Raw genomic sequence first — 57,671 nt, forward strand, 5'->3', positions numbered from 1 at the left:
CAAATCGACGCGCAAGCACCTCTTTCTGTTTCGGGTTCAGCTCATCAAGCCAGAAAATTAACGAGTTCTTGATATCGCTATCTTGAGTTGAAACCTCAGGATCTGAATTATTGATGTCTGGAATAATATCCAACAGCGCTTTCTCACCGTCACCACCAATTGGCGTATCAACAGAGCTCACTCGTTCGTTTAGACGAAGCATCTTGCTCACATCACCAACAGGTTTATCTAGCTTAGAAGCAATTTCTTCTGCCGTTGGTTCATGGTCAAGCTTTTGTGATAGCTCTCTTGCAGTGCGTAGGTAGATGTTCAGCTCTTTCACAACATGGATTGGCAACGGATAGTGCGAGTCTGATTCATTAACGCACGTTCAATGGTTTGACGAATCCACCATGTCGCGTAAGTTGAGAAGCGGAAGCCACGCTCTGGATCAAACTTCTCTACGGCGCGAATCAAACCTAGGTTGCCTTCTTCGATTAGATCGAGAAGTGCAAGGCCACGGTTGCTATAACGACGTGAAATTTTTACCACTAAACGCAGGTTACTTTCGATCATGCGTTTACGTGCTGCTTCATCACCGCGTAGAGCTCGACGTGCGTATAGCACTTCTTCTTCTGCGGTTAGTAGTGGTGAGAAACCAATTTCGCCTAAGTAGAGTTGAGTGGCATCTAAACTTTTAGACGTAACTTCAACTTCTTCTTTTGCTTCGGTTTTCTTAGTAGCTGTTCGTTTTGCTTTTCCAAGAGCTTCCGGTTCCGTGGTTGCTTGGTCAAGATCGAACTCTTCTTTGGTTACTGCATTGCTTATACTCATAACGCCTCCCCCTGGCGAAATTAGCATGACATTACAACTTCATATGTCGCTAAATGACTATGTCACTCCATACAATACGTAATTTTTGCATATTGTATTTAAGGTAAATATCGTTTTGGATTAACAGATTTACCTTGGTAACGAATCTCAAAGTGCAGCCTAACACTGCTGGCTCCAGAGCTTCCCATTGTTGCAATCTTCTGCCCTGGTTTCACACTTTGCCCTTCAGATACTAATAGTCGGTCGTTATGCGCGTATGCACTTAAGTAATTATCATTGTGCTTCACAATCACTAGATTGCCGTAGCCTCGTAATGCATTACCCGAATAAACAACCGTTCCCCCTGCAGTAGATACTATTGGCTGACCTCGCTGTCCTGCTATGTCTATGCCTTTATTTCCTTGTTCGCCTACAGAGAAATTCTTGATTACTCTCCCTTTAGTTGGCCATAACCATTTGGATACTTTATCACTTGTTGGTTTGGTGGACGGTGTAACATTCTGTTTACCTTTAGACCCAACATACTCCTTTGATTTGGATTGTTCAACCTTCTTTGGTGGATCTTTTTTCACCACTTTGGTGGTAGTTTGAGCTGGAGCCGGTTTAGAGTTTTTGCTCTTTTGTGGTGTGGTTTTCGGTTTACTTGCCGCAGATGACGTTGTGGATGCGGCGACAGGCGCTGCAACTGCTGCTGCCGCTACCGTTGACTTACCATACGCTGGCGCATTATAGCTAGGACGCCACAACTTAAGCTTCTGCCCTGGGTGGATAGTGTAAGGAGCAGACAACTTGTTATAACCGATGAGGTCTTTAACGTCTTTATTGGTGACATAAGCAATGAAGTAAAGGGTGTCGCCTTTTTTAACTTCATAGTAACTGCCACGATAACTACCACGATCAATCGATGAGTAATTCTTGTTTAGGCTTGAAACGGGCGCAGGCGAATTCGCTGCACACCCAACAAGGGCACAGCTAAGCAGTAAAGTACTTCCTTTTAACAACTTCGAACGCATCGACTCTCTATCCACCTACACCATTAGTCTTTTATTAAGCTAGCTCACCAGGAACAAGAGGTACAAATCTCACCATCTCGATAACACTCGATAAAAACTCATCGCCGTGTCGAACGATCTTCAATAGTTGCTGTTCGTCATCACCAACTGGAATCAGTAAACGACCACCATCTTTCAGCTGTTGCAGAAGCGCTTGAGGAATCGACTCTGCAGCGGCGGTGACAATAATCGCATCAAAAGGGGCTTTTGAAGACCAACCTTGCCAACCATCACCGTGTTTAGTTGAGATATTGTAGAAATCGAGTTGCTTCAACCTACGTTTTGCATCCCATTGTAGCGACTTTATTCTTTCAACCGAATAAACATGATCAACAAGTTGAGCCAATACCGCAGTTTGGTAACCAGAACCCGTTCCGATCTCCAAGACACGGCTATCTTGTTGTAATTCAAGTAGCTCTGTCATTTTAGCAACAATGTACGGCTGTGAAATTGTCTGACCCTGACCGATAGGCAGCGCATTATTATCATAGGCTTGGTGATACATCGCCTGTGATAAAAAACTCTCTCTCGGCAGTTGGTAGATCGCATCAAGAACCTTTTGATCCTGAATACCATTTTCAATCAGAAAAGTAATTAAACGCTCAGCTTGCGGATTACTCACTTACTTCTCCCCTAACCATGTTGCCATCGCACCCAGCGACTCATGCGCCGTTAGATCAACTTGTAACGGTGTTACCGATACAAAACCATGCTCAATCGCGTAAAAATCGGTACCTTCACCGGCATCTTGCTCTTTGCCCGGAGGGCCTAGCCAATAGATATCGTAACCACGCGGGTCTTTTTGCTTGATCATATCTTCAGCGTGATGACGAGCACCTAGGCGTGTCACCTGAGTACCAGACAGTTGTTCTAAGGCTAAATCAGGAACGTTCACGTTCAACAAACGATTGGTCGGGATTGGGTTTGCTAAATGTTGTTCGACAATACGACGAGCAATCGTTGCCGCTGTCTTAAAATGTTTTTTTCCCACCAGAGAAAACGCTACCGATTGAACGCCTAGAAAGTGCCCTTCCATTGCTGCTGCTACCGTGCCTGAATAAAGCACGTCATCACCAAGGTTAGCACCGTGATTAATACCCGTTAACACCAGATCCGGCATATCATTCTTTAGCAGTTCGTTTAACGCAAAATGCACACAGTCAGTCGGTGTTCCTTGTACCGAATAGGTATTTTCAGCAATCTCTTGAACACGCAGAGGCTGTTCTAAAGTTAATGAATTTGACGCACCCGAGCGATTACGGTCAGGGGCAACAATGATAACTTCAGCAAGATCACGTAGCTCATTTGCCAGCTCATGAATACCTTGAGCGTGCACACCATCATCATTGCTGAGTAAAATCTTCATCTTGTATCCTTTCTTTTGTTCCCATGCTAAGCCAAGTCACTTAAATTCCAATATCAAGTGACCCAGCTCCAAGCAGAATCGTTATTGCTCGTAGGTTCTCTCTACGTGTACTTCTTCAACCAACTCACGAACGATAGCGGTTGCGAAACAACCTGCGTCTAGAGAGAACTTAAGAGTGACATTATCTTCGTTCACTTCCCAAGTTAGACCCGTTGGTTTTAACGATGCTTCACGACGGTCATGGCGCATGCGGTTACCGCGAATCAGCGCCATTAGGTCAGGTTCAGAATCAAGATGTTTTTGCTCTAACGCTTGAGACTCATTTGTTGTTGGTAAGGCATTATCACCAGCCAAAGCAACAGTAACCAATGCTGCGCCATTCGCGATGTCTTGGTTTACTGCTTCAATATTGTCCGCTGTTACCGCTAGTTGAGCGCCGTCTTTCATGACAATATCGCCAACCAATGCCGATGCAAACGCATCTTGCTCAATACGGTCTGACAGGATCAGGTTGTAAATCCACGAGCGAGCCGAAGAAAGGTACAAGCTACGCTTATTCTGGTTACGAGTACGAACGTTATCACGGCCCCAACGACGAGCTTCAGATAAGTTGTTACCTTCATTACCAAAACGCTGAGCACCGAAATAATTTGGCACGCCGACTTGAGCGACTTTTTCCAAACGTTTTACGACATCATCACAATCTGTTACTTCAGACAAAGTCAGCTCGAATTGGTTGCCAACTAAATCACCCGGACGTAACTTTTTGTTGTGACGTGCTGTCGCCAAGATCTCAATGCTTGGGTACTGTGCTAAAAAAGCTGAAAAGTCAGGCTCACCTTTTGGTAGGTGTACACTCAACCACTGCTCAGTAACCGCGTGACGGTCTTTTAAACCTGCCCAGCTCACGTCCTTCGACTTAACACCGCAAGCTTTAGCCAGCTCGTTTGCCACGAAGCTCGTGTTTTCACCAGTTTTACGAATACGAACCATTAGGTGCTCGCCTTCACCAGTAAACTCAAAACCCAAGTCTTCATTAACGACAAAGTGTTCGGCTTTTGCTTTTAGTTTTGCTTTCGCAGTTGGTTTACCGTTTAGATAAGCCAATGAAGATAAAATATCTGACATGCTGTTCTTTTCGTGTTGGTGCTTACGCACTTTTAGTAATTAGGACCACCGCTTCACATGCGATGCCCTCTTTGCGACCTGTAAAACCTAAACGCTCAGTGGTCGTCGCTTTTACATTCACATTGCTAATGCTGGTTTCTAAGTCTTGAGAAATAGCTTGGCACATAGAGTCTATATGAGGCGCCATCTTTGGAGCTTGCGCCATGATAGTAATATCAGCATTACCAATCACGTAACCTTGCTCTTTTACTCGACGATAAACATCTTTCAGCAGTTCACGGCTATCTGCACCTTTCCATTCGTCGTCAGTATCTGGGAAATGACGACCAATATCACCCGCAGCAATCGCACCTAATAAAGCGTCACACAACGCATGAAGGGCAACATCACCGTCTGAGTGTGCAATAAGACCTTGCTCGTAAGGGATGCTTACACCACCAATAATTACTGGGCCTTCACCACCAAACTTATGTACATCAAAGCCATGGCCAATACGAATCATCATTATTCCTTATTCTGACTTAAATAGAACTCAGCAAGCGCTAAATCTTCAGGCTGAGTAATCTTAAAATTATCTGAGCGCCCTGCCACTATAGCGGGCGATAAACCTTTCCATTCGAAGGCTGAGGCTTCATCAGTAATCGAAGCGCCTTGGTGCAACGCCTCACTTAATGCATTCCACAGAGGCTTTGCTCTGAACATTTGCGGCGTAAGAGCATGCCATAAATCGGCTCGCTCAACGGTATGCTCGATCTGCCCCTGGGAACCTCGCTTCATGGTGTCACGAACTGGAGCCGCTAAAATAGCGCCCACATCATGGCTCATCGCACCAGAAATTAGCTTGTCGATATCACTTAGCTGAACACAAGGCCTTGCCGCATCGTGAACCATTACCCAATCACCAAGTTGCTGCTCAGCGATATAGTTTAGCGCAGAGAGCACAGAGTCCGCTCGCTCGCTTCCGCCAGACACTCTGATCACTTGTGGATTCTGATTGAGTGCTAGTTCAGGGTAGTATGGGTCATCATCGCTGATCGCAACGACAATTTGAGCGACTTGTGGGTGAGACAGTAATTTCTCGAGGGTGTGCTCTAAAATCGTTTTGCCGTGAATTTTAAGATATTGCTTAGGGCGATCAGCCCTCATTCGGCTACCGACGCCTGCTGCAGGTACAACGGCAATCACGCTTTGAAGTTGAGTCGACATTAATGGGATTCCTCACCAATGATGCGATAAAACGTTTCGCCTTCTTTGACCATACCAAGCTCATGACGTGCGCGTTCTTCTATCGCGTCTAAGCCTTGGCGTAGATCGTCAATTTCAGCAAACATTTCTGCATTTCGAATATGTAGCTTTTCGTTTACTTGTTGTTGAACTTGGATTTCGTTGTTCACACCGTAGTAATCAGAGATACCATTTTTACCGAGCCACAGTGTGTGTTGTAGCCAGCCAAACACTATGAGCAGTACTAAAGCAAAAATTCGCATAACACCTTTCGCCGGTTGAAAAAGAAGGAACTAGAATAAGGCACATATATACCATAATGAGCTTATTGGTGCGAGATATGCGGTGTCAGGGAATTAAGAAGTCAGGGAATTATTGGACAGAATAGTGAGTGGTAACAATGAAGTTCCCTACTCCTTTCTTCGTTAGTCTAGGGAATGACGAACTTTCGGTATCAAAAAGATAGCTTTAGAGCCTAGAGGTTCTCACCTCACTTTTTTACAGGCAAAAAAAACGCCCTACCGAAGTAGATCGTTTTTCAAAAGCTTTAAGCTAATAATTCAAAGTGAATTATTGACCTTTAACTTCTTTAAGGCCGCTTTCATTGTAAAAAGGAGGAGTTTTAGAATCTAGGTCCTCTTTGCCTCACTTTCCTACAGACAAAAAATGCCCCGCATCAGCGAGGCATTTAAAGCTTAGGTTAATAATTCCTGTGGTTTAAAAACCAGAGAGATTATTGACCTTCAACTTCTTTAAGACCGCTTTCGTTGTAAAAAGGAGGAGCTTTAGAACCTAGAGCTTATTTCTACCATTTTTTACAAACATAAAAAAACGCCCTACCGAAGTAGAGCGTTTCAAAAGCTTTAAGTTAACAATTCGCTAGGAATTATTGACCTTTAACTTCTTTAAGACCGTTGTAAGGAGCTTTAGAACCTAGAGCTTCTTCGATACGGATAAGTTGGTTGTACTTAGCAACACGGTCAGAACGGCTCATAGAACCAGTTTTGATTTGACCTGCAGCTGTACCTACCGCTAGATCAGCGATAGTTGCATCTTCAGTTTCGCCAGAACGGTGAGAGATTACTGCAGTGTAGCCAGCGTCTTTAGCCATCTTGATAGCAGCTAGAGTCTCTGTTAGAGAACCGATTTGGTTGAACTTGATAAGGATAGAGTTAGCTACGCCTTTCTCGATACCTTCAGCAAGAATCTTAGTGTTTGTAACGAACAGATCGTCACCAACGATTTGAAGCTTGTCGCCTAGAAGTTCAGTTTGGTGCTTGAAACCATCCCAATCTGACTCGTCAAGACCGTCTTCGATAGAAACGATTGGGAAGTTGTTCGCTAGCTCAGCTAGGTAGTGGTTGAACTCTTCAGAAGTGAAAGTTTTACCTTCGCCCTTCATGTTGTAGATGCCAGCTTCTTTGTCGAAGAACTCAGATGCTGCACAGTCCATAGCAAGAGTAACGTCTTTACCTAGTTCGTAACCAGCAGCAGCAACAGCTTCTGCGATAACTTCTAGAGCTTCAGCGTTAGACTTAAGGTTAGGAGCGAAACCACCTTCATCACCAACTGCAGTGCTGTAGCCTTTAGACTTAAGAACTTTAGCTAGGTTGTGGAATACTTCAGCGCCGATACGTAGACCTTCTTTAAGAGTCTTAGCGCCAACTGGTTGGATCATGAACTCTTGGATGTCAACGTTGTTATCTGCGTGCTCACCACCGTTGATGATGTTCATCATTGGTAGAGGCATAGAGAACTGACCAGCAGTACCGTTTAGCTCAGCGATGTGCTCGTATAGAGGCATGCCTTTCGCAGCAGCAGCAGCTTTTGCGTTAGCTAGAGATACAGCTAGGATAGCGTTCGCGCCGAACTTAGACTTGTTATCAGTACCATCTAGGTCAAGCATGATTTGGTCAACGTCAGCTTGTGCTTTAGCGTCAGTACCAACTAGAGCTTCAGCGATTGGGCCGTTTACAGCTTCAATAGCTTTAAGAACACCTTTACCTAGGAAACGTGATTTGTCGCCGTCACGTAGCTCAAGAGCTTCGCGAGAACCAGTAGATGCGCCAGATGGAGCAGCAGCCATACCTACGAAACCGCCTTCTAGGTGTACTTCAGCTTCTACAGTTGGGTTACCACGTGAATCGATGATTTCACGACCTAGAACTTTAACGATCTTAGACATTGAATGTTTCCTTCTCGTTGAATATATAAATGTCAAATTTAAAGGTAGCAGCACAACTTACGCAGCTACCTGTATTCCTTTTACTTCTCTAACTCGCCGCGCTGGAACTCGCCAGCCGCTTTAACGAAACCTGCAAACAATGGGTGACCATCGCGAGGTGTTGAAGTGAACTCTGGGTGGAATTGAGCAGCAACGAACCATGGGTGGTTCGGGTTCTCAATAACTTCAACCAGTTTCTTGTCCGCAGATAGACCCGATACTTTTAGGCCCGCTTTTTCGATTTGTGGACGAAGATTGTTGTTCACTTCGTAACGGTGACGGTGACGTTCATGGATCGTCGCGCTACCGTATAATTCGTAAGCTTTCGTCCCTTTCGCTAGGTGACAAAGCTGTGAACCAAGACGCATTGTGCCGCCAAGGTCAGATGTTTCTGTACGCTCTTCAACTTTACCTTCGCCATCAGTCCACTCAGTGATAAGACCAACAACTGGGTACTTAGTTTCAGTACAGAATTCAGAAGAGTGTGCCCCTTCCATTTTCGCAACGTTACGAGCGTACTCGATAAGTGCTACTTGCATACCTAGACAGATACCTAAGTACGGTACTTTGTTTTCACGAGCGTATTGAGCAGCAAGAATCTTACCTTCAACACCACGGTCACCAAAGCCACCGGGAACTAGGATTGCATCTAGGCCTTCTAAAACTTCTACGCCACGAGACTCAACGTCTTGTGAATCTACGTATTTAATATTAACGCTTAGGCGGTTTTTCAAGCCTGCGTGTTTTAGTGCTTCATTTACTGATTTGTATGCATCTGGTAGTTCAATGTACTTACCAACCATACCAATCGTCACTTCACCCGTTGGGTTAGCTTCTTCGTAAATTACTTGTTCCCATTCAGACAGGTCTGCTTCTGGAGCTGTGATGCCGAAACGCTTACATACAAGTTCATCAGTGCCTTGAGCTTTAATAAGCTGAGGGATCTTGTAGATAGAGTCAACATCGCGCATAGAAATAACTGCATTTTCTTGCACATTACAGAACAGAGCAATTTTCTTACGCTCGTTCGAAGGAATGTTGCGGTCTGAACGACAAACTAGGATGTCTGGCTGAATACCAATAGACAGCAACTCTTTTACAGAGTGTTGCGTTGGCTTAGTTTTAACTTCGCCCGCAGCTGCTAGGTATGGCACTAGAGTAAGGTGCATGAACATTGCGCGTTCACGGCCTAGTTCTACTGCTAGCTGACGAATCGCTTCCATGAATGGTAGAGATTCGATATCACCAACCGTACCACCAACTTCAACGATCGCGATATCGTGGCCAGCTGCGCCAGAAATTACACGCTCTTTGATAGAGTTAGTGATGTGTGGGATAACCTGAATAGTTGCACCTAGGTAATCACCGCGACGCTCTTTCGCGAGTACGTCTGAGTAAACACGACCTGCAGTGAAGTTGTTACGCTTAGTCATCTTGGTGCGAATGAATCGCTCATAGTGACCAAGGTCAAGGTCAGTTTCAGCGCCATCTTCCGTAACGAACACTTCACCGTGCTGAGTCGGGCTCATAGTGCCTGGATCAACGTTGATGTAAGGGTCAAGCTTCATCATAGTCACTTTAAGACCACGAGCTTCTAAAATAGCCGCAAGAGATGCTGCAGCAATACCTTTACCTAGAGAGGATACAACCCCGCCAGTAACAAAAATGTAATTTGTCGTCATGTTTAACCTGAAATTGGTTGAATGAGGGAAATGGACTACTTCTGGACGGGATGAAAATATACCAGAAGCCCCTTATCGCCACAACGTGAAATCTATCACACTGCTATTTTTTATTTTTTGCTTCAAATCAATTCATGATAAAAGCTTTGGTTATCTTTTCTCCGCCACTTTGACTTCATCCCACATGGAATCAAGCTGTTGTAGTGAAAAGTCGTTCAAAATTTTATCCTGCTGACGAACTTTTTGTTCCACCCCTTTAAAACGACGTGAGAACTTCAAATTGGCTTTATTGAGCGCCGACTCTGGATTTTTACCTAAATGTCGCACCAAATTGACCGTCGCAAACAGCAAGTCACCTAACTCTTCTTCAACCAAATCTTCATTAGGCGTCACTTGAAGAGCTTCCTCTAGCACCTCATCGACTTCCTCTAAAACCTTATTAGCCACTGGGCCAATAGAGTCCCAATCGAAGCCATACTTCGCTACCTGTTTTTGAATCTTTGTAGCACGTGAAAGCGCGGGTAGAGAGTTTGGTATTGAGTCTAGAATACTTTCTGGAGTTTTGCCTGCTTGCGCTTTTTCTTTGGCTTTTTCGGCTTCCCAATTGGCATTAATCTCTTCATCGCTCGCAAACTCGGTATCAGAGAACACATGTGGATGGCGGCGCGTTAGCTTCTCATTGATGCCATCAACCACATCAGAAAACTCAAATAGCCCCTGCTCTTTCGCTAGCTGGCTGTAGAAAATCACCTGAAACAACAGATCACCTAACTCTTCTTGTAGGTTTGGCCAATCTTTATTATGAATCGCATCCACCACCTCGTAGGTTTCTTCGATAGTATGCGGAACAATGGTTTCAAAATTTTGTTTCAAATCCCAAGGACAGCCACCTTCTGGATCGCGCAGCTTAGTCATAATCTGTTCAAGTTGTTCAATCGGGTGATTCATCTTTTCTTCCTATTCACTGTCTTTGATTTTTAAATTTAAAACTTCTGTTAAAACTAAAAAAGGTGAGCAGCTAAAACCACTCACCTTTCTATTTTTCTTGTTAAACCAACGCGTCATTCAATGCATTGTTCGGTTTTTACTAAGTAATTGGTTCTTCTAACAAGGCAACAAACTTACGAGACTTCTGAGCATAGCTTGCCTATGTGATGAAGCGAGTATAGTGCAGTTAACACGGTTAGAAAGCCAAGTACGACGTAAAAGCTAGCCTAGTCTTTTGACGCTCATTACATCTTTGATCTGCTCGACACGACTTGTCACTCGACTCAGAATCTCAATATTGGTCACTTCCAAATCGAAATCCATTACCGATAGCTGACGCTTGTAATCGATGCGGCTCTTCATTGTTGTCACGCTGATCTTCTCGTTCGAGAACAGTGAGGTGATGTCTTTCAACAAGCCATTACGCTCTAGCGCTTCAACGCGCAGAGTTAGGATGTAAGAACCGACGAAGCCATTGCCCCAGACAGTATCAATAATACGTTCTGCCGCATGCAGGCTTAGCTCACTCAACTGCTCACAGTCAGCACGGTGCACTGAGATACCACGACCTTGCGTAATGTAACCTTTAATAACATCGCCTGGGATTGGCTGACAGCAACGCGCTAGGTGCGTCATTAAGTTATCAACGCCCTCAACCACTACCGCGTCTTTCTTAGGACGACTCTGCTGTGCTGGCTTGTTTTCCGACTCAAGCAGTTTCTCTAGCGCTTTCTTATCTTCTTCTTCCGCCGTCGGCTTATTCACCAACGCATTGATGTGATTAACCACTTGGTTAATGCGCAAGTCGCCACTGCCGATACCAGCATAGAGTTCATCTGGCGTGTTGACGTTAAAGCGTCTTAGCGCGTATTGGTCTGCATCTTTTAGGGTTGCACCGACTTTCGCTAGTTCAACCTCAAGGATGTCTCGACCCGCTTCGAGGTTCTTCTCTCGGCTTTGCGCACGGAACCAAGCATTGATCTTCGCACGAGCCCGGCTTGAATGAACGAACCCTGTAGTTGGATTTAACCAGTCACGTGATGGGTTCGGTTCTTTTTGAGTGATGATTTCAACCTGATCACCCATCGATAATTTATGGGTAAACGGTACGATACGTCCCGCTACTTTTGCACCGATACAGCGGTGTCCAACCATCGAGTGGATGTGGTAAGCGAAGTCCAACGGAGTGGCACCCATAGGTAAATCGACGACATCACCGCGCGGTGTAAATGCGTATACGCGGTCATCGAATACTTGGCTACGCACTTCATCCAGCATCTCGCCAGAGTCCGACATCTCTTCTTGCCAATCGATAAGTTTACGCAACCAAGTGATTTTCTCATCGTAACCACTGCGCCCGCTTGAAGCACCTTCTTTGTACTTCCAGTGCGCAGCGACACCCAACTCAGAGTCTTCGTGCATTTGCTTGGTACGGATCTGAATCTCAATGGTCTTGCCTTCAGGGCCCAGAACCACGGTGTGAATCGATTGGTAACCATTTGGCTTAGGGTTCGCCACGTAGTCATCAAATTCACTTGGTAGATGTTTGTATTTGGTATGAACCACACCTAGGCCGGCATAGCAGTCTTGAAGCTGGTCGGCGATGATACGCACAGCACGCACGTCAAAAAGCTCATCGAAGTCCAAGCCTTTCTTCTGCATTTTACGCCAGATACTGTAGATGTGTTTTGGTCGACCGCTGACTTCAGCATTGATGTTTGAACGCTGCATTTCTGCTGTTAAATCATCAACGAAATCTGTGATGTATTGTTCACGAACGATACGACGCTCAGACAGCTGTTTCGCAATCTGCTTGTAGGTGTCTGGCTGCTGATAGCGGAATGCGTAATCTTCGATTTCCCACTTAAGTTGACCGATACCTAAACGGTTCGCCAGTGGAGCATAGATGTTAGAACACTCTTTTGCTGCCGCGCGACGTACAGCATCTGGCGCTTTTTTTACTTCAATAAGGTTACAGATTCGCTCAGCTAGCTTGATAACTACGCAGCGGAAATCATCCACCATCGCCAGTAGCATACGACGAACGTTATCAACTTGACCCGAGGCAGCGCTGCCTTCAAGAGTCACGTTTAACTGGCCTAAAGCCGCCATTTCTTCAACGCCATCAATCAACTTTACGGTTTCTTTACCGTAGCTTTCTTCAAACGCTTCGCGCTCAAAAACGCCGCTTGAGACGACGGGAAAAAGTTGTGCTGCAATTAAAGTGGCACGGTCCATGGACAGCGTAACCAAGATTTCGATCATCTCACGGCCACGCCAAAGCAACAGCGATGCTTGCTCGTGATCTTTTAATAGCTCTTCACAGTGACGATAAACTTTGATCAGTTTATTCGAGGTCTTTACGTCTTGATTCAGTGACGCAATCCAACTTTCTAGCTCAAACTGTTCGCTTGGGTTTAAATGTGCGCTTCGTACCGCAACCATCATGCCTTCCTAGTTATTATGTTTTATACCCAACTCAATATGACTAACTGGTTCCAAGTTAGTTCGACCATATTGATATCAGCGCAAGTTTCCCTGCGCCTTTGTGATTCATTTTTAAGCCTTGATAAAGAGAGCCATCGATTCTAGATGACTGGTGTGCGGGAACATGTCCAACATACCCAATTTGGCTAACTGATAACCTTGTTTTTCTAAGCTCTCAGAATCTCTAGCTAGAGTAGCAGGATTACACGAAACATAAACCACACGCTTCGCTCCTAACGCTGAAATTTGATCAACGATCCCACTCGCTCCCGCACGTGCCGGGTCAAGCAATACTTTATCGAATTTCTCTTTTGCCCAAGGCTGTGAAGATAAGTCTTCTTCAAGGTTAGTTTGGTAAAATTCCGTATTGCTTAACTGGTTTAACGCTGCGTTAGATGTGGCTTGCTGAACCATTTCATCAACGCCTTCCACACCAACCACAAACGCCGATTGTTGTGCTATAGGCAAACTGAAGTTACCTAGACCACAAAACAGGTCTAGCACTCGCTCATCCGCTTGAGGTTCTAGCCACTCAATCGCTTGAGCCACCATCTGCTGGTTGACCTTCTGGTTCACCTGAATGAAATGGTTTGGCTCGAAAGGTAAGGTAACACCCGTTTCACTATAGGTTGGCGCTTCACCAACCAAACGAACCAACTTATCGGTTTCAGGCATCGAATACAACGTCGCGCCTTCTTCTTTCGCTAACGCTATCAGCGCTTGTTCATCTTTTTCAACCAAAGGTTTGAGGTGGCGTAGCACCATAACAGGGCCAGTATCGCCCAACACCAATTCAACGTGTCCTAAAGACGTAAGGTTGTTGAAAGTGTTTAGTAAATTTTTCAGTTTTGGCAGCAATACATTGAGGCGAGGATCAAGCACGGCACAATCTGTGATGTTTTCAATCTGCTTACTCTGCTTCTTACGGAAACCGAACTGAAGCTGCTGTGTCTTCTTATCAACAAATAGGCTGATACGTGCGCGACGTCGATAACCGGTTTCATCACCTATAATAGGCTGTGCAACTTCAGTATTTGCCGTTTGGTATTGGCTCATCAGGTGCGTCAGAGATTGCGATTTATGCTCAACCTGAGAAGAATAACCGAGGTGCTGAAGGTGACAGCCACCACACTGATTAAAGTGCTTACAAAACGGCTTTAAACGCTGCCCGCTCGGCTTCAATAACTTGATAAGCTTAGCTCGCGAAAACTTACTTTTGCTCTCAGTAAGTTGAATAACCACCTGCTCACCGGGCAATGCGCCATCAATGAAAACTGGTTTATTCTTCTGATAAGCGATACCAGCGCCATTGTGATCCATTCGTTCAACCAAAACCGATTGATGCTTGGTCTCGAGTTGAGTTTTCTTTTTTGGTTGGAAAAAACGTGCCATTGCTTGTGCCTAATGTATCTTTTAATAAGTAATTGGTATCCAGGACTCACTATTATGTCTTGGAATCATTGTCGAACGTCACGGCTTTGATTAAGCTTACCGTTCACTTAACCGCCATTGTGTGCGTTATTTTCCCATATCCAGACCTCGATGTAATTAAAGAACATGACCAGATATGGCTTAAGAGCCCGTGTAATTACCTTAACTCTAGCTCCAACCCTGATTATTGGGTTGCTATTGAGTGCATTTTTCTCATTTAACCGCTATCAAGACCTTGAGGGGCAAGTGGTTAACACTGGTACTAGCATCATTGAACCACTTGCGATTGCGAGTGAATCAGGCATGAAGCTCGAAAGTCGAGAGTCTGTTCGTCAGCTTATTAGCTATGCACATAGGAAGAATTCTAAGTTAGTGCGCAGCATCGCGGTGTTTGATGAACGTCATGAGTTGTTTGTAACCTCAAACTTTCATCCTGACTTTGAAAGCCTGACTTATCCGAAAGATAAACCGATCCCGCATTTGAGCTCATCGAACCTGCTCGATAACACGCTGATTCTGCGAACGCCGATCATAGCCGAAGGCCAATACATCAATTCAGCCAACGGTCAGTCTCAAGCCAACCAAGCGATCGGTTATATTGCGATTGAATTAGACTTATCTTCTCTTCGATTGCAGCAATATCAAGAAGTGTTCTCTGCGTTCTTGGTGTTGATTCTGGGTCTTGGACTTTCTGGGGTATTTGCCTTCCGTTTGATGCACGACGTAACCCAACCGATCACACACATGAAAAACATGGTCGACCGAATTCGTCGTGGTCACCTAGATGTGCGTATCGAAGGAAAAATGCATGGCGAGCTAGACTCACTGAAAAACGGTATCAACGCGATGGCGGTATCGCTGTCAGAGTATCACGTCGAGATGCAGCACAGTATCGACCAAGCAACATCCGATCTACGTGAAACCCTTGAGCAGCTAGAGATTCAAAACGTTGAGTTAGACATTGCAAAGAAACGCGCTCAAGAAGCAGCTCGTGTTAAATCTGAATTCTTGGCTAATATGTCTCACGAACTGAGAACGCCGCTGAATGGGGTGATTGGCTTTACTCGTCAGATGCTCAAGACTCACCTATCGAACAGTCAAACCGATTACCTGCAAACCATTGAACGCTCGGCAAACAACCTGCTCAGCATCATCAACGATATCTTAGACTTCTCGAAACTTGAAGCCGGTAAACTGGCTCTAGAAAACATCCCATTTGAATTCCAAGCTAGCCTTGAAGAGGTAGTAAACCTTCAAGCAACCAACGCTCATGAGAAAGGCCTAGAGCTGACACTTAAGATCGACCCTAAAGTACCACCGGGCGTCGTAGGCGATCCACTGCGTATTCAACAGATCCTGACCAACCTAGTTGGCAACTCAATCAAATTTACCGAACGCGGCAACATTGATATCAGCGTTGAGCTTCGTTCACAAAGCGAAGACAGTATCGAGCTGCAATTCATGGTTCGTGATACCGGCATTGGTATCTCTGAGCGTCAACAAGCTCAGCTGTTCCAAGCCTTTAGCCAAGCCGATGCAAGTATCTCTCGTCGCTATGGTGGTACAGGCTTAGGTCTGGTTATCACCCAAAAACTGGTCAGCCAAATGGGCGGAGAGATCAGCCTAACCAGTCGTCTGCACCAAGGTTCAACCTTCTGGTTCACCTTAAGACTATCAACGACTGATATGCCAATGACTGAGTTAATAGAGACTCAGTGTCTACAAGACAAACAACTGCTGCTTATAGAACCAAATATGCAAGCGGCCTCAATTACTCAGCAAATCCTAACCCAAGAGGGCTTAGTGGTCACGTATCGTTCGGTTATGCCAGACGAGAGCACCTCGTATGACTACGTACTACTGAACCTAGCCGCGAACCAAGAATATCAATTTGATACTGTGAGTGGTTGGGCGATAGGCGCGAAGAAGATTGCTCAAAACGTGATAATTGGTACACCAAGTACCGAGCTAGCGCTGGGTGAGCAGCTAATGAAAGAGGTCGATGTTCAGTGCATCACTAAGCCTCTTTCTCGTAAGAAGTTGCTGCAAACTCTGGTATCGAATCAAGCACCGACCTTGATTGCACCGGCTATTGAAACACATTCAGAAGAGAAGCTTCCGCTTACGGTATTGGCGGTCGACGACAACCCTGCCAACCTTAAGCTGATCACTGCGCTGCTAAAAGAACGCGTAGAAACCGTCATCAGTTGTACCAGTGGTCAGCAGGCGATAGACAAAGCGACAGAAACTCAATTTGATATCATCTTCATGGATATTCAAATGCCACAGATGGACGGTGTGACCGCTTGTCAGAACATCAAAAAGCTGGCGAACAATGCAAACACGCCTGTAATTGCCGTTACTGCTCACGCCATGATGGGGGAGCGTGACCGACTACTTGACGCAGGTATGGATGACTACCTAACCAAGCCTATTGAAGAACATGTGTTACAACAGGTTCTGATTCATTGGAGCCCAACCTCTGAGGTTGAGCACATCGAAAAAATAGATCCAGACCATCCCGCAGTCTCTGCTGAGATCGATAACGGCTCAGTGTCAGAAACTGAAGCCAGCGTGCACAAAAATATCATCATTGATTGGCAAGCGGCGATGAAACAGGCCGCCAATAAAGAAGACCTCGCACGCGATATGCTGCAAATGCTGGTCGACTTTATCCCAGAGGTTTACGAAACAGCAGACAAAGCGATAGAAGACAGTGACTACCCAGTTGAAGAGCTGATACACATCATCCACAAGATGCATGGCAGCAGCTCGTACAGCGGCGTACCAAGGCTAAAATCGGTGTGTGCGACGATAGAGAAAGAACTGCGTTCAGGTACTTCTGTTGAAGACATTGAACCGGAACTTTTCGAACTTCAGGATGAGTTAGATAAGGTTCAAGCGACGGCTATTCACTACTTGAAACCAGCCCGTGATTAGATTGATTTAGCCTCAAACTCAAAGCAATAAAAAAGCAGAGCATATAAGCTCTGCTTTTTTGTTTAGCAGCGAATCGAACGCTAGGTTTCGATTAACCTTAATAGGTAGTTATCGGTAAGCAATTATGATTCGAGCAACACCGTTGCCACAGCGTAGTGACGCTCATCCGAGATAGTCAGATGAATCGATGTTGTACCATTCGCCTCTGCGATTTCACGTGCTTTTTTATGCAGCCTCAGAACTGGCTTGCCATGCTCATCGTTTGAAATCTCAAAGTCGTGGAAGGTCACACCAAGCGCGATGCCCGTGCCTAACGCCTTAGATGCCGCTTCTTTTGCAGCAAAACGTTTTGCAAGGTAACGCCCTTTTTGCTTAAGTTGCTGGAATACTTCAAATTCAGAATCGGTCAAAATACGTTGAGCAAAAGCGTCACCACTTCGTGACAATGCCTTTTCAACACGTTCAATTTCTGCGATATCTGTACCTAATCCAACAACAGCCATGTTTACCCTACTACCAAATTCTATCTATTAATTCTACTAATTAGTCGCTTACGACTTAACGCTTACTGTTTAGAAAACTAAGCGTTGTTACGTGCTGTTTCCATCACGGCTTTCATGTCTGCAACGGCTTTGTTCAAACCATCAAACACTGCACGTCCCATGATTGAGTGACCGATGTTCAACTCGTAGATCTCTGGAAGAGCCGCAATCGGTGCTACGTTGTGGTAAGTCAGACCATGACCAGCATTGACTGTGATACCAAGATCGTCCGCGTAGCTTGCGCCTGCAGCAATCTTTTTCAGCTCGTCTTGTTGGTCTTCTTCTGTTTTAGCATCGGCATAATGGCCAGTGTGCAGTTCAATGAACGGTGCGCCACACGCTTTTGCTGCGTCGATTTGCTCACGGTCAGCATCGATAAACAGAGATACTTTAATGCCAGCAGCAGACAGTTTTTCCGTCGCCGCTTTGATCTTTTCAAGTTGACCAACCACGTCCAAGCCACCTTCAGTGGTCAGTTCTTCACGCTTCTCTGGAACCAGACAAACAAACTCAGGATTAGTATCGAGGGCAATTTGAACCATCTCGTCCGTTACTGCCATCTCCAAGTTCATACGAGTTTGAAGAGTTTCAGCCAGAATACGTACATCGCGGTCAACGATATGACGACGGTCTTCACGCAGGTGAATAGTAATACCGTCAGCACCCGCACGTTCAGCAATTTCAGCTGCGTGTACTGGATCTGGGTATTTAGTACCACGTGCATTACGTAGTGTTGCAATATGGTCGATATTAACGCCTAAAAGGATTGAGCTCATTTTCCAATACTCCGTGCTCTAGAGAGGGCTATTGTTGGCATAAATAGCTCTCTACTTTTTAATGGTTTGCCGCCAAGATACGGCTTTAAGGCTATGCGTGTAAAGCGTTTTGCCGCTTTTAACTGCTCTTTAGTGATAAACCTACGTTCACTGATTGCGATTAGTTCATCGCCCATAAAAGTCAGGTTGTCTCGACGCACCGAAGCGATGAAACCTTTCTGCTCTCGATAGCGATAAGTCATGCTCGGATCAATCGCTTCACCAGTGCCCGCGCAGTGTAAAAAGTCGACGCCATAACCCATAGCGGATAATAGAGCCAACTCAAAACGACGCAGCGCTGGCTCAGGATTTTCATTATGCGCCAGCTCTGTTAAAGCATGAAGATAGTCGTGAAAAAGTGCTGGCATCGCCACTTCCGCCATCAATACACGACCGATTAGCTCGTTCACATACATGGCTGAATACAGATTGATACCGGCGAGAGGGAGCCCCAAGCTAATCGGCTCAGCTTGGCGTAAGGTTTTCATCGAACCATTACCAGACCACTTAAGCAGTAGCGGTGTAAAAGGTTGTAATGCACCTTTCAAATTGGAACGCTTGCTGCGAGCGCCTTTAGACATCAACGTCACCCGACCGAACTCTTCGCTGAAGACGTCCAAGATCAGGCTCGACTCACTGTATGGTCGACGGTGCAACACAAAGCATCGCTGTAACCCTTCGCTCAATCACTCACCCTTATTACAGATACAAAAAGAGAGAGTTCGCACTCTCTCTTGGATTTATCTTCAGTTCAACTTTCTTAATCTCAGAAAGTGACGTTCAATATATTATAGATCGTCGATGTAGCCTAACGAGCGAAGTGCACGCTCATCATCAGCCCAGCCAGATTTAACCTTGACCCAAGTCTCTAGGTAAACTTTACGGCCGAATAGCTCTTCCATATCGATACGCGCTTCACGACCAATCGTTTTGATCTTCTCGCCCGCTTTACCAATCACCATTTTCTTCTGACCTGTACGCTCAACAAGAATCAGTGCATTAATGTGGAAGCCATCGTTATCTGGGTTGTAATCGAAACGTTCGATTTCAACCGTTACTGAGTATGGTAGCTCGTCACCCGTAAAGCGCATCAGCTTTTCACGGATAATTTCAGAGGCCATAAAACGTTGCGAGCGATCAGTCACGTATTCTTCAGGAAAGTGGTGTGTAGCTTTAGGTAAATGTTCACGTACGTGCTTACGCAGTACATCAATGTTTTTACCTTGCTTCGCTGAGATTGGCACAACGTCAATGAAGTCCATCTTCTTAGAGACTTCCATCATATGTTGCATCACGTTAGTACGGTCTTGAACGTTATCTACTTTGTTGATGCAAAGTACAACTGGGAAGTCAGTCTTCTTCAGTTTGTTCAAAACCATCTCATCGTCGTCAGTCCAGTGAGTACCATCGACAAGGAAAAATACTAGGTTCACATCACTCAGTGAGCTGTTCGCCGCACGGTTCATCAGACGGTTAATTGCACGCTTTTCTTCAATATGAAGTCCAGGAGTATCAACAAAGATCGCTTGGTAATCACCCTCAGTTTCAACGCCCATAATACGGTGACGTGTCGTCTGTGGTTTACGTGATGTAATAGAAATCTTCTGTCCCAGAATATGGTTCAGAAGCGTCGACTTACCTACGTTTGGGCGACCGACAATAGCGATGAAGCCACAATGTTGGTTTTCCGGTAGGCCTGTTTTTTTGCTATCAGATGAAAAGAATGCATCGATATCGAAATCTTGGTTGTTATCAGACATTGCTTAGTTGCTCTAATGCTGTTTCAGCAGCCGCTTGTTCTGCCTTGCGGCGGCTAGTGCCTTTACCGATAACAGGTTTATCCACACCTGCCACTTCACACTCAACCGTAAACTCTTGGTTGTGTGCTTCACCTTTAATATTAGTCACTGTGTAGACAGGTAGAGGATTTCTTCGACCTTGTAAAAACTCTTGTAGGCGAGTTTTCGGATCTTTTTGAGATACTCCAGGCTGAATAGCATCTAGGCGAGATTGGTACCAGCTTAAAATAATGCCGCGAACCGTCTCGGTATCACTATCTAAATAGACAGCGCCGATGATCGCTTCAACCGCATCCGCTAGAATAGAATCACGACGGAAACCGCCACTCTTCAACTCACCTGGACCTAATTTTAAGTAATCTCCTAGTTCGAATTCACGACCTAGTTCTGCCAATGTATGACCACGTACTAATGTTGCGCGCATGCGGCTCATATCACCTTCGTTTACCTTAGGGAAACGGTGGTAAAGATCATCAGCGATAACAAAACTTAAAATTGAATCGCCCAGAAACTCAAGACGTTCGTTATGTTTACCTGCGGCGCTGCGGTGAGTCAGCGCCAAGTGGATAAGATCGGCATCATTAAACTGATAGCCAATCTTTCTCTCTAGTTTATCAATTGGAGAATTCATGCTCTCTCGATGTGTTATGTGATCGATTAATGAATCCCACCGATGCGATTAAAACGCACACCAGTAGGAATCCATGTTGGAAGTACACTGTCTGAACCGCGTTCGAACTCGAAGCTGATCCAAATAGCAACAGCCTTACCAACAAGGTTTGCTTCAGGGACAAAGCCCCAGTAACGGCTATCGGCACTGTTGTCACGGTTATCACCCATCACAAAGTACTGGCCTTCTGGAACGACCCATTCGTTGACACCATTGCGAGGCTGATATGCTTGCACACGATCACGGCGTAATGGGTTAACTAAAATCTGGTGCTCTACGTCTCCAAGCTGTTCGTTCAGCTGAATCAGAGGCACACCATCTTGAATAAATTGGCTCTCTTCAACATTACTTAGTTTCACTGGTTCACAGCTACTTGTACCCTTCGCCTGAATACAGATCTCTTTACGACTGCTGTAGCGAATCGTGTCACCAGGCATACCAACAACACGCTTAATGTAGTCGATGTTTGGCTGAGGTGGGTACTTAAATACGATTGAATCGCCGCGTTCTGGCTTGCCTGTTTCTACCAATTGAGTGCGCCATACTGGGTCTTTTAGACCGTACGCGTACTTCTCTACCAAGATGAAATCACCAACCAAAAGGGTTGGCATCATCGAGCCAGAAGGGATTTGAAACGGTTCATAGATGAATGAACGCAAGATCAAAACAAATGCAATTACCGGGAAAATGGACACACTGTTCTCAACCCACCAAGGCTGAGCCGTAACTTTTGCGCTAGTTTCAGCGTCTAGGCCATTCGATTGTGCTTCAACGTCAGCAAGTTTTTGCTGGCGCTTCTTCGCCCACACAAACTTTTCCAACGCCCATACAATGCCGGTCACTAGAGTTACGATCACTAAGATAAGCGAAAATGTATTAGCCATTGATATCCCTTAAATTTCATTTCTTTAAAAATAACGAAAGTGAAAGAATAGCGAGCTACTCTTCCACTTTCAATTATTCGTTTACCGCTGGATAAAGTTAATCTTTTCCAACGTGAAGGATTGCAAGGAAAGCTTCTTGAGGCAGTTCAACGTTACCGATCTGCTTCATACGCTTCTTACCTTCTTTTTGTTTCTTAAGAAGTTTCTTCTTACGGCTGATATCACCACCGTAACATTTTGCGATTACGTTCTTACGCAGTTGTTTCACTGTAGAACGAGCAATGATGTGGTTACCAATCGCTGCTTGAATCGCGATATCGAACATCTGACGAGGGATGAACTCTTTCATCTTCTCTACCAGTAGACGGCCACGAGACTGAGCAATATCTTTGTGCGTAATGATCGCTAGTGCATCAACTGTTTCGCCATTCAGCAATACGTCTACACGTACCATGTTTGATGGCTCGTAGCGTTGGAAGTTGTAATCCAATGATGCGTAACCGCGAGACGTTGACTTCAGACGGTCGAAGAAGTCGAGAACTACTTCTGCCATAGGAAGATCGTACGTCACAGCAACTTGGTTACCGTGGTAAACCATGTCTACTTGTACGCCACGCTTCTCAACACACAGTGTGATTACGTTACCTAGGTAATCCGAAGGTACCAGGATATTACAGCGTGCAATTGGTTCACGAATTTCTTCTAGGTCATTAACCGCTGGCAGTTTAGCCGGGCTATCAACGTAAAGAACCGTTTTATCTGTTTTTACAACTTCATACACAACTGTTGGTGCAGTCGTGATTAGATCTAGGTCGTATTCACGCTCGAGACGCTCTTGGATGATCTCCATGTGAAGCATTCCTAAGAAGCCACAACGGAAACCAAAACCAAGTGCTGCTGAACTTTCTGGTTCAAAGAACAGTGACGCATCGTTCAGGCTTAGCTTGCCTAACGCGTCACGGAAGTTTTCGTAGTCATCAGATGATACAGGGAATAGACCTGCGTATACCTGAGGCTTCACTTTTTGGAAGCCAGGTAGACGTTCAGTGCTGCCGCCCTTTGCAAGCGTCAACGTATCACCAACTGGTGCACCTAGGATGTCTTTAATACCACAAACAACCCAACCTACTTCGCCAGTATTTAGCTCTGTAGTATCGATTTGCTTAGGCGTGAAGATACCTAGACGGTCAACACCCCATACTTGGTCTGTCGACATTACTTTGATCTTATCGTTCTTCTTCAGCTTACCGTTTTTAATACGAACCAAAGAAACTACGCCAAGGTAGTTATCGAACCAAGAGTCAATGATCAACGCTTGTAGAGGCGCTTCAGGATCACCTTCCGGTGGCGGGATGGCCGTTACGATGTTTTCTAGAACATCATCAACACCCAAGCCGGTTTTCGCAGAACAGCGAGTCGCTTCCATCGCATCGATGCCAACGATCTCTTCGATTTCTTCAGCAACACGTTCTGGTTCAGCTGCAGGTAAGTCAATCTTGTTCAAGATTGGCACTACTTCCAGTTCCATTTCAATTGCTGTGTAACAGTTTGCTAGAGTTTGTGCTTCAACACCTTGGCCAGCATCCACTACAAGTAGTGCGCCTTCACAAGCAGCTAGAGAACGAGATACTTCGTAAGAGAAGTCTACGTGTCCAGGAGTGTCGATAAAGTTAAGTTGGTAAGTTTCACCATCTTTAGCTTTGTAATCTAAAGTCACACTCTGCGCTTTAATTGTAATACCACGCTCGCGTTCTATATCCATAGAATCGAGGACTTGAGCTGCCATCTCACGTTCACTTAATCCTCCACAAACTTGGATTAAGCGGTCAGAAAGGGTCGACTTACCGTGGTCGATGTGGGCGATAATCGAAAAATTACGAATGTGCTTCATAGGCTTGGTGTGACTAAACTCTTTGAATAGGGATAATAAGAAAGCCGCGACGCGTCCAATCTACACTCAGCATTGGTGGCGGCATTTCAATCAAGTTGGCAGATTCTACCCAATTTAAGGGCAAGAAGCATCATAAATTAGACGAGAGACTCACCTAGGATTCGAATCAAGACGACTTCTTGCTTGGATTTGTCTTCCATGGGTTTGGCTAACCGCTTCGCTAAGGCAATCCCACCAGCGGTAAACAGTGCTGCACTTAAGATAACAATACCCTCGCCCCCTTGAAGTAAGGGTTGCAACAAGAGTTGTCCAAAACCAGCACCAATCATCAGCATGAAAAGTGGGATTAGATAAACGATGGCTGCCGACTGAAGTAGGCTTTTTTCAGGAAAGCCAATTTCTACGATTTGCCCAGCTTTGACTAAGCTTTTAGTTTTAAGCTGCCAAAACAAAGATTTATTGCCAACTGCCTTGGTCACAATACCCGTGCCGCAACTTTTTTGAGAAGAGCAGCTGCTACAACTGGTTTGTTGTTCGCAGCTCAGTTGAACAAAATATTGCTTACCTTTTTGTTCAACTGAGCTAACGGTCGCCAACGCGGTCATCATTGCGCTGGTACCGATTTATTGAATGTAACTGACTGAGCAATACGCTTTGCAGTTGCAGGCGGAATGTCACCAACCACAGAGATTTCTTTGTCGCCAATCACTAAGCTATGCAAGGTTCTACGCCCTTGACGTACCAACTGCCCTTTCAATGAATGTTCGTCTTTATCGGCGATATAAACCGAAAAGCTAAACAATCCATCACTGAAAAGCTGGCTTTCAACCATTTTATCTGTCGCTGCCATTTGATAACGGCTAAGCTCTTTTGACCTAAACCCTTCAGGAATCCAAGAGGCCTGCCAGTTAGTTTCACTCACTAAGCCTTCCGGCAATGATAAGACTTTCGGCAATTGAGCTTGGTTCAATCCCCCCATTGCCTCTGCAATCTTATCGTTCACCACGTAAGAAATAGTGCGGTACTGTTCAAGCACTTCACCGTCACGATCCAAAAGATCGGCACGCAAAGGAAGACTGGTTTTTTCATCGACCCAAACTACGTAGGAGTAACGAAGGCCATCTTTTGGCACGACGCGTAATACTTGAGTGGTGCTTCCCGCTTCACGAGAGCGTCCAACTTTTACAAAATCGTAGTACTGGTTCAGAGAGTCAATATCTCGGTTAATCATCGGAATGACAGGTGCAACCATACTGCCAGATTGAATAGTAAATGGCTCAGTACCCGGTTCGATGTAACTAACTTCATTGCCACGTCGAATGACTTCACGAACCGGGCCGCTCAGATAAACAAGGTGTGCAAGTTGTTGATCGTCGTTAACGGCATGACGATAAAGTAGAGGTTCAATACTGCTCTTCTTTATCAATATGTAAGAGAGCTCGTAATTTAGATGCTGACTGGCCTCGTTCATTTGATGCAACAAGGCCTTTGCAGTAGGTTCCTCTGCAAAGGCTGTTGGAGACATCAAGCTGAACAGTGTCAGTGCACTGACCAGGATTTTCTTCATTCAATGTCCGATTCTAGATGTGCATCTTGCATTGGCGATGCATCACTGTTAAGTCTTAGCTGCAGCTCATAATCTTCTAGCATTGCATGAACGCGTTTACGCTGCTCTTGCAAGTTAGCTTCCGATGCCTGCTTTTCAACAGAGTCACGCGTTAAGCTTACTGGTTCCGCAGAACCCGCAAATGGAATCGTCTGGAGTACAGGCAACTGCTCTGGTGCTGCAGGGTCACTGCCACCATATTGTTGAACACCTAATACAACCACTAATGAAACACACGCTGCCACGGCAACTTGTCCAAACTGTTGTAACCAAGCCGGAAGCTGACGCTTCGCTTGCTGAGGTTTAGGCTGCTCTTCAATTGGAGCAACAGTAGGTTCAACATTCACTTGGTGCAGGTTCGGCATTGCACTATGTGCAGGCTCAGCTTCAAGCGCTGCTGCCACATTGTTAGCAATGTTCCAATCTTGAGTTTCTGGCGCATCCCCACGCATAACATCACCAATTAAATGGTAACTCTGCCAGGTATCCATGCTTTCTTGATCGGATTCGAGATCTACAATGAGAACTTTATCGATCGTTTCACCATCCATGAGTGCCGAAAGCTTTTCTTTATCAGCCATTATTTTCACCATAATTATTACAAGTTCTAGCGTTGCAAAAGAGGTTTAATTTTCTTTTCCACCGCTTCACGAGCTCGGAAAATACGCGAACGTACGGTTCCTACAGGGCAATCCATTACTTCTGCAATCTCTTCGTAGCTCAAACCTTCGAGCTCACGCAACGTCATTGCAGTTTTTAAGTCTTCTGGTAGCGCTTCAATCGCTCCAAAAACGACTTGTTTCAATTCTTTTGACAGCGTTAAGTTCTCAGGGTTCGATATTTCTTTTAACGCGCTGCCAGTTTCGTAATATTCTGCATCTTCTGCATCTACATCTGTTGCTGGCGGCCTACGGCTTTGGGCAACGATATGATTTTTAGCGGTGTTCACGGCAATTCGGTACAACCATGTATAGAAGGCACTCTCGCCACGAAAGTTAGGTATCGCGCGGTAAGCTTTAATAAAAGCTTCTTGTGCTACATCAGGTACATCACCGGAATTATTCACGTATCGAGAGATAAGATTACAAACTTTGTTTTGATACTTAACCACTAGTAAGTTAAATGCCTGCTTATCTCCACTCTGAACTCGCTCAATCAACACTTGATCGGTTAGCTGCTCGTTCATTCGAGCGGGTACTCCTATTGTTATAACCCTCACCTTCACAGATATGGGTACTAATTATGCGAAATGTAGTATTGACACCACCGTCTACAAGAGCACTATTGTGACTAAGCCAAATACCGAAAGTTCCAACTTTCTTAAAATTATTTGCCATTATTGTTTCACAATGTGATGTAATAAAAATAGCTATCCCTATCAATTTGGGGAAACTTGAGCAAAAGCAATGGTATTGAGCAATTAAATATTTCTAGATAGCTGTCTATATATTGATTTTGCATAGCGTTTAAGGATGACTCTGGAGAGATTATAACAGTCTTCCCCAAACTCCTAAAACAAGACAAAGTCAATTGAGAGTGGACAACTCGACTATAGCCCGGGATTTAATAAGTTTTATGAACGCAAACCGTGAACATCAGTGTGATGTATTAGTGGTAGGAAGTGGTGCGGCAGGCTTGTCATTAGCCTTACGCGTAGCAGAACATGCAAAAGTAATTGTATTAAGCAAAGGACCACGCAGCGAAGGATCGACGTATTACGCACAAGGTGGTATCGCCGCGGTGTTCGATGAGTCGGACAGTATTGAGTCTCATGTAGAGGATACTCAAATTGCTGGGGCTGGGTTATGTGAAGAAGATACAGTTCAATTCATTGCTGAAAATGCTAAAGAGTGTGTGCAATGGCTGATTGATGGTGGTGTGCCATTTGATAAAGATGAGAACAGCACAGAAGGCCAACCAAAATATCACCTCACTCGAGAGGGTGGCCACAGTCACCGCAGAATCCTGCACGCTGCCGATGCAACCGGCATGGCGATGCAAACCTCGCTGCAAGATAACGTCAACAACCACCCAAATATCGAGATCTTCGAGCGCCACAATGCGCTGGATTTAATCACTGAAGATAAGATTGGTGGTTCGAAAGACAAGGTTATCGGAGCCTATATTTGGAACCGCAACCAAGAGCACGTTGAAACCGTGCGCGCTAAGTTTGTTGTATTAGCAACAGGTGGCGCTTCAAAGGTTTACCAGTACACCTCTAACCCAGATGTCTCTTCAGGTGATGGTATTGCTATCGCTTGGCGTGCAGGTTGTCGTGTCGCAAACCTCGAATTCAACCAATTCCACCCAACATGTCTATTCCACCCAGAAGCGCGTAACTTCCTTCTGACGGAAGCATTGCGTGGTGAAGGCGCTTACTTGCGTCGCCCTGATGGTTCAAGATTCATGAAGGACTTCGACGAGCGTGGTGAACTGGCGCCTCGTGATGTGGTTGCTCGTGCGATTGACTTCGAAATGAAGCGTTTAGGCGCAGACTGTATGTATGTAGACATCAGCCACAAGCCTGAAGAATTCATCACTGCGCATTTCCCAATGATCCACACTCGCTTGATGGACTTGGGTATAGACATGACTAAAGAGCCGATCCCTATCGTACCGGCTGCGCACTACACTTGTGGTGGTGTAATGGTTAATAAGCAAGGTCAAACCGATCTCACTAACTTGTATGCGATTGGCGAAGTGAGCTATACCGGCTTACACGGTGCAAACCGTATGGCTTCTAACTCACTGCTTGAGTGTGTGGTTTACGCATGGGCAGCAGCAAAAGATATCGTTGAGAACATCGACCAATCTCAACTGTGTGCAGAACTGCCAGCATGGGATGAAAGCCAAGTCACCAACAGTGATGAAGAAGTTATCATTCAGCACAACTGGCATGAGCTACGTCTATTCATGTGGGATTACATGGGCATTGTTCGAACGGATAAGCGACTAGAGCGTGCACTGCGTCGCATTCAGATGTTGCAGCAAGAAACTCATGAGTACTACAGCTACTTCAAGGTTTCGAATAACCTATTAGAACTGCGTAACTTGCTACAAGTGGCTGAGCTAATGGTTCGCTGTGCAATGCAACGCAAAGAGAGCCGCGGCCTGCACTACACGTTGGATTACCCTGAACTTGCAGAAGACAGTGGCCCAACGATTCTGACGCCAGAGAAACGCCAAGCATAATAATTGGTTAAACGTGATTAGCTAATTAGCCGTCAGCAAAAAATAATTAAACGAAAGGGAGCCGAGTGCTCCCTTTTCTTTTGTCTAACGTTTTCTTTTATCTAGCGTGCTCGTTGTAAGTTCGCCAGAAAGTTACGATATTCATGCTCGCAACAGCTGTCGCGCCAAAGCAATACCGAGTGCCCGCACTCAAACTGCAATTTAACAAAGAACTGCGCCCAGATCTTATCAACAGACTTGAGTCGGTAAGTTCGCTCATTGAGTCGAATATCACCATCCTCTTTGTAATCAAACTTCCCATGGGCGCTGTTTAGAGTCACATGGTTGTTTCTGAACAAGCGGATCATTAAAGCTAAGCAATAAAGGCTGGCGGCAAGTGGAATAGAAGACAGGACGATGAAAAACAAAAGGCACCCCAAAATAGTGCCTTTTGCAAATAATGCGGAATACGAAGGGTTAAGCTGAAGCTTAACGAACCTTGCTGAGGTTGTGTGCGACAATTTTATCAACCATTGATGCATGACCTAGGTTTTCACTGCGTCCGTGTCCCATTACCCAAGTAAACAAATCTGGGTCATCACACTCTAATAGAGAAACAAACTCGCGCTGCTCCTGCTCTTGCAATGAATCAAAACACTCTTCGAAAAATGGCATGATGACTACATCAAGTTCTAACATGCCGCGACGGCAACCCCATTTAATTCGTGCTTTCTGCTCTGCAGTGTACATTGGCTATCCTCACCTATAATTTTCTTTCTCGGAGTGTAACAAGTCATACGCCCTGCAACTACTATGTGAGTCACAGTCCCTATCTAAGCTCACAAAAAAACCTAGGCTGACAAAGAAACAGAACCGGATTAACATAGAGCCAAATAAAATTCTTAGGAAAGATAAAATGGATTGGAAAAACACATTTCAGCCACTCGCTCATACGCAAAATGAATCGCTTCCAGAACTGATGATGACACACGTGTCAGACTGGAGCGCAATCACCATGATAGGCGATGACAGAAAGTCGTACCTACAGGGTCAAGTAACGTGCGATGTCGTCACTCTTCCTAATGATGAATCCACGTTAGGCGCACACTGTGATGCAAAAGGAAAGGTATGGAGCATCTTCCGCCTGTTCCATCACAATGGCGGTTACGCACTCATGCAGCCTAAATCTGCGATTGAAGTCGAGCTCGTTGAAATCAAAAAATACGCTGTGTTTTCTAAGGTTGATATTGAACAAACGACAGATGTTGTTATCGGTGTGATGGGCGCGTCTGCGGATCAATACATTGATTCTATTTCAGAAAGCCAAGGTAATGTGCGTACTATCTCTGGTGGTAGCGCGGTTAAAGTCTCTGACAATCGTTGGGCGCTGCTTATTACAGAAGAAGCTGCAGCAACCATAATCTCGAGTAGCTCAGCAGAAAAAGTATCAGAAGCACTTTGGCAATATCATGAAATTATTGATGCTCAACCGAACCTATCGAAAGCAGAGCAAAACGAGCACATTCCTCAAGCGCTTAATCTGCAAGCGATTGGCGGTATCAGCTTTTCAAAAGGCTGTTACACAGGTCAAGAAACAGTAGCTCGTGCTAAATACCGTGGCATGAACAAGCGTGAGATGCGCATTGTTTCAGGAACAACAGCAGAAGTATTGTCTCTAGAGAACCCTATTGAACTAGAGCGCAGCGTGGGTGAGAACTGGCGTGGTGCAGGTCGATTATTAAACGTCTATCAATTTGCTGATAACAAAGCGATTGGTTTGATGGTATTGCCAAACAACCTTGATAAAGATGTTCAGCTTCGATTGACTGCGCAACCTGATCAAGTATGGAATATCCTGCCACTGCCTTACAGCCTCGAAGACGAGTAATCACGTGGAAACACTGATTACACAATGGCTAGATCAACAGCAGGTGGATTATCGCCTGCTGATGCAAAGCAAACCAACCACTAACATTGAAGAAACCGCGCAAGAGCGAGGCATCGACCCATCTCAAATGGTCAAGTGCATCCTGCTCAAGGATATGGGAAACCAATATGCGTTGGCCTGTACAGCAGGCGATCGCTCTGTCGATCCCAAGAAAGTACGCTCAGTGCTGAATTGCCGTCGAATGACCTGCGTATCGCTCGCTGATGTTGAAGCGATCACTGGCTTTAAAGTGGGTTGTGTTGGTCCGCTCGCTCTAAAGAGACACATGCCGATCATTTTTGATCCTTCCATTCAGAACAACTCGACCGTTACCATTAGCTCGGGTGATCGAATGGCTGGCGTTGCGTTGGATCTCAATGATCTTATGGCGCTATGTGCTCCGACCGTCGCTGACATCAGTCGATGATCGTTTCAATCAGATCATGCTTCGCAAACTTCATTTAAATATTTCATTGAGTACATTTTTAGTGTGAACTTCGTCATAAGAAGAGCACACCCCTAGTAAATAGTTACTCAAAATAAAAGCATAAGTAGTCACAAAGTTAAATTTGCGTTATTGTGAATTTACTGACTAGCTATTAAGCAAATCAGTACAAGTGAATCCACTGAGTAACATCAGTATCCACTTTTGTGTAATGCATCTGTGACTATTCGCCCGTTTTAGACGGGCTTTTTTTTGTCCAAAATTTACAATTTGATTACACAAACAAAAAAATCCCGCCTATTCTTATACTTGTAACATTATCACTGCTTAATACCGAACAGGAAAGTTCACGGCAGTTCACTACTCAGTATTATTTTGGGGAGGAGCTCACGTAAAAATAGATATTTACTGAAGAAAGTGCTTAGAACAGCACAAATATCTAATTAACGTCAACTCTACTGCATATTACTCCATGCTTATCACAATTATTATCTCGGAGTTTTTCTATAATATGCAGGCTAGGTAAATATAAGGATAATTAAGAATGAGACTGTTTAAGCGCTATACACCGAGTATGATTGCTAAACATGTAAGTCGACTTTTCAAAGGACGAATCTACATTTACGGCGTAGGAAAATTTGAGTTTGATAACGGTAAGCTAGTGCTACCAGACCGAGCAGAAAAACGTCACTTTCAAACAGTGAAAGAAATAAATAGTGAAATCATGAAACTGCGCTGCGCGTACGCATGACCTGATTACCTACAGAATTAAAAACAAAAAGGGTTGGCATAATGCCAACCCTTTTTTCGTATCAATGATGATTCGATAAATCACCAAAACACTATGTCACTATCTATGAGTCACTGGTCGCTTAGCTAAGTCAGGAAGATTACCTGACAAACCCAGTGCGCGCTTCATGATCTCATCTTTCGCACCCGGTAATTGGCCAGCAAGCTTCATACCGATACCACGAATCAGCTTCTTAGCTGGGTTATCGCCTTCAAACAGATCTTTAAAGCCCTGCATTGAAGCTATCATCTTCGCAGCCTCTGCTTTTCTCCAGCGCTCGTAGCCGCGAAGATTACGCTTGGTGCCAATGTCCTCACCCGCAGACCATAGCTTTAACAGCTCTTGTGCTAAGCTTGCTGCGTCTAATAAGCCAAGGTTAACGCCCTGCCCTGCTAATGGATGAATGGTATGCGCAGCATCACCAACCAAAGCCACACGCTCTACCGCAAAGTCACGCGCATAACGCATGCGTAGTGGGAAGGCAAAACGCTCACCAACCACTTCGCACAGTCCAAGCTTTGAGTCGAACTCTGACGTTAGCTGTTTATTAAAATCAGCATCTGACATTGATACAAGCTTCTCGGCACGATTAGGCTCCGTAGACCAAACAATCGAGCTCATGTGGCTTGGTTGCATTGGTAGGAATGCCAATGGGCCTTGAGGTGTGAATATTTGACGAGCAACGCTGTGGTGCGGCTCTGTGGTTTTGATGTTCGCGACAATCGCACTGTGGCCGTAATCCCAATGTGTTAATGGGATATCTTGCTGCTTACGAACCCAAGAGTTTGCGCCATCTGCTCCAACAACCAGCTTAGCAGTCAGAGCTTGACCATTGTCCAATGTTAACCAAGCTTCACTTTCACCAATCGCCATCGTTTTACACGTTGCGGGCATATACAGGCTGACATTGTCTTGCTTCTTAACCTGATCAAGCAGCGCTAATTGAATCACACGATTTTCAACGATATGACCCAAGTTCGGCTGAGCCAAGCGTGTCGAGTCAAACTCAATACGAGCGAAGCTGTCTTGCTCCCACACTTCCATCGCTTGATATGGTGCAGCTCGTCTTTGTTCAATGCCTTGCCATGCCCCTAGGTTACGAAGAATAACTTCACTAGAACGACTCAATGCAGACACGCGTACATCAGGCAGCTCGCTCAGCCCTTCACTAGGCGCTCTGCCTTCAATGACAGCAATTCTTAGGTCACTGTCTTTCAAGGCAGCAGCAAGCGCTAGGCCAACCATGCCACCACCAACAATCGCGATATCAACACTTTGCATCATTATTTATTACCTTATCTTTCTACTAGGCCAAGCGTATGACGCAAAAGTGGACCTTTAAGTGGTGGAAGGTTATCTATTACGGCTAACCCAAGATTACGCCCAATGCGAGCGGTCATAAAATCGTTTGAGAACAGATGAACTAAGCTTGAAGTCAGCGTGATCGTTGCGTCTCTGTCTTGTTCTCTACGCTTTCTAAAGTTAACAAGACCATTGTAACGACCCACATCATCCAACTGGTGACATAACTCTTCTGCCAAGGAAGCCACATCTCGGATACCAAGGTTAAAGCCTTGCCCCGCAATTGGGTGGAGCGTTTGAGCGGCATTGCCAACAATAGCAAATCGATGAGAGATATTTTGCTGTCGATGACGAAGAATCAGTGGGTAACTAGCACGCTTGCCGACTTTCTCTAGTCGACCCAATCGCCAGCCAAAATCGTTCTGCAGCTGCTCAAGAAATTCGTTGTCGTTTAGCGTCATCACTTTTTGTGCTTGCTCTGGTGTCAAACACCAAACCAGCGATAAACGGTTGTCACTCATCGGTAATAGAGCAACTGGCCCATGGTGAGTAAAACGCTCAAATGCGCGACCTTGGTGAGGTTCACTCGCCACGATATTGGCAATCACAGCGACTTGCTCAAAGTCGTGCTCACTCAATGAGATATTGAGCTGTTGGCAACAGGTTGAGATTGCACCATCAGCTGCAACCAATAACTTAGTCGTTATGGTTTGCCCACTTGTCAGTTCAATCGTCGTCAACGCTTCTTCACGTTCAACTTTACTGACAGACTCAGGGCAAAGCATGGTAATTGCCGCTTCTGATTCAAGTTTCTGTTGATAGATTCGCCCCACATCGGCTAACTCGACCACGTAGCCAAGCGCATCTACAGCAAGCTCTTCACTGTAGATGTCTGTCATTCCGGCATGTCCTCTATCCGAAACATGGATATCTTTAATCGGGGTCGCTACTGGAGCGATAGATTGCCACAACTGCAAAGAATCCAGGATCTGCACCGTGCCATAGGACAAAGCAATCGAACGAGAATCAAACCCTGGATGAGCTTGATGATCAACCTGATAAGGCTCCACTACCGCAATCGACAATGAACCTTGGCTTAGGTGATTCAAAGCAAGGGCTAAGGTTGCCCCTGCCATTGCGCCACCAGCAATTACAACATCATACTGAGCCATCATAACCTCAAACCGGCCAACTAATTAATGAATGGTTGGCGCCGCATCTTCAGATGGGCGTGCACCGAATTCAGCATGAATCGTTAGTGCACACGCTTTTACGTGCTCAATAACGTGTTCTAGAAGTTGTGCTTGCTCTTCCAGATCATCTTCTTCATCAATGCCTAGCTTCGCCATCTCTTCAAGATCCGCCAACGCTTCTTTGGTGCCTTCAGACGCTTTGTTCAATTGAGCCCCAACAAGCCCCAAACCAGAAATGAAATGGTTAATCCAATCAGACACACCATCAGCAAGATCAAACACGCTCGCGCTTGCATCTTCATCCGGCAGTAACATAGACAGTTCCATACCTGAGCCTGTGATTTCACTGGTTGTAACTTTCAATGTTGCTTCCGCTAGCGTTAGCGCGCGATCTGGCCAGCCCATGCCTTCATTGGTGTAATCGAAGATCAGTGGTTGCCAGCTTTTATCTGCAAGGTTTAAGCCTCCGCTTAACATACCCGTTAATAAACCATGCATCTCAGCAGGGGTTACGGCTAGACTTGCCGATTGAAGTTCAGTCGCAACCGTTAGGTAGTCAGGTAAAGTAGTTTCGCTCATCAGATAGCTCGCTCAGTTATTCTTTATATCGATAGTATAATCGTACCACTTCACCCCAATTCTGGTAAGCATCGATCCCCAGCAATTGAAGGATGACTGACTATCAATTGTTCAATTTGCTGAATTACTGTGTGCTCAAGCTCTCATTTACAAACAGTCACTCTGAAAAGCTTGAATCTTAATAGCGGTTTACCTATAGTTTCTCCCTCAGAGGAGATTGCTTCCTCATCGGTACTTGCACTTTTTCTTTCTCAAAAAATGGCGAAGGGCAACAGCCTTAAAATAGCGCGTTAAAGAGTTCATCCATCATGAGTAATCAAGCGGTAGACGTTGAAATATTAGGAAAACTGACTCGAGTGAATTGTCCACCAGGGCAAGAAGAGTCATTGATTGCAGCGGCGGCCGATCTTGATAATCGATTGAAAGAGATGGCTGAACGTACTAAGGTAACCAATGAAGTGAAGCTGCTAACGATCGCAGCTCTGAATATTTGTTATGAGCTACAAACCAAGAAGTTTGAAGCAAACGACGAACAAAACGCACTGACCGAGCGAATGGAACAGCTCACGACATCACTTTCAGATGTCCTCAGTAAAGTTAAGCACGGACAGCAATAGCGTACACAAAATTTACCCTGGAGTGTTTGTCAGAGGATTCACGTCCCCGAGCCGATAAGCAATCCCTAAGGGTTAGTACTTGAGTGCTATTGAGCATGCTCGGTCCGCCGAGAAGCCTACGGTAATCATTGCTGATCCGCCTTGAACTCGCTGGTTCAAGGGCCATCTATTCTCAACGGCACTTTGGGGTATCCCTTCTTATGAAGACGCTCACACGCAGCGAATTTCGCAAACAGATCCGTATCAAGCGCAATGCCTTATCTGGCGACCAACAAACTCAATCCGGTATAGACTTAGTTAAGCAGTGTTCTCAACTCAATGAGATTCAGTCTGCTCAGCATATCGCTCTTTATATTTCCATTGATGGCGAACTCGATACCCAGCCTTTAATCGAATGGTTATGGGCGCAAGGTAAGCAAACTTATTTACCAGTATTGCACCCCTTCTCTGCCGGACACTTGCTGTTTCTGCACTACTCGCCAACAACACCGACGGTCTTGAATAAATACGGTATTGTCGAACCTCAGCTCAATCAGATGCTGGTTAAACCTTGCCAGCAACTCGACCTTATTCTTACGCCCCTTGTCGGCTTTGACTCTCAAGGGCATCGCTTAGGCATGGGCGGCGGATATTACGATCGCACCTTGGCGAAGTGGTTCGAGACGGGCAATGGCGCAACACCTATTGGCCTTGCTCACGATTGCCAACATGTCGATCGCTTACCAATTGAAGGTTGGGACATTCCGTTACCTAAAATCGTGACTCCGAGTAAAACTTGGCAATGGGAAAACAACCATTAAAGCGCTATAATCGCGCCGCAAACGTTAACCTCGATACCAAACGTTAACCTCGATACCAAACGTTAACCTCGATACCAAACGTTAACTTCAATACGCGAACGATTAATTCAAAGCGCAAGACCTTATTCAGGAGAATGGCATGACTCAAGATGAAATGAAAAAAGCAGCTGGCTGGGCAGCACTTCAATATGTTGAAGAAGGCAGCATTGTAGGTGTAGGTACTGGCTCAACAGTAAATCACTTCATCGACGCACTTGGCACAATGAAAGACAAAATCAAAGGTGCGGTTTCAAGCTCTGTAGCCTCTACTGAAAAACTAGAAGCACTAGAAATCAAAGTATTTGAGTGCAACGACGTATTCAAATTAGACATCTATGTTGATGGCGCAGACGAAATTAACGCTTCACGCGATATGATCAAAGGCGGTGGCGCTGCTTTGACTCGTGAAAAAATCGTAGCGGCTATCTCTGATAAGTTTGTGTGTATTGTTGACGGTACTAAAGCCGTTGATGTGTTGGGTAAATTCCCACTACCGGTTGAAGTAATCCCAATGGCACGCTCGTACGTTGCTCGTGAATTGGTTAAGCTTGGTGGTGATCCAGTTTACCGCGAAGGCTGCACAACAGATAACGGCAACGTGATCCTAGATGTGTACGGCATGGCGATCGAAAACCCGAAACAACTAGAAGATATCATCAATGGTATTGCTGGTGTGGTAACGGTTGGTCTGTTCGCTCACCGTGGCGCTGATGTGGTTATCACTGGCACGCCTGAAGGTGCAAAAATCGAAGAATAAATAATGGAAGATTGAGTTTTTCTGTTACTTCATTACATACGGTGCTCTAGGGCGCCGTTTTTTTTGCTTTATTGCTGTAAAATTATGTCTTATTCCGTAATTTTCTTACCCAAAACATTTTTTTTTTGTTACTTTATTGTTCAGAAGACGCACAGGGAAAACGTTTGTCTCCTAACAAAGTGGTGAATTTGTTCCCCTTTCAGCCATTTTGTAGCACGTGCGCCGCATTTGCCCAACCTTTCCATTTTAAGGACGAGAACAATGGCCAAAGTTTCACTGGAAAAAGAAAAAATAAAAATTCTACTTCTAGAAGGTCTTCACCCTTCTTCTGTAGAAGTACTGCAAGCCGCTGGTTACACAAACATTGAGTACCACAAAGGCTCGCTACCGGAAGATGAACTTCTTGAAGCAGTTAAAGATGCTCACTTCATTGGTATTCGTTCTCGCACTAACATCTCCCAAGAAGTTATTGATGCAGCTGAAAAACTGGTTGCTGTTGGTTGTTTCTGTATTGGTACTAACCAAGTCAACCTTCAAGCAGCAGCAAAACGCGGTATCCCCGTGTTCAACGCACCGTTCTCAAACACTCGAAGCGTTGCTGAGCTCGTTCTTGGTCAGATTTTATTACTACTACGTGGCATTCCAGAAAAGAACGCCCTTGCTCACCGTGGTATCTGGAAAAAGAGTGCAGACAACTCTTACGAAGCTCGTGGTAAGCGTTTGGGTATTATAGGTTACGGTCATATCGGTACTCAGCTGGGTATTATTGCGGAAAACCTTGGTATGCGCGTTTACTTCTACGACATTGAAAACAAACTGTCTTTGGGTAACGCTACGCAAGTTCATACCATGACGGAACTGCTGAACAAGTGTGACGTAATCTCTTTGCACGTCCCTGAAACCAACGAAACAAAAGACATGATGGGTAAGGAAGAATTCGAGCGCATGAAGCCTGGTTCTATCTTTATCAACGCAGCTCGTGGCACGGTAGTCGATATTCCTGCTCTGTGTGGCGCTCTGGAGTCTGGTCACCTTGCTGGTGCGGCTATTGACGTTTTTCCAACAGAACCCAAAACCAATGCAGACCCGTTTGAGTCGCCATTAATGCATTTCGATAACGTAATCCTAACGCCTCACGTGGGTGGTTCAACTCAAGAAGCACAAGAGAACATTGGTGTTGAAGTTGCTGGAAAATTAGCAAAATACTCTGATAACGGCTCTACACTATCAAGTGTTAACTTCCCAGAGGTATCACTACCACTGCATACTGGCACGTCTCGTTTATTACACATCCACGAAAACCGCCCAGGTATCCTAACTCAGATCAACACCATCTTCGCTGAAGAAGGGATCAACATCGCGGGTCAGTACCTACAGACTGCGGCTGATATGGGTTATGTAGTTATTGATGTAGAAGCCGATCGCTCTGAAGAAGCGCTACTTAAATTGAAAGAGATCGAAGGCACAATCCGCGCTCGTCTACTTCACTAAGTATCGAAGTCTATATACATAAAAAAGGCTCTCATAATGAGAGCCTTTTTAGTATTTGGCCTATCGTAGGTAATTAGATCATCATGATCCAAAACCTACTGTAGCCTTGTTATTACTCTTCGATCTGATAGATCACATTTACGCGATCACGAATGGTGATCGTTGAGTCTTCATAAGAGTTCGATTCTGTTCTTGCATCCATCGCCATTGAACGCATGAGCACTGGCTGAGAAGATTGTGCGTTATAGTCCACGCGCCATACATCACCTAGTTCACGCTCAAAACCACTCGCTAATGATTTAGCTTTTGATGTCGCATCTTTAATGGCTTCTAAGCGCGCCTGCTCTTGATACTTAGCTTGGTCGCGAACTTGAAGCTGGATGTTATCGATCTGATTAATGCCCTGGCCGATAGCAATATCCATATACTCGTTTAGATTGGCGAGTTCATTCACTTGAACGGTCACATTACGCGAGGCGCGGTAGCCAACCAGTTCCGGTTTACCATCTTTTGGATAGTGGTATTGAGGAGATAAATACAGGTTCGAGCTGTGTACACTCGCCTCATCGACACCCGCTTGGTGCAGCTTATTTAGAAAGCCCGTTACCACTTTATCAACAGTATTTTTAGCCTGTTCAGCGGTCATCGTCGATTCCACGACTCTCACAGAAAATGTCGCCATATCTGGTGTCGCGATCACTTCACCATAGCCTGTCGTTGAAATATGCGGAAAGGATGGAGAGTCTGCCAATGATGGAAAACTCACAGCACTCAACGCCGCAGTAAGAGTAAGAGACGTTGCTAACATCTTTGGTACAAGCTTCATTAGGTATGACCTATGCTAAACAAATGTACTTTCATCATAGAGCAATTTATCGTTTAGCCAATCCAGAGCACGCACTTCTAACAGAACTTTGACGCTGAAAAAACCAACAGCTTACTGAGGTAAGTGATTGTGAGCAAAACTTAATATCGCTTGGGATACCTCTTTTAACATCCCACTTTCGAGCTGCCAATGGTGCCAATAGATGCGATAAGACAGCAGAAAGCCAGGGGTAATATCAATCAGAGCACCAGACTCTAGCTCGTCGATGATCTGTAATCGAGGAATCAGACAGTAGGCAACCCCCGATAATGCTAAGCGCACGAATGCTTCTGAACTGCCGACTGTATGATTGATCACACTGTCTCTCGGTACGTTAAAATGATCATGCAGAAACTTCTTATGCAGATCATCGTATTGATCATAGGAAACCGCAGGCGCTTTGCTTAAAGTGGCGTAGTTTACGCCCTCTGCAAAGTAACGCTGATGAAAATCAGGGCTAGCCACACACACATAATCCATCCTGCCGAGATAGTCGGCACTGCAGCCTGGAATCGCTTGAGACTCCAAACTGATTGCACCTGCCACCTCGCCACTTTTTATCTTTTCAATGGTTCTCGACTCACCATGAATCGCGAGGTTCAACTCGACTTGGCGAGATTTCATCACATCCGACAAAGCCGGTAGCAGCCATGTCGCCAAACTATCAGCGTTGGTGGCTATGGATATAGATAGTGGCTGAGTTCCTTCTTCATTCATCAACTCAGGTACAAGTTCGTGCTCTAACAACCGAACACGACGATATAAGCCCAGTAATTTTTTACCCGCAGGCGTTGGCCTAGGCGGGCTTTCTCTCACTAAGGCAGGCTGAGCCAACCACTTTTCCAGCTGTTTGATGCGCTGAGATATCGCCGACTGGGATATATATAACTGCTCAGCAGCCCTTTCGAAGCCACGTTGTTTTACTACGGCATCCAGTGCTTCTATCCATTTATAATCCAATCCGCGCATCAATTTGCTTCCTTTTTAAGCTATCTCACCACCACATTAGCAACTCTAATAATAGATTAAAATCATTAATTATACTTATTTAAAGGGGCGGAGTATCTTCGCCATATAGCACGTAAATATCGTTAAATAAGTGGAGGTTAAAATGAGTTTTTGGGTTTTATTACAAGGTTTTGGTCTAGGGGCAAGCATGATTATCCCTATTGGCGCTCAGAATGCGTACGTCCTAAATCAAGGGATAAAGCGCAACCACCATTTAACCACCGCGACAATCTGTAGCCTGCTCGATACCCTGTTTATCTCATTGGGTATCTTTGGTGGCGGTGCGATTCTGTCGCAAAATGAATTGCTACTCACCTCAGTGACGTTAGGCGGCATCGCTTTTCTAACCGTGTATGGTTTGTTATCACTGCGCAGTGCATTTAAAGCACCCTCAAGCGAGGAGTCGAAAGGAGAGATACTGGCTCGCGGTAAGCGCACCGTTATTTTGGGTGCATTGGCGGTTACAGTATTAAACCCTCACCTCTATTTGGATACCGTGGTGATTCTTGGATCGATTGGCGGGCAGTTTGAAGGTAACGACAGAATTGCGTTTGCTATCGGGACCATCTTAGCTTCGTTCGTCTGGTTTTATTCTTTGTCATTGGGCGCAGCAAAGCTAGGTCCAACACTATCTAAACCGAATGTTAAGAAAGGCATTGATATCGCAGTAGCAACTATGATGTTTGCTATCGCAGCGGTACTCGCCAATGGACTTATTGAGCAGTATTGGTAGAAATAATCTGAAAATATAGCTCCAAGAAAAAAGGCGGATAACCTAAGTTATCCGCCTTTTTATTCAACTTGTCGAAGCTTTATTAGCCCTCAACTTTGTTCATGTGAACATCCATTTGTGGGAATGGAATTTCGATACCCTCTTTATCCAAGCCTTCTTTGATTGCTTGCATTAAGTCGAAGTAAACATTCCAGTACTCTGCAGTGCTAACCCATGGGCGAACCACGAAGTTAACTGAAGAGTCAGCAAGGGTGTGAACACCTACTTGAACGCCTGGTTCTTTCAACACGCGCTCATCAGATTCACAGATCTTAGTCAGTAGTTCTTTGGTCTTTTGTAGATCAGCACCATAAGAAACACCGATCATTAGGTCGATACGACGCGTGTCATGACGAGAGTAGTTCGTGATTGGGCTGCCGATAACGCTGCCGTTTGGTACCACAACCATTTTGTTATCAGGTGTTGTTAGAACAGTTTGGAAGATTTGAATTGAATCAACTGAACCCGCCACACCACCGATTTCCACGTAGTCACCAGACTTGAATGGACGGAATGCAACAATAAGTACACCAGCAGCAAAGTTAGATAGTGAGCCTTGCAGTGCAAGACCAACGGCTAAACCAGCCGCACCAATAACAGCAACTACAGATGCCGTTTGAACGCCTAAACGACCAAGTGCAGCAATTAAAACAATAACAAACAATAAGTAACGAACTAAACCGTGAATAAATTCCACAACCGCTCGGTCCATCTTCTTCTTCTGAAGAACCTTAGCCACGCTATTCGCTACAGCTTTAACAATTAGGTTACCAATAAATAAAATTATCAGTGCTGAAATAATATTTACGCCATATTGGATAAATAGATCTGAATTATTTGTTAACCACTGCTCTGCTTGAGATAAACCATCCACAAGCGGAGTTTCAATTACTGTCGAACTATCAGCCATAATGTGCATCCTCTATATAATATGCTATGGGCTAAACTGCCTTAAGCCTAATTTACCCTGCAATATAAGAAACAGTTCAATTACCGTTAAGTCATTGTGTTAAAAGTAAATTAAAGCCAAGTCCTTTTTATAAACTAAACCAAGTTCAGTTTTTCGGCACGATATCCTATCTTTGATAGATTGCAAAGTCATATTTATGTAAGCTTTTGAATTATTAAAACTTACCGATAAACACAAATACCGATAACTAAAAGACTACGAAATTTATTCACCGCACGCTAGGTTTTTCACATAATTAATACAAGTTTTTATCAGACATAAAAAAACCCGCTCAATGAGCGGGTTTTTAAAACTTAAAGAGTACTTAATTCAAAGAATTATAGTACGTCTACAGCGTTAAGGTCAGCAAATGCTTTCTCTAGACGAGCAACCATTGAAGCTTGACCAGCACGTAGCCATACGCGTGGATCGTAGTACTTCTTGTTTGGAGCAGCTTCGCCAGTTGGGTTGCCGATTTGACCTTGTAGGAAATCGAAGTTGTCAGCAGAGTACTGACGGATACCGTCCCAAGTTGCCCACTGTGTATCAGTATCGATGTTCATTTTGATAACACCGTAGCCGATAGACTCTTGGATTTCTGCTTCAGAAGAACCAGAACCACCGTGGAATACGAAGTTTAGAGCGTTAGGTGCGATACCGAACTTCTCTGCACAGTATGCTTGAGAATCACGTAGGATAGTTGGAGTAAGTACAACGTTACCAGCTTGGTAAACACCGTGTACGTTACCGAAAGAAGCAGCGATAGTGAAACGTGGGCTAACAGCCATTAGTTTCTCGTATGCGTATGCTACGTCTTCTGGAGAAGTGTAAAGCTCAGATGCGTCCATATCAGAGTTATCTACGCCGTCTTCTTCACCACCAGTACAACCAAGTTCGATCTCGATTGTCATGTTCATTTTAGCCATGCGCTCTAGGTACTTAGCACATGTTTCGATGTTCTCTTCTAGAGACTCTTCAGAAAGGTCTAGCATGTGAGAAGAGAATAGAGGCTTACCAGTTTGTGCGAAGAACTCTTCACCAGCGTCTAGTAGACCGTCGATCCATGGAAGAAGTTTCTTAGCAGCGTGGTCAGTGTGTAGAATAACTGGAACACCGTAAGCTTCAGCTACAGCGTGTACGTATTTTGCACCAGCTACAGCGCCAAGAACTTGTGCGCCTTGACCTTCAAGTTTAACGCCTTTACCTGCGAAGAATGCAGCGCCACCGTTAGAGAACTGAACAACTACTGGAGCTTTAACTTTAGCAGCAGCTTCTAGTACTGCGTTTACAGAGTCAGTACCAACAACGTTTACAGCAGGAAGAGCAAATTTGTTTTCTTTTGCTACTTCAAATACTTTCTGTACGTCATCGCCAGAAATCACACCAGGTTTTACAAAATCGAAGATCTTAGACATGGAAATAGTCCTATTTATTCTATCGTTTTAAGATTAAAAAACTTAAGTTCAAAAACTTGCAATCGTTTGCTCACAACTTATGCCATTCTAGCAAAAAAGTGTGATATTCAGCAAACGTTAAAAGGCGAGATTCGCATCTCGCCTTTCTAAATCAATTATGCTTTAGCACGCTCTTCAAGCATTGCTACTGCAGGAAGTACTTTACCTTCAACGAACTCAAGGAAAGCGCCGCCGCCAGTAGAGATGTAAGAAACGTCAGCTTTGATACCGAACTTGTCGATAGCTGCTAGCGTGTCACCACCACCTGCTACAGAGAAACCTGCAGACTCAGCGATTGCTTTAGAGATACCCGCTGTACCCGCTTCGAAGTTTTTGAATTCGAATACGCCTACAGGGCCGTTCCAAAGGATAGTTTTTGCATTGCCGATGATTTCAGCTAGTGCTGCAGTTGAATCTGGGCCAAGGTCGAAGATCATGTCGTCGTCTTGAACTTCAGAAACGTGCTTGATTTCAGCTTCTGCGTTTTCGTCAAATGCTTTAGCACATGCAACGTCAGTCGCTACTGGGATAGCACACTCTTTCATTAGCTTTTGAGCCGTTTCAACTAGGTCAGCTTCGTACAGAGACTTACCTACGTTGTGGCCTTCAGCAGCGATGAATGTGTTCGCGATACCACCACCAACAACAAGCTGGTCAGCAATTTTAGAAAGAGATTCTAGAACTGTTAGTTTAGTAGAAACCTTAGAACCACCAACGATAGCTACTAGTGGGCGAGCTGGGTTGTCCATTGCTTTACCAAGAGCTTCAAGCTCAGCAGCTAGAAGAGGGCCAGCACATGCTACAGGAGCGTAAGTACCAACGCCGTGTGTAGAAGCTTGAGCACGGTGAGCTGTACCGAATGCGTCCATCACGAAGATGTCACATAGTGCAGCGTATTGCTTAGAAAGTGCTTCTTCGTTCTTCTTCTCGCCTTTGTTAAAGCGAACGTTTTCAAGAACAACTAGTTCACCAGCGTTTAGCTCTAGGCCGTTTACGTAATCTTTCGCTAGCTTAACGTCGCAGTCTAGTGCGTCGTTTAGGTAGTTAACCACAGGAGCTAGAGAGAACTCTTCGTTGTATTCGCCTTCAGTAGGACGACCAAGGTGAGAAGTAACCATAACTTTTGCGCCAGCTTCTAGGCAAAGTTTGATAGTTGGTAGAGATGCTAGGATACGTGCATCTGAAGTTACTTTACCGTCTTTTACTGGTACGTTTAGGTCAGCACGGATAAATACGCGTTTACCTGCAAGTTCCAGGTCAGTCATCTTGATCACAGACATGATTTGTCCTCTCAAATTTAAATAAATATAAAGTTTTGGAAACTCAGCAACCCTGCTAAGCCTATAAATTATTCAACTGGTAATTCTTTCACTACTAATAATATGTGGACACTTAATATTTATTTCAAGCTAAAAAATAAATAATCCACACATTTGCTTCTAGGTCTTACTTCTTGCCTTCAGAAGCTTGCATTGCAAGAACCGTATCCAGCATTCGGTTCGCAAAGCCCCATTCATTGTCACACCACACTAGCATTTTCACTAAGTGGCCGTTGCTCACTCGAGTTTGTGAACCATCAACGATTGCGCTATGGGGATCGTGATTAAAGTCGATGGAAACGAGCGGCGCTTCAGTATAGTCAACTATATTGTGTAATGTACACTGGGACGCATTAACAATGGTTTGATTTACGTCATTAACTTTCACATTTGTATTAATTGTGACACTTAAATCCATCGCTGTTACGTTTACCGTTGGCACACGCACAGATATCGCTTCGAACTTGTTAGAAAATTTCGGGAAGATTCTTTCAATACCTTTATGCAATTTGGTATCGACAGGAATGATGGATTGGCTCGCAGCTCGAGTACGGCGAAGGTCGCTGTGGTACGCGTCGATCACTTGCTGATCATTCATTGAAGAGTGAATCGTTGTAATGGTACCGGACTCGATGCCAAAGGCGTCATCAAGAACCTTAATGATAGGAACAATACAGTTGGTGGTGCATGAACCGTTGGAAACGATTCGATGGTCAGCTTCGATGGTATCGTGATTCACACCATAGATAATGGTGTTATCAAGATCATTAGCACCAGGATGTGAAAACAGTACCTTTTTCGCCCCAGCAGCTATGTGCGCTAGACCGTCAGCTCGGCAACCGTAAACACCGGTACAGTCGAGTACAATATCCACCTCTAGATCACGCCAAGGCAACAACTCAATATCAGCAAGGTGCAAGATACGAATTGTGTCGAAGTCACCTTTATCTTCCGCACCAATGCCGTGATGGACATAGATGTGCTCTTGGTCGTTGGAGATCTTCTTACCGAAGCGGCCGTGACTGGTGTCGTACTGCAATAGGTGAGCCATAGCGTCAGGCTGAGCAAGCTCATTGACAGCTACTACTTTGATTTGTTGGCTTTTGCCACTTTCATAAACAGCGCGTAATACATTACGCCCTATTCTTCCAAATCCGTTTATCGCGACTTTTAGCATAGTTCCGTACATCTAACCAAAATTTCGTGCGACAGATGATAACTTAATCCTACCCAAAAGGCATTACTTGAATAACTCAGCCTACTTAGGACAGATTGTTCTGCTGCGTATAAAGATGAGTCTAGGAGAAAACAAATCCCAGAGACAAAAAACCGAGCTCAGCGCTCGGTTTTTTCCTTCATTTAACTGTTAGCACAAGGCCATCAGTCAATGATTATGCAAGAAGCTCTTTCGCAGTGTTTACTACGTTTTCAGTAGTGAAACCGAACATCTTGAATAGCTCGCCTGCTGGTGCAGATTCGCCGAACGTTGTCATACCGATGATCTTGCCACCGAAACCAACATACTTGTACCAGAAGTCAGCGATGCCAGCTTCTACTGCGATACGCGCTGTAACGTCAGATGGAAGTACAGACTCACGGTATTCAGCGTCTTGCTTGTCGAACGCGTCAGTTGCAGGCATAGATACTACGCGTACCTTCTTACCTTCAACGGTTAGTTCAGCAGCTGCATTAACCGCTAGCTCAACTTCAGAGCCTGTAGCGATAAGGATTAGCTCTGGCTTGCCTTCACAATCTTTCAGGATGTAACCACCCTTAGCGATGTTTGCTACTTGCTCAGCGTCACGATCTTGTTGTGCAAGATTTTGACGAGAGAAGATCAGAGATGTAGGGCCATCTTTGCGCTCGATTGCCAGTTTCCAAGCCACTGCAGACTCAACTTGGTCACATGGGCGCCATGTGCTCATGTTTGGAGTTAGACGTAGAGAAGCGATCTGCTCAACCGGTTGGTGAGTAGGACCATCTTCGCCTAGGCCGATTGAATCATGAGTGTAAACTTGGATATTCTGAACTTTCATCAGAGCAGCCATACGCATTGCGTTACGCGCGTATTCCATGAACATTAGGAATGTTGCGCCGTATGGTACGAAACCACCGTGCAGAGCGATACCGTTCATGATCGCCGTCATACCGAACTCACGTACACCGTAGTGGATGTAGTTACCAGAGAAATCAGCTGCTTCAAGAGACTTAGAACCAGACCACATGGTTAGGTTCGAAGGCGCAAGGTCAGCAGAGCCACCCATGAATTCTGGAAGCATTTGACCAAACGCTTCTAGTGCGTTTTGAGATGCTTTACGTGAAGCGATGTTTGCTGGGTTAGCTTGAAGATCAGCAATGATTGCGTTTGCTTTCTCTTCCCACTCGGCTGGTAGTTCGCCGTTAGTACGACGTTTGAATTCTGCTGCTAGCTCAGGGTAAGCCGCTGCGTATGCGTCAAACTTAGCATTCCACGCTGCTTCTTTAGCCGCGCCTGCTTCTTTTGCATTCCACTCAGCTGCGATATCTGCTGGGATTTCGAAAGGACCGTGTTCCCAACCCAACGCAGCTTTAGTTGCTGTGATTTCATCAGCGCCTAGTGGAGCACCGTGACAGTCATGCGTACCCGCTTTGTTTGGCGAACCAAAACCGATAATAGTTTTAGTACAGATAAGTGTTGGGCGAGGATCTGCTTTAGCCGCTTCAATAGCAGCGTTGATAGCATCAGAGTCGTGACCATCTACTGCTGGGATTACATGCCAGCCGTAAGCTTCAAAACGCTTAGGTGTATCGTCAGAGAACCAACCTTCAACTTCACCATCGATAGAGATACCGTTGTCATCCCAGAAAGCAACCAGCTTACCAAGACCAAGCGTACCTGCTAGAGAACATGCTTCGTGAGAAATACCTTCCATCAGACAGCCATCACCCATGAATGCATAAGTGTAGTGGTCTACGATGTCGTGGCCTTCTTTGTTGAACTGTGCAGCCAGTGCTTTCTCAGCCATTGCCATACCAACAGCGTTAGTGATGCCTTGACCTAGAGGACCAGTCGTTGTCTCGATACCAGGAGCGTAACCGTACTCTGGGTGACCTGGAGTCTTCGAGTGCAGTTGACGGAAGTTCTTAAGGTCTTCAATTGAAAGCTCGTAACCTGCAAGGTGAAGCAGAGAGTAAATCAACATTGAGCCGTGGCCGTTAGACAGGATAAAACGGTCGCGGTCAGCCCACTCTGGGTTTGCTGGGTTGTGGTTCAAGTGGCCACGCCAAAGAACTTCAGCGATGTCAGCCATACCCATAGGTGCGCCTGGGTGGCCTGAATTTGCTTGTTGAACACCGTCCATGCTAAGTGCGCGGATTGCATTGGCTAGATCTTTACGAGAAGGCATGTCTGCTCCTGAGTACATAAGCGATTTAAAAAAGAGATAATTGCTAAAGTTTTCATTTTTATTAGCGCGGGTATTCTCTCAAACGACTATTGCTACTGCAAACGTTTTACTGGCATTTTAACGGTCACTTTTCGCAATTTTCGAACATTTACATCACTTAGCAATGGCTTACCCTATTCAATACGCAAACGTTTAGTTATGACATATCATAAAAAAGAGCTTGTAATTCGACCGCTGGAATTTAGAATAGCCGTCTAGATGTAGAAACACCTACAAAATATACTGTATTTAATGGCGGCGCTTCCTGACTTGCGACGCCATAAACTATTTACACCAAAAACTAAAAGTGGAGCTCTCATGGCTAAGCACCTATTCACTTCTGAATCTGTTTCAGAAGGCCATCCAGATAAAATTGCAGACCAAATCTCTGATGCTGTTCTTGATGCCATCTTGGAACAAGATCCAAAAGCACGTGTTGCTTGTGAGACTTACGTTAAAACCGGCATGGTTATGGTTGGCGGTGAAGTAACAACGTCTGCATGGGTTGATATCGAAGAAATCACTCGTGAAACAGTGCGTGAAATTGGTTACGTCCATTCTGATATGGGCTTTGACGCTGACTCTTGTGCTGTTCTTAACACCATTGGTAAGCAGTCTCCGGACATCAACCAAGGTGTTGATAAAGAAGATCCTAAAGAGCAAGGCGCAGGCGACCAAGGCATCATGTTTGGTTACGCGACTAACGAAACACCTATCCTAATGCCAGCTCCAATTACTTACTCTCACCTTCTTGTTAAGAAGCAAGCTGAAGTACGTAAGAGCGGTAAGCTTGACTTCCTTCGCCCAGATGCAAAATCTCAAGTTACGTTCCAATACGACCAAGGTAAGATCGTTGGTATCGACGCTGTTGTTCTTTCGACTCAACACTGCGATTCAGTAACAACACCTGACCTACGTGAAGCAGTAATGGAAGAGATCATTAAGCCAGTACTTCCTGCTGAGTGGATCAACAAAGACACTAACTTCTTCATCAACCCAACAGGCCGTTTCGTAATCGGTGGCCCAATGGGTGACTGTGGTCTAACTGGTCGTAAGATCATCGTTGATACCTACGGCGGCGCAGCTCGTCACGGTGGTGGTGCATTCTCTGGTAAAGATCCATCAAAAGTTGACCGTTCTGCAGCTTACGCGGCTCGTTACGTTGCTAAAAACATCGTTGCTGCTGGCATGGCCGATCGTTGTGAGATTCAACTGTCTTACGCTATCGGTGTTGCTGATCCAACATCTATCATGGTTGAAACGTTTGGTACTGAAAAAGTAGCTCACGAAATCATCATTGAAGCAGTTCGTCAAAACTTCGACCTACGTCCATACGGTCTTCAAGAGATGCTGAACCTTCTTCAGCCTATCTACAAGCAGACAGCGGCATACGGCCACTTTGGTCGCGAAGAGTTCCCTTGGGAAGCGACTGACAAAGCAGCAATCCTTGCGGACTTCGCTGGCCTAAAATAATTTAGCCACTGCGATTTGTTTCTTTAAAGCCCTTACTTCTTAGTAAGGGCTTTATTTTTATGTACTTACCGAACTCTCATTCACCATACTCTTCTCTAATACCCTTCTTTACCGTTAACCACTTAGTATAAAAAGCCACTGATAATTTGTGTTTTCTAACACTACTGACAATAGTTAAGGTAACTCCTAAGCGATCAAGCTCACATTTAACTTAAATTAATTCAGTCTGATAACGCTCGTTAAATGCACGCTAGAACAAAAACTAGGATGACAAAGAGCAATTTAGCTCAACCCCATAACTCTCACACAAGCCACATCGATGAGCCTTATGGAATTATAACTAGGACGTTATTTAACTAGGGGGATCTATGCCTCGTACCGCGCACCCATCCGAACTGAACGATAAAAAACACAAGGTCAGCGATAAGGATTACGCTCGCACCATTCCTTGCAACCAAATCAGTATTTCTGCACCCTTTCATTGGTTGTCGCTTGCTCTGCATGACTTAGTAAGAATGCCATTAATCAGCGCATTTTACGGATTGTGCTTTATGGGAGCGGCAATTGCGATTGTTCAACTTGTCCAATGGCAAGGAACACACTTGGTCGTAATGCCAAGCCTTATCGTGTACATGCTGATAGGGCCGTTTCTTGCTCTGGGCTTATATGACGCAGCCTGGGAAAGAGAAAAAGGCCACAACGCCAGCCTACTGCACTCGATGAAAGCCATTACTCGCAACTCCACCCACCAATGGGCCTTTGCGATTGTATTGATGGTTGCGATGATATTCTGGATGCGTATTGCTGCGTTATTGCACGCACTCTACCCTTCAGTGCAAGGTGCACCATTGGCTGAGTTCGCTCCCTTCTTAATTACGGGTTCTGTGATTGGTTTTGTTATCGCAAGCCTCATATTTAGCATCTCAGCATTTTCAATTCCGTTAATGATGGAGAGACGCGTTGATGTGATGAGTGCGATTTTCACTAGCTTTAATGCCGTGAAATCGAACATTCCTGCAATGGTGGTTTGGGCAAGTATTATTTGTGCCGGTATTTTGGTGGGTTTTGCCACCTACGGCATCGGAATGATCGTCACCATGCCGCTACTTGGTTATGGTACATGGCACGCTTATCACGAGATAATTAAGAAAAAACATCACGTGTAAAACATCGCTAGATCAACAAGCAATGTTATGATGAGGCCTTAGCTTAAACGCTGAGGCCTTTTATTTGGAGTTAACAACGTTTGTCTTACACCCCGCAACAACATCGAGCAAATAAGAAGTTGGCCGAGTGCCTAGCTATCGCTAATCAACATTTCTCCCGTGAATTCCCATGCCCAACTATCACTTACAAATTAAGAGGAAAGGCAGCGGGAAAGGCCTACCTTCAGCTTAATGAAATTAAGCTCAACCATGTACTCTTCGCCGAAAATGAAGATGCCTTCATTAACGAGGTGCTGCCTCATGAACTGGCACATCTGATCACACATCAAGTATTTGGACGAGTGAGACCTCACGGGAATGAGTGGAAATACGTAATGGAAAAGGTATTCAACGTACCAGCCAAAACAACCCACAGTTTTGAGATCACCTCTGTGCAAGGCAAGACCTTTGAATACCGCTGCAACTGCACGGTTTACCCACTTTCGATTAGACGTCACAACAAGGTATTACGTAACCAATCAAGCTACCGCTGCCAACAATGTAATCAAACCTTGGCCTTTACAGGCACACAACTCAGCTAGCACCCAATACTCGACACACGTGAGATTCAGTAACCTGCTCGTTTTTTTTCAGGAAATTGCACTCCACTGATTGGATGATTGAAATGTAATAGAGAAATCTATCACTTGAGTGCTAGACTGATGTTTATCATACTTTTATCAGTCTTTTTCTATGCAAAAACTCACCTTCAAAGCATTTGGCCTACCTGTGTCTTTTTACTTATCAATAGTATTTGGCCTACTGGTAACCCAAAGCGTTTTCGCCGCACCACCGAGCTCATTCTCCAAAGCAAAAAGAGAAGCGGTGAAGATTTATCTCGACCACCCGACTTCATTTTATTGTGGCTGTGACATTACTTGGAAAGACAAAAAGAAAGGCATTCCAGACCTTGATGGCTGTGGTTATCAAGTACGAAAGCAGCAAAATCGGGCGAGTCGAATTGAGTGGGAACACGTGGTTCCCGCTTGGCAATTTGGCCACCAGCGTCAGTGCTGGCAAGACGGTGGGCGCAAGAACTGCACTCGTAATGACAAAGTATTCAAATCGATGGAAGCCGACCTTCACAACCTAACTCCGGCCATTGGCGAGGTTAACGGTGATCGCTCCAACTACAATTTCAGTCAGTGGAATGGAATGGATGGCGTGAGTTACGGTCAGTGTGAAATGCAGGTCAACTTCAAACAGCGTAAGGTTATGCCGCCAGACAGAGCAAAAGGTTCTATCGCGCGTACTTATCTTTACATGAGCCAAGAGTATGGCTTCAAGCTATCTAAGCAACAAACCAACCTGATGATGGCGTGGAACAAGCAATTTCCTGTCGACAAGTGGGAATGTACTCGTGATGAGCGAATCTTTGCCATCCAAGGGAATCACAACCCATTTGTTTACCCTGCTTGTAAATAACGTCGCTCGTACAATCAACATTCCTAACTATCTCAAACAAGAGTTTCAGAATTGCCTCTGAAACTCTTGCTCTACCCTTGTTTTTTCAACTAAAAGCATCCATGTTAGGCAGAGACAAAATACCCAAATGAACATATTTATAGGTTTACCAGCATGAGAATCCCTCGTATCCATCACCCAGAACGCATTCATCAGTTAGGTTCACTCGCTTTAGGCGAAGATGCCGCGGGTCATGTTGGTCGTGTCCTTCGCATGAAAGAAGGCCAAGAGGTCCTTCTATTTGACGGCAGTGGCGCTGAATTCCCTGCGACGATAGCTGAAGTATCAAAGAAAAATGTCACCGTTAATGTTACTGAACGCATCGAGCGCAGCAGCGAATCTCCGTTAGACTTACATTTAGGCCAAGTGATTTCACGTGGCGATAAAATGGAGTTCACGATTCAGAAATCGGTTGAGCTTGGTGTGAACACCATTACCCCTCTAATTTCAGAGCGCTGTGGTGTTAAGCTTGATACAAAACGCTTCGAGAAAAAACTCGCACAGTGGCAAAAGATTGCTATCGCGGCATGTGAACAGTGTGGCCGCAACACGGTTCCTGTCATTCGTCCAATCATGCAGCTTGAAGAGTGGTGCAGCGAACCAAGCGAAGCACTAAAGCTAAACCTGCACCCTCGTGCAAAATACTCGATTAACACACTTCCGGAACCCATCAACAAGGTGCGCCTATTGATTGGTCCTGAAGGAGGACTGTCCGCTGAAGAAATTGGCATGACAGAACAATATAAATTTGAAGAGACACTACTCGGCCCACGTGTACTTCGTACCGAAACAGCTGCTCTAACCGCAATTACTGCCTTACAAGTCCGTTTTGGCGATCTAGGCTAGGAGAAAAAAATGATCAAACTTGGCATCGTAATGGATCCAATTTCATCCATTAACATCAAAAAAGACTCTAGCTTTGCCATGATGCTTGAAGCTCAGCGTCGAGGTTACGAAATCCATTACATGGAAATGGATGATCTACACTTAGATCAAGGCGTAGCCATTGCTGACACTAAGGTTGTAGAACTAAAAGAAGATCCAAACGGTTGGTACGAATTCAAGTCAGAGCAGACAATCGCGCTATCTGATTTAGATGCAGTATTGATGCGTAAAGATCCTCCGTTTGATACTGAGTACATTTACGCGACCTACATTCTTGAGCGTGCTGAAGAAAACGGCGCACTGATCGTAAACAAGCCACAAAGCCTACGTGACTGTAACGAAAAGTTGTTCACGGCTTGGTTTCCAGAGCTAACACCCACTACCATCGTGACTCGTAAAGCTGAAAAGATTAAAGAGTTTCGTGAGAAGCATGGTGACGTGATCCTAAAACCACTTGATGGTATGGGTGGTGCATCTATTTTCCGCGTGAAGGAAGGCGATCCAAACGTATCTGTGATTATTGAAACACTGACGAACCACGGTCAAAACTACGCAATGGCACAAACCTTTGTTCCTGACATCAGCAATGGTGATAAGCGTATTCTTGTAGTTGACGGTGAGCCAATGCCTTACTGCCTAGCTCGTATTCCAGCTAAAGGGGAAACTCGCGGCAACCTAGCAGCTGGCGGTACAGGTGAAGCTCGTCCGCTAAGTGAAACAGACTGGGCTATCGCACGAGCAGTCGCTCCTTCACTAAAAGAGAAAGGCTTAATCTTTGTAGGACTTGATGTTATCGGTGACAAGCTAACAGAAATTAACGTGACTAGTCCTACTTGTATCCGTGAAATTGAAGCTGCTTTTGATATTTCGGTAACAGGTAAATTAATGGACGCTATCGAGCGTCGCATTAACGCTAAATAGCCTAAACTAAAGAAAGCCTTAGCTATTCGCAAACACGAAGTAAATAGGCACAGAATCAATGAGCGGCTTAACGCCGCTCTTTTTCCTTTACTGGGAACACACTGGCAGGAGGCTCTATGAATTTAACGAACCACTTTCTGGTTGCTATGCCCGGAATGAAAGACCCCTACTTTCAAAATTCGGTAATTTACCTTTGTGAACACAACGACGAAGGTGCGATGGGCTTAATGATCAACGCCCCTATTGATGTGACTGTCGGAAGCATGCTTAAACAAGTTGAGGTTGATTCTGAGCAGCCGAAATCCAACCAAGCAAGTCTTGATAAGCCAGTATTGAACGGTGGGCCGGTCGCAGAAGACCGTGGGTTTATTTTGCACAAACCTAAAGGCAGCTATCAATCCAGCATCAACATGACAGATCAAATCTCGGTAACAACCTCAAAAGATATCTTGATGGTGCTGGGCACAGAAGATGAGCCGATGAATTATTTAGTCGCACTTGGGTATGCAGGATGGGAACCGGGACAACTGGAAACCGAACTTACCGAGAACTCATGGTTAACCGTTGAAGCCGACCCGAAGGTCATCTTCGATACACCGATTTCTGACCGCTGGAAAGTTGCCGTGCAGATGTTAGGCATTAATGCGGCTCAGCTTTCAGCTGACGCTGGTCACGCCTAGCTCAAATCAGTATATAAACTCTCAAACACAGATTAATTGGGAAACCCCATGTCACGAACAATTATGGCATTTGACTACGGAACAAAAAGTATCGGTAGTGCGATAGGACAAGAAATCACGGGCACCGCAAGCCCTCTAAAAGCCTTTAAAGCCAAAGATGGCATCCCCAACTGGGACGATATTGAAAAGCAAATAAAAGAGTGGCAGCCGAACCTTATTGTGGTTGGCCTTCCTACCGACCTTCATGGTAAAGATCTAGCAACCATCACACCTAGAGCAAAGAAGTTTGCCAACCGCCTAAAAGGGCGCTTTGGTGTCGATGTTGAATTGCATGATGAGAGATTATCAACCGCAGAAGCAAGAGCTGACCTTTTTGACATGGGTGGCTATAAAGCATTAAGTAAGGGCAATGTGGATAATCAGTCCGCTGTTGTTATTCTAGAAAGTTGGTTTGAAGCACAATATTCTTAACGAAAATTAAGTGAGCAAAAATTGAACTAATTTGTGATCCCGCACGAATTTCACGCCGTAATGTCGATGCAATTCAAAATCAGAACGTGGGAGTTCACATGAAAATTTTTCTAGCAATCTTCGCCGCTCTAACCATTTCAGCATGCAGTTCAATGGGTGGTTCAGCGGGTTACACTGGCGAACAATATCCAACTAAAATTAAATTAGAGAAAGAGCGTGGCTACTCGAACGACAACAACCGTTTTGCTCATCACTAATTTATTCACTTCATAAAAAACCCGCATCTTAAGCGGGTTTTTTATTTGCACCAGACACTAGGCATTCAACCTAACCCATGTCTATCTTCACCCCAGCCAAAGCACCAGTCCCGTAGTCATCATCTCCACGTCTGGTTTTTAGCATCAAACGTAAGTCATTAGCAGAGTCAGCACTGTGAAACGCATCCTCTTCGCTGATCTTACCTGCTACAACTAAATCGTACAAAGCTTGATCAAAGGTCTGCATACCAATCTCTTTCGATTTCGCCATTGTTGCTTTTAGCTCGTGCAGTTCACCGCGACGAATCAAGTCAGACACTCGGGGGCTGTTGAGTAAAATCTCAAACACACCATGACGCCCGCTGCCATTCTTATCACGGATGAGTTGCTGAGCGACGACACCACGTAGGTTCATCGACAGATCAAACAAAAACTGTTCTTTCTGCTCTTTCGGCACCAAGTGGAGAATACGCTCTAACGCTTGGTTAGCGTTATTGGCGTGCAAGGTTGCCATACACAAGTGACCAGTCTCAGCAAAAGTCATCGCGTATTCCATGGTCTCACGGCTACGAATTTCACCAATCAAAATCATATCTGGTGCTTGGCGTAACGAGTTCTTAAGCGCAACTTCATAGCTCTCGGTGTCGAGTCCAACCTCACGTTGCGTCACGATACACTTTTTATGTTCGTGGACAAATTCAATAGGGTCTTCAACCGTCAATATATGACCGGAACGATTGGTGTTACGATAGCCTGTCATTGCAGCCATTGAGGTCGATTTACCAGAGCCAGTCGCCCCAACCACCAGCACAAGTCCGCGCTTAGCAATTGAAAGGTCCTGTAGTACATCAGGAAGCTTTAATTGCTCAAAGGTTGGGATGTTAGTCTCGATGCGTCGAATGACCGCTCCTGGTAGCTCTCGCTGAAAAAACGCACTGACACGAAAACGACCAAAATCACGCACAATAGCAAAGTTTGCCTCACGCGTTTGCTGATACTCATCACGTCGGTCTTGTTCCATCATCGCATCAAGTAATTGAGCAACCTGAGCCGCATTCAGCTTATCTCCTTGAGGTCGCAATTCACCATCAACACGAAACAGGATAGGCGCATCAACGGTGATATAAAGATCCGATGCTTTTTGAGACAGCATCCCTTCAAGGATTTGATTCAATTCCATTTTGTTCACCTTGATTAAAACATTGAGGTTTCAATTTCGATCTTTCTCTCGACCTCTTCCGAATCAACCAAGCCTTGAGCTATTAGCTGCTTCGCGTTTTGCTCCATGGTTTGCATACCATGTGCTGCACCCGTTTGAATGATCGAATACATCTGCGCAACCTTGTCTTCACGAATCAGGTTTCTGATCGCAGGTGTCGCCATCATGATTTCATGACACGCGATACGACCGCCACCAATACGCTTTAGCAGCTTCTGAGCAATCACAGAGCGCAACGACTCGGACAGCATTGAACGCACCATGTCTTTGTCGCTACCCGGGAATACATCGATAATACGGTCTATAGTTTTAGCCGCGGAGCTGGTATGCAAAGTACCAAAAACCAAGTGACCAGTTTCTGCTGCGGTTAGCGCTAAGCTAATGGTCTCTTGGTCACGAAGCTCACCCACAAGAATAACGTCTGGGTCTTCACGTAACGCGCTGCGCAGCGCCGCTTTAAAGCTGTGAGTATCACGATGAACTTCACGCTGGTTAACAAGGCATTTATTGTTGGTATGAACGAATTCAATTGGGTCTTCGATCGTCAGGATGTGCTTATTGTGGTTGCGGTTTACATAATCAACCATCGCCGCGAGAGTCGTCGATTTACCAGAGCCAGTAGGGCCAGTGACAAGCACTAAACCTTTTTCGT

Annotated in this window: 56 protein-coding genes, 1 other RNA gene and 1 pseudogene (1 of these 58 cut by a window edge); 20 read left to right on the forward strand and 38 right to left on the reverse strand. The window is 45.0% G+C overall.

What is annotated here, in order from left to right; translation table 11 throughout:
* The 13 genes and pseudogenes from rpoS to rlmD all read right to left on the reverse strand — a co-directional run.
* Window positions 1–813, reverse strand: a pseudogene (gene rpoS / locus QQ041_RS20690) (RNA polymerase sigma factor RpoS); the annotation flags it as partial.
* A 98-nt stretch (window positions 814–911) separates the two neighbouring features.
* Entirely contained in the window at window positions 912–1,826 is a 915-nt protein-coding gene (gene nlpD, locus QQ041_RS20695) for a murein hydrolase activator NlpD (protein ID WP_050620526.1), read from the reverse strand.
* Between the two features lie 34 nt (window positions 1,827–1,860).
* A complete protein-coding gene (locus QQ041_RS20700) occupies window positions 1,861–2,487 on the reverse strand; it encodes a protein-L-isoaspartate(D-aspartate) O-methyltransferase (RefSeq protein ID WP_017059029.1) in 627 nt (208 codons plus the stop codon).
* Window positions 2,488–3,231: a 5'/3'-nucleotidase SurE gene (gene surE / locus QQ041_RS20705; RefSeq protein ID WP_285954957.1), complete on the reverse strand. Its 744-nt coding sequence runs from the start codon at window positions 3,229–3,231 to the stop codon at window positions 2,488–2,490.
* A gap of 81 nt (window positions 3,232–3,312) precedes the next feature.
* The gene (gene truD / locus QQ041_RS20710; RefSeq protein WP_146490606.1) at window positions 3,313–4,359 is read right to left on the reverse strand and encodes a tRNA pseudouridine(13) synthase TruD; all 1,047 of its coding nucleotides are present in this window, start codon (window positions 4,357–4,359) and stop codon (window positions 3,313–3,315) included.
* Between the two features lie 22 nt (window positions 4,360–4,381).
* Window positions 4,382–4,861 (reverse strand): 2-C-methyl-D-erythritol 2,4-cyclodiphosphate synthase, encoded by a 480-nt coding sequence (gene ispF / locus QQ041_RS20715; protein ID WP_086711987.1) that lies wholly within the window; start codon window positions 4,859–4,861, stop codon window positions 4,382–4,384.
* 2 nt (window positions 4,862–4,863) lie between these two features.
* Complete coding sequence (ispD, locus tag QQ041_RS20720; protein ID WP_146490605.1) at window positions 4,864–5,565, reverse strand: 2-C-methyl-D-erythritol 4-phosphate cytidylyltransferase; 702 nt, start codon at window positions 5,563–5,565, stop codon at window positions 4,864–4,866.
* Window positions 5,565–5,846, reverse strand: a complete 282-nt coding sequence (ftsB, locus tag QQ041_RS20725; RefSeq protein ID WP_010435786.1) for a cell division protein FtsB — start codon at window positions 5,844–5,846, stop codon at window positions 5,565–5,567. Before ftsB ends, ispD begins: the two co-directional genes overlap by 1 nt.
* A 623-nt stretch (window positions 5,847–6,469) precedes the next feature.
* On the reverse strand, window positions 6,470–7,768 hold the full coding sequence (gene eno, locus QQ041_RS20730) for a phosphopyruvate hydratase (protein ID WP_017059033.1): 1,299 nt from the start codon (window positions 7,766–7,768) through the stop codon (window positions 6,470–6,472).
* A gap of 80 nt (window positions 7,769–7,848) precedes the next feature.
* Entirely contained in the window at window positions 7,849–9,489 is a 1,641-nt protein-coding gene (locus QQ041_RS20735; RefSeq protein ID WP_017063214.1) for a CTP synthase, read from the reverse strand.
* A 150-nt stretch (window positions 9,490–9,639) separates the two neighbouring features.
* Window positions 9,640–10,437, reverse strand: a complete 798-nt coding sequence (gene mazG, locus QQ041_RS20740) for a nucleoside triphosphate pyrophosphohydrolase (RefSeq protein WP_146490604.1) — start codon at window positions 10,435–10,437, stop codon at window positions 9,640–9,642.
* Window positions 10,438–10,698: 261 nt separating this feature from the next.
* A complete protein-coding gene (gene relA / locus QQ041_RS20745) occupies window positions 10,699–12,921 on the reverse strand; it encodes a GTP diphosphokinase (RefSeq protein WP_285954958.1) in 2,223 nt (740 codons plus the stop codon).
* A gap of 114 nt (window positions 12,922–13,035) precedes the next feature.
* Entirely contained in the window at window positions 13,036–14,355 is a 1,320-nt protein-coding gene (rlmD, locus tag QQ041_RS20750) for a 23S rRNA (uracil(1939)-C(5))-methyltransferase RlmD (RefSeq protein ID WP_146490603.1), read from the reverse strand.
* A gap of 165 nt (window positions 14,356–14,520) precedes the next feature.
* On the opposite strand from rlmD, the gene barA reads away from it, so the two are divergent.
* Window positions 14,521–17,334 (forward strand): two-component sensor histidine kinase BarA, encoded by a 2,814-nt coding sequence (barA, locus tag QQ041_RS20755; protein WP_146490602.1) that lies wholly within the window; start codon window positions 14,521–14,523, stop codon window positions 17,332–17,334.
* 122 nt (window positions 17,335–17,456) lie between these two features.
* Here barA and acpS read toward each other — a convergent pair whose 3' ends face one another.
* The 11 genes from acpS to rpoE all read right to left on the reverse strand — a co-directional run bounded on the left by acpS (window position 17,457) and on the right by rpoE (window position 26,727).
* Window positions 17,457–17,837, reverse strand: coding sequence for a holo-ACP synthase (gene acpS, locus QQ041_RS20760; protein WP_048659396.1), 381 nt, complete (start codon window positions 17,835–17,837; stop codon window positions 17,457–17,459).
* Window positions 17,838–17,914: 77 nt separating this feature from the next.
* Complete coding sequence (gene pdxJ, locus QQ041_RS20765; protein ID WP_048664490.1) at window positions 17,915–18,652, reverse strand: pyridoxine 5'-phosphate synthase; 738 nt, start codon at window positions 18,650–18,652, stop codon at window positions 17,915–17,917.
* The gene (recO, locus tag QQ041_RS20770; RefSeq protein WP_146490601.1) at window positions 18,649–19,377 is read right to left on the reverse strand and encodes a DNA repair protein RecO; all 729 of its coding nucleotides are present in this window, start codon (window positions 19,375–19,377) and stop codon (window positions 18,649–18,651) included. Before recO ends, pdxJ begins: the two co-directional genes overlap by 4 nt.
* A gap of 102 nt (window positions 19,378–19,479) precedes the next feature.
* On the reverse strand, window positions 19,480–20,451 hold the full coding sequence (gene era / locus QQ041_RS20775) for a GTPase Era (protein ID WP_017059042.1): 972 nt from the start codon (window positions 20,449–20,451) through the stop codon (window positions 19,480–19,482).
* Window positions 20,444–21,121 carry a ribonuclease III gene (rnc, locus tag QQ041_RS20780; RefSeq protein ID WP_017059043.1) on the reverse strand — a complete coding sequence of 226 codons (678 nt, stop codon included), beginning with the start codon at window positions 21,119–21,121 and terminating at the stop codon, window positions 20,444–20,446. The genes era and rnc overlap by 8 nt, the downstream gene beginning before the upstream one ends.
* Window positions 21,122–21,147: 26 nt before the next feature.
* A complete protein-coding gene (gene lepB, locus QQ041_RS20785) occupies window positions 21,148–22,044 on the reverse strand; it encodes a signal peptidase I (protein WP_017066013.1) in 897 nt (298 codons plus the stop codon).
* A gap of 97 nt (window positions 22,045–22,141) precedes the next feature.
* Window positions 22,142–23,935 (reverse strand): translation elongation factor 4, encoded by a 1,794-nt coding sequence (gene lepA, locus QQ041_RS20790; protein ID WP_017059045.1) that lies wholly within the window; start codon window positions 23,933–23,935, stop codon window positions 22,142–22,144.
* Window positions 23,936–24,072: 137 nt separating this feature from the next.
* Entirely contained in the window at window positions 24,073–24,543 is a 471-nt protein-coding gene (locus QQ041_RS20795) for a SoxR reducing system RseC family protein (protein ID WP_048605807.1), read from the reverse strand.
* Window positions 24,540–25,502, reverse strand: a complete 963-nt coding sequence (gene rseB, locus QQ041_RS20800; RefSeq protein WP_285954959.1) for a sigma-E factor regulatory protein RseB — start codon at window positions 25,500–25,502, stop codon at window positions 24,540–24,542. Before rseB ends, QQ041_RS20795 begins: the two co-directional genes overlap by 4 nt.
* Window positions 25,499–26,122: a sigma-E factor negative regulatory protein gene (locus QQ041_RS20805; RefSeq protein ID WP_146490598.1), complete on the reverse strand. Its 624-nt coding sequence runs from the start codon at window positions 26,120–26,122 to the stop codon at window positions 25,499–25,501. Before QQ041_RS20805 ends, rseB begins: the two co-directional genes overlap by 4 nt.
* A gap of 26 nt (window positions 26,123–26,148) precedes the next feature.
* On the reverse strand, window positions 26,149–26,727 hold the full coding sequence (rpoE, locus tag QQ041_RS20810) for an RNA polymerase sigma factor RpoE (RefSeq protein WP_008223963.1): 579 nt from the start codon (window positions 26,725–26,727) through the stop codon (window positions 26,149–26,151).
* A gap of 389 nt (window positions 26,728–27,116) precedes the next feature.
* Here rpoE and nadB point away from each other — a divergent pair, with 389 nt between their 5' ends.
* Window positions 27,117–28,733 (forward strand): L-aspartate oxidase, encoded by a 1,617-nt coding sequence (nadB, locus tag QQ041_RS20815; protein ID WP_048605812.1) that lies wholly within the window; start codon window positions 27,117–27,119, stop codon window positions 28,731–28,733.
* 101 nt (window positions 28,734–28,834) lie between these two features.
* Here the strand turns inward: nadB and QQ041_RS20820 are convergent, their stop codons facing one another.
* Complete coding sequence (locus tag QQ041_RS20820; RefSeq protein ID WP_353057845.1) at window positions 28,835–29,254, reverse strand: protein YgfX; 420 nt, start codon at window positions 29,252–29,254, stop codon at window positions 28,835–28,837.
* The gene (locus QQ041_RS20825; RefSeq protein WP_004735374.1) at window positions 29,202–29,462 is read right to left on the reverse strand and encodes a succinate dehydrogenase assembly factor 2; all 261 of its coding nucleotides are present in this window, start codon (window positions 29,460–29,462) and stop codon (window positions 29,202–29,204) included. The genes QQ041_RS20820 and QQ041_RS20825 overlap by 53 nt, the downstream gene beginning before the upstream one ends.
* Window positions 29,463–29,628: 166 nt before the next feature.
* Between QQ041_RS20825 and ygfZ the strand changes: the two genes are divergently transcribed.
* The 3 genes from ygfZ (at window position 29,629) to QQ041_RS20840 (ending at window position 31,835) form a co-directional block, all read left to right on the forward strand.
* Window positions 29,629–30,600 (forward strand): tRNA-modifying protein YgfZ, encoded by a 972-nt coding sequence (gene ygfZ, locus QQ041_RS20830; protein WP_146490597.1) that lies wholly within the window; start codon window positions 29,629–29,631, stop codon window positions 30,598–30,600.
* A gap of 4 nt (window positions 30,601–30,604) precedes the next feature.
* The gene (locus tag QQ041_RS20835) at window positions 30,605–31,066 is read left to right on the forward strand and encodes an aminoacyl-tRNA deacylase (protein ID WP_285954961.1); all 462 of its coding nucleotides are present in this window, start codon (window positions 30,605–30,607) and stop codon (window positions 31,064–31,066) included.
* Window positions 31,067–31,628: 562 nt separating this feature from the next.
* On the forward strand, window positions 31,629–31,835 hold the full coding sequence (locus QQ041_RS20840) for a DUF1107 domain-containing protein (protein ID WP_009847660.1): 207 nt from the start codon (window positions 31,629–31,631) through the stop codon (window positions 31,833–31,835).
* Between the two features lie 99 nt (window positions 31,836–31,934).
* Here QQ041_RS20840 and QQ041_RS20845 read toward each other — a convergent pair whose 3' ends face one another.
* Genes QQ041_RS20845 through QQ041_RS20855 form a run of 3 tightly spaced genes read right to left on the reverse strand, consistent with a single transcriptional unit; the run spans window position 31,935 to window position 34,948 of the window.
* Window positions 31,935–33,158 carry an FAD-dependent 2-octaprenylphenol hydroxylase gene (locus QQ041_RS20845; RefSeq protein ID WP_123285262.1) on the reverse strand — a complete coding sequence of 408 codons (1,224 nt, stop codon included), beginning with the start codon at window positions 33,156–33,158 and terminating at the stop codon, window positions 31,935–31,937.
* 11 nt (window positions 33,159–33,169) lie between these two features.
* The gene (gene ubiH / locus QQ041_RS20850) at window positions 33,170–34,348 is read right to left on the reverse strand and encodes a 2-octaprenyl-6-methoxyphenyl hydroxylase (protein WP_123285263.1); all 1,179 of its coding nucleotides are present in this window, start codon (window positions 34,346–34,348) and stop codon (window positions 33,170–33,172) included.
* 24 nt (window positions 34,349–34,372) lie between these two features.
* On the reverse strand, window positions 34,373–34,948 hold the full coding sequence (locus QQ041_RS20855; protein WP_019826273.1) for a YecA family protein: 576 nt from the start codon (window positions 34,946–34,948) through the stop codon (window positions 34,373–34,375).
* A gap of 308 nt (window positions 34,949–35,256) precedes the next feature.
* Here QQ041_RS20855 and zapA point away from each other — a divergent pair, with 308 nt between their 5' ends.
* From zapA to serA, 5 genes are all read left to right on the forward strand, one after another.
* Window positions 35,257–35,565: a cell division protein ZapA gene (gene zapA, locus QQ041_RS20860; RefSeq protein ID WP_004735366.1), complete on the forward strand. Its 309-nt coding sequence runs from the start codon at window positions 35,257–35,259 to the stop codon at window positions 35,563–35,565.
* An 11-nt stretch (window positions 35,566–35,576) separates the two neighbouring features.
* A non-coding RNA gene (gene ssrS / locus QQ041_RS20865) (6S RNA) lies at window positions 35,577–35,759 on the forward strand.
* Between the two features lie 6 nt (window positions 35,760–35,765).
* Entirely contained in the window at window positions 35,766–36,365 is a 600-nt protein-coding gene (locus tag QQ041_RS20870) for a 5-formyltetrahydrofolate cyclo-ligase (protein ID WP_123924172.1), read from the forward strand.
* 139 nt (window positions 36,366–36,504) lie between these two features.
* On the forward strand, window positions 36,505–37,161 hold the full coding sequence (gene rpiA, locus QQ041_RS20875) for a ribose-5-phosphate isomerase RpiA (RefSeq protein WP_048605825.1): 657 nt from the start codon (window positions 36,505–36,507) through the stop codon (window positions 37,159–37,161).
* 261 nt (window positions 37,162–37,422) lie between these two features.
* Complete coding sequence (gene serA / locus QQ041_RS20880) at window positions 37,423–38,652, forward strand: phosphoglycerate dehydrogenase (protein WP_048659407.1); 1,230 nt, start codon at window positions 37,423–37,425, stop codon at window positions 38,650–38,652.
* A gap of 112 nt (window positions 38,653–38,764) precedes the next feature.
* Here serA and QQ041_RS20885 read toward each other — a convergent pair whose 3' ends face one another.
* Window positions 38,765–39,478, reverse strand: a complete 714-nt coding sequence (locus tag QQ041_RS20885) for an oxidative stress defense protein (protein ID WP_048611414.1) — start codon at window positions 39,476–39,478, stop codon at window positions 38,765–38,767.
* Between the two features lie 111 nt (window positions 39,479–39,589).
* Window positions 39,590–40,486 (reverse strand): LysR family transcriptional regulator ArgP, encoded by an 897-nt coding sequence (locus QQ041_RS20890; protein WP_055319632.1) that lies wholly within the window; start codon window positions 40,484–40,486, stop codon window positions 39,590–39,592.
* A gap of 142 nt (window positions 40,487–40,628) precedes the next feature.
* Here QQ041_RS20890 and QQ041_RS20895 point away from each other — a divergent pair, with 142 nt between their 5' ends.
* The gene (locus QQ041_RS20895; RefSeq protein WP_146490595.1) at window positions 40,629–41,258 is read left to right on the forward strand and encodes a LysE/ArgO family amino acid transporter; all 630 of its coding nucleotides are present in this window, start codon (window positions 40,629–40,631) and stop codon (window positions 41,256–41,258) included.
* An 82-nt stretch (window positions 41,259–41,340) separates the two neighbouring features.
* Here QQ041_RS20895 and mscS read toward each other — a convergent pair whose 3' ends face one another.
* The 5 genes from mscS to tkt form a co-directional block, all read right to left on the reverse strand.
* Window positions 41,341–42,207, reverse strand: coding sequence for a small-conductance mechanosensitive channel MscS (mscS, locus tag QQ041_RS20900; protein WP_146490594.1), 867 nt, complete (start codon window positions 42,205–42,207; stop codon window positions 41,341–41,343).
* Window positions 42,208–42,584: 377 nt separating this feature from the next.
* Window positions 42,585–43,661, reverse strand: a complete 1,077-nt coding sequence (gene fbaA / locus QQ041_RS20905) for a class II fructose-bisphosphate aldolase (protein ID WP_010435694.1) — start codon at window positions 43,659–43,661, stop codon at window positions 42,585–42,587.
* Window positions 43,662–43,816: 155 nt separating this feature from the next.
* Window positions 43,817–44,980, reverse strand: a complete 1,164-nt coding sequence (locus QQ041_RS20910) for a phosphoglycerate kinase (protein ID WP_048659410.1) — start codon at window positions 44,978–44,980, stop codon at window positions 43,817–43,819.
* Window positions 44,981–45,146: 166 nt separating this feature from the next.
* Window positions 45,147–46,196 (reverse strand): erythrose-4-phosphate dehydrogenase, encoded by a 1,050-nt coding sequence (gene epd, locus QQ041_RS20915; protein WP_032545610.1) that lies wholly within the window; start codon window positions 46,194–46,196, stop codon window positions 45,147–45,149.
* Window positions 46,197–46,410: 214 nt separating this feature from the next.
* Window positions 46,411–48,405, reverse strand: a complete 1,995-nt coding sequence (gene tkt / locus QQ041_RS20920) for a transketolase (protein WP_146490593.1) — start codon at window positions 48,403–48,405, stop codon at window positions 46,411–46,413.
* A gap of 357 nt (window positions 48,406–48,762) precedes the next feature.
* Here tkt and metK point away from each other — a divergent pair, with 357 nt between their 5' ends.
* The 9 genes from metK (at window position 48,763) to QQ041_RS20965 (ending at window position 55,800) form a co-directional block, all read left to right on the forward strand.
* Window positions 48,763–49,917 carry a methionine adenosyltransferase gene (gene metK, locus QQ041_RS20925; protein ID WP_017062234.1) on the forward strand — a complete coding sequence of 385 codons (1,155 nt, stop codon included), beginning with the start codon at window positions 48,763–48,765 and terminating at the stop codon, window positions 49,915–49,917.
* Between the two features lie 368 nt (window positions 49,918–50,285).
* Window positions 50,286–51,083, forward strand: a complete 798-nt coding sequence (locus tag QQ041_RS20930) for a DUF2189 domain-containing protein (RefSeq protein ID WP_017067802.1) — start codon at window positions 50,286–50,288, stop codon at window positions 51,081–51,083.
* 80 nt (window positions 51,084–51,163) lie between these two features.
* On the forward strand, window positions 51,164–51,664 hold the full coding sequence (locus QQ041_RS20935) for a SprT family zinc-dependent metalloprotease (protein ID WP_285954962.1): 501 nt from the start codon (window positions 51,164–51,166) through the stop codon (window positions 51,662–51,664).
* Window positions 51,665–51,815: 151 nt separating this feature from the next.
* Window positions 51,816–52,547 (forward strand): endonuclease, encoded by a 732-nt coding sequence (locus tag QQ041_RS20940; RefSeq protein ID WP_285954963.1) that lies wholly within the window; start codon window positions 51,816–51,818, stop codon window positions 52,545–52,547.
* A gap of 153 nt (window positions 52,548–52,700) precedes the next feature.
* Window positions 52,701–53,432: a 16S rRNA (uracil(1498)-N(3))-methyltransferase gene (gene rsmE, locus QQ041_RS20945; RefSeq protein WP_285954964.1), complete on the forward strand. Its 732-nt coding sequence runs from the start codon at window positions 52,701–52,703 to the stop codon at window positions 53,430–53,432.
* Window positions 53,433–53,441: 9 nt separating this feature from the next.
* Entirely contained in the window at window positions 53,442–54,392 is a 951-nt protein-coding gene (gene gshB, locus QQ041_RS20950; protein ID WP_061018824.1) for a glutathione synthase, read from the forward strand.
* A gap of 116 nt (window positions 54,393–54,508) precedes the next feature.
* Window positions 54,509–55,072, forward strand: coding sequence for a YqgE/AlgH family protein (locus QQ041_RS20955; protein ID WP_048611435.1), 564 nt, complete (start codon window positions 54,509–54,511; stop codon window positions 55,070–55,072).
* Window positions 55,073–55,120: 48 nt separating this feature from the next.
* On the forward strand, window positions 55,121–55,543 hold the full coding sequence (gene ruvX / locus QQ041_RS20960; protein ID WP_048659417.1) for a Holliday junction resolvase RuvX: 423 nt from the start codon (window positions 55,121–55,123) through the stop codon (window positions 55,541–55,543).
* A 98-nt stretch (window positions 55,544–55,641) separates the two neighbouring features.
* Complete coding sequence (locus QQ041_RS20965; RefSeq protein ID WP_179947256.1) at window positions 55,642–55,800, forward strand: hypothetical protein; 159 nt, start codon at window positions 55,642–55,644, stop codon at window positions 55,798–55,800.
* A 70-nt stretch (window positions 55,801–55,870) separates the two neighbouring features.
* Here the strand turns inward: QQ041_RS20965 and QQ041_RS20970 are convergent, their stop codons facing one another.
* Both QQ041_RS20970 and QQ041_RS20975 read right to left on the reverse strand, forming a co-directional pair.
* Entirely contained in the window at window positions 55,871–56,980 is a 1,110-nt protein-coding gene (locus tag QQ041_RS20970) for a PilT/PilU family type 4a pilus ATPase (RefSeq protein ID WP_285954965.1), read from the reverse strand.
* Between the two features lie 14 nt (window positions 56,981–56,994).
* On the reverse strand, window positions 56,995–57,671 hold the 3' portion of the coding sequence (locus tag QQ041_RS20975; RefSeq protein ID WP_285954966.1) for a type IV pilus twitching motility protein PilT. Its footprint extends 361 nt past the window's final position; the window shows 677 of its 1,038 coding nt (coding positions 362–1,038); its start codon lies off the right edge, out of view — the gene reads right to left on this strand; it ends in the stop codon at window positions 56,995–56,997.

Source organism: Vibrio sp. TMPB1044, from assembly GCF_030442075.1.
Classification (GTDB): domain Bacteria; phylum Pseudomonadota; class Gammaproteobacteria; order Enterobacterales; family Vibrionaceae; genus Vibrio; species Vibrio satsumensis.

What these genes read in the sequence shown, in the direction of transcription:
- lepB (WP_017066013.1), bottom strand. Translation starts at nt 22,044, where the DNA reads ATGGCTAATACATTTTCGCTTATCTTAGTGATCGTAACTCTAGTGACC.
- rlmD (WP_146490603.1), bottom strand. Translation starts at nt 14,355, where the DNA reads ATGGCACGTTTTTTCCAACCAAAAAAGAAAACTCAACTCGAGACCAAG.
- QQ041_RS20895 (WP_146490595.1), top strand. Translation starts at nt 40,629, where the DNA reads ATGAGTTTTTGGGTTTTATTACAAGGTTTTGGTCTAGGGGCAAGCATG.
- rpiA (WP_048605825.1), top strand. Translation starts at nt 36,505, where the DNA reads ATGACTCAAGATGAAATGAAAAAAGCAGCTGGCTGGGCAGCACTTCAA.
- fbaA (WP_010435694.1), bottom strand. Translation starts at nt 43,661, where the DNA reads ATGTCTAAGATCTTCGATTTTGTAAAACCTGGTGTGATTTCTGGCGAT.
- rsmE (WP_285954964.1), top strand. Translation starts at nt 52,701, where the DNA reads ATGAGAATCCCTCGTATCCATCACCCAGAACGCATTCATCAGTTAGGT.
- ftsB (WP_010435786.1), bottom strand. Translation starts at nt 5,846, where the DNA reads ATGCGAATTTTTGCTTTAGTACTGCTCATAGTGTTTGGCTGGCTACAA.
- acpS (WP_048659396.1), bottom strand. Translation starts at nt 17,837, where the DNA reads ATGGCTGTTGTTGGATTAGGTACAGATATCGCAGAAATTGAACGTGTT.
- rpoE (WP_008223963.1), bottom strand. Translation starts at nt 26,727, where the DNA reads ATGAACGAGCAGCTAACCGATCAAGTGTTGATTGAGCGAGTTCAGAGT.
- nlpD (WP_050620526.1), bottom strand. Translation starts at nt 1,826, where the DNA reads ATGCGTTCGAAGTTGTTAAAAGGAAGTACTTTACTGCTTAGCTGTGCC.
- QQ041_RS20890 (WP_055319632.1), bottom strand. Translation starts at nt 40,486, where the DNA reads ATGCGCGGATTGGATTATAAATGGATAGAAGCACTGGATGCCGTAGTA.
- pdxJ (WP_048664490.1), bottom strand. Translation starts at nt 18,652, where the DNA reads ATGAGCTCAATCCTTTTAGGCGTTAATATCGACCATATTGCAACACTA.
- relA (WP_285954958.1), bottom strand. Translation starts at nt 12,921, where the DNA reads ATGGTTGCGGTACGAAGCGCACATTTAAACCCAAGCGAACAGTTTGAG.
- ispD (WP_146490605.1), bottom strand. Translation starts at nt 5,565, where the DNA reads ATGTCGACTCAACTTCAAAGCGTGATTGCCGTTGTACCTGCAGCAGGC.
- nadB (WP_048605812.1), top strand. Translation starts at nt 27,117, where the DNA reads ATGAACGCAAACCGTGAACATCAGTGTGATGTATTAGTGGTAGGAAGT.
- barA (WP_146490602.1), top strand. Translation starts at nt 14,521, where the DNA reads ATGACCAGATATGGCTTAAGAGCCCGTGTAATTACCTTAACTCTAGCT.
- era (WP_017059042.1), bottom strand. Translation starts at nt 20,451, where the DNA reads ATGTCTGATAACAACCAAGATTTCGATATCGATGCATTCTTTTCATCT.
- lepA (WP_017059045.1), bottom strand. Translation starts at nt 23,935, where the DNA reads ATGAAGCACATTCGTAATTTTTCGATTATCGCCCACATCGACCACGGT.
- rnc (WP_017059043.1), bottom strand. Translation starts at nt 21,121, where the DNA reads ATGAATTCTCCAATTGATAAACTAGAGAGAAAGATTGGCTATCAGTTT.
- QQ041_RS20840 (WP_009847660.1), top strand. Translation starts at nt 31,629, where the DNA reads ATGAGACTGTTTAAGCGCTATACACCGAGTATGATTGCTAAACATGTA.
- mazG (WP_146490604.1), bottom strand. Translation starts at nt 10,437, where the DNA reads ATGAATCACCCGATTGAACAACTTGAACAGATTATGACTAAGCTGCGC.
- QQ041_RS20825 (WP_004735374.1), bottom strand. Translation starts at nt 29,462, where the DNA reads ATGTACACTGCAGAGCAGAAAGCACGAATTAAATGGGGTTGCCGTCGC.
- QQ041_RS20885 (WP_048611414.1), bottom strand. Translation starts at nt 39,478, where the DNA reads ATGAAGCTTGTACCAAAGATGTTAGCAACGTCTCTTACTCTTACTGCG.
- ispF (WP_086711987.1), bottom strand. Translation starts at nt 4,861, where the DNA reads ATGATTCGTATTGGCCATGGCTTTGATGTACATAAGTTTGGTGGTGAA.
- tkt (WP_146490593.1), bottom strand. Translation starts at nt 48,405, where the DNA reads ATGCCTTCTCGTAAAGATCTAGCCAATGCAATCCGCGCACTTAGCATG.
- zapA (WP_004735366.1), top strand. Translation starts at nt 35,257, where the DNA reads ATGAGTAATCAAGCGGTAGACGTTGAAATATTAGGAAAACTGACTCGA.
- QQ041_RS20855 (WP_019826273.1), bottom strand. Translation starts at nt 34,948, where the DNA reads ATGAGCGAAACTACTTTACCTGACTACCTAACGGTTGCGACTGAACTT.
- QQ041_RS20795 (WP_048605807.1), bottom strand. Translation starts at nt 24,543, where the DNA reads ATGATGACCGCGTTGGCGACCGTTAGCTCAGTTGAACAAAAAGGTAAG.
- mscS (WP_146490594.1), bottom strand. Translation starts at nt 42,207, where the DNA reads ATGGCTGATAGTTCGACAGTAATTGAAACTCCGCTTGTGGATGGTTTA.
- serA (WP_048659407.1), top strand. Translation starts at nt 37,423, where the DNA reads ATGGCCAAAGTTTCACTGGAAAAAGAAAAAATAAAAATTCTACTTCTA.
- QQ041_RS20955 (WP_048611435.1), top strand. Translation starts at nt 54,509, where the DNA reads ATGAATTTAACGAACCACTTTCTGGTTGCTATGCCCGGAATGAAAGAC.
- ubiH (WP_123285263.1), bottom strand. Translation starts at nt 34,348, where the DNA reads ATGGCTCAGTATGATGTTGTAATTGCTGGTGGCGCAATGGCAGGGGCA.
- QQ041_RS20970 (WP_285954965.1), bottom strand. Translation starts at nt 56,980, where the DNA reads ATGGAATTGAATCAAATCCTTGAAGGGATGCTGTCTCAAAAAGCATCG.
- QQ041_RS20965 (WP_179947256.1), top strand. Translation starts at nt 55,642, where the DNA reads ATGAAAATTTTTCTAGCAATCTTCGCCGCTCTAACCATTTCAGCATGC.
- metK (WP_017062234.1), top strand. Translation starts at nt 48,763, where the DNA reads ATGGCTAAGCACCTATTCACTTCTGAATCTGTTTCAGAAGGCCATCCA.
- QQ041_RS20870 (WP_123924172.1), top strand. Translation starts at nt 35,766, where the DNA reads ATGAAGACGCTCACACGCAGCGAATTTCGCAAACAGATCCGTATCAAG.
- eno (WP_017059033.1), bottom strand. Translation starts at nt 7,768, where the DNA reads ATGTCTAAGATCGTTAAAGTTCTAGGTCGTGAAATCATCGATTCACGT.
- gshB (WP_061018824.1), top strand. Translation starts at nt 53,442, where the DNA reads ATGATCAAACTTGGCATCGTAATGGATCCAATTTCATCCATTAACATC.
- QQ041_RS20820 (WP_353057845.1), bottom strand. Translation starts at nt 29,254, where the DNA reads ATGCATCAATGGTTGATAAAATTGTCGCACACAACCTCAGCAAGGTTC.
- ruvX (WP_048659417.1), top strand. Translation starts at nt 55,121, where the DNA reads ATGTCACGAACAATTATGGCATTTGACTACGGAACAAAAAGTATCGGT.
- QQ041_RS20735 (WP_017063214.1), bottom strand. Translation starts at nt 9,489, where the DNA reads ATGACGACAAATTACATTTTTGTTACTGGCGGGGTTGTATCCTCTCTA.
- rseB (WP_285954959.1), bottom strand. Translation starts at nt 25,502, where the DNA reads ATGAAGAAAATCCTGGTCAGTGCACTGACACTGTTCAGCTTGATGTCT.
- surE (WP_285954957.1), bottom strand. Translation starts at nt 3,231, where the DNA reads ATGAAGATTTTACTCAGCAATGATGATGGTGTGCACGCTCAAGGTATT.
- QQ041_RS20805 (WP_146490598.1), bottom strand. Translation starts at nt 26,122, where the DNA reads ATGGCTGATAAAGAAAAGCTTTCGGCACTCATGGATGGTGAAACGATC.
- epd (WP_032545610.1), bottom strand. Translation starts at nt 46,196, where the DNA reads ATGCTAAAAGTCGCGATAAACGGATTTGGAAGAATAGGGCGTAATGTA.
- QQ041_RS20930 (WP_017067802.1), top strand. Translation starts at nt 50,286, where the DNA reads ATGCCTCGTACCGCGCACCCATCCGAACTGAACGATAAAAAACACAAG.
- QQ041_RS20845 (WP_123285262.1), bottom strand. Translation starts at nt 33,158, where the DNA reads ATGATGCAAAGTGTTGATATCGCGATTGTTGGTGGTGGCATGGTTGGC.
- truD (WP_146490606.1), bottom strand. Translation starts at nt 4,359, where the DNA reads ATGTCAGATATTTTATCTTCATTGGCTTATCTAAACGGTAAACCAACT.
- ygfZ (WP_146490597.1), top strand. Translation starts at nt 29,629, where the DNA reads ATGGATTGGAAAAACACATTTCAGCCACTCGCTCATACGCAAAATGAA.
- QQ041_RS20910 (WP_048659410.1), bottom strand. Translation starts at nt 44,980, where the DNA reads ATGTCTGTGATCAAGATGACTGACCTGGAACTTGCAGGTAAACGCGTA.
- QQ041_RS20940 (WP_285954963.1), top strand. Translation starts at nt 51,816, where the DNA reads ATGCAAAAACTCACCTTCAAAGCATTTGGCCTACCTGTGTCTTTTTAC.